Source organism: Olsenella porci, from assembly GCF_009695875.1.
In the GTDB taxonomy this organism is placed as follows: Bacteria; Actinomycetota; Coriobacteriia; order Coriobacteriales; family Atopobiaceae; genus Olsenella_H; species Olsenella_H porci.
The window spans coordinates 171,099-228,769 of record NZ_VUNC01000003.1 but is presented as its reverse complement, the minus strand read 5'-3'; the positions used below and the strand labels follow the sequence as shown (position 1 = coordinate 228,769).

At 65.9% G+C, this 57,671-nt stretch carries 42 protein-coding genes (2 of these 42 cut by a window edge); 11 read left to right on the top strand and 31 right to left on the bottom strand.

Annotation, left to right across the window (positions count from 1 at the left end):
- On the bottom strand, positions 1-2,798 hold the 5' portion of the coding sequence (gene uvrA / locus FYJ68_RS05515) for an excinuclease ABC subunit UvrA (protein WP_154434795.1). The gene continues 94 nt to the left of window position 1, outside the view; only the first 2,798 of its 2,892 coding nucleotides appear in the window; its start codon is at positions 2,796-2,798; its stop codon lies beyond the left edge, outside the window.
- 185 nt (positions 2,799-2,983) lie between these two features.
- On the opposite strand from uvrA, the gene FYJ68_RS05510 reads away from it, so the two are divergent.
- Genes FYJ68_RS05510 through FYJ68_RS05500 form a run of 3 tightly spaced genes read left to right on the top strand, consistent with a single transcriptional unit; the run spans position 2,984 to position 6,796 of the window.
- Positions 2,984-3,850 (top strand): Mrp/NBP35 family ATP-binding protein, encoded by an 867-nt coding sequence (locus FYJ68_RS05510; protein ID WP_154434793.1) that lies wholly within the window; start codon positions 2,984-2,986, stop codon positions 3,848-3,850.
- A complete protein-coding gene (locus FYJ68_RS05505) occupies positions 3,847-5,133 on the top strand; it encodes an aminoacetone oxidase family FAD-binding enzyme (protein ID WP_154434791.1) in 1,287 nt (428 codons plus the stop codon). Before FYJ68_RS05510 ends, FYJ68_RS05505 begins: the two co-directional genes overlap by 4 nt.
- A gap of 1 nt (position 5,134) precedes the next feature.
- Complete coding sequence (locus FYJ68_RS05500) at positions 5,135-6,796, top strand: NAD(P)/FAD-dependent oxidoreductase (RefSeq protein WP_154434789.1); 1,662 nt, start codon at positions 5,135-5,137, stop codon at positions 6,794-6,796.
- A 141-nt stretch (positions 6,797-6,937) separates the two neighbouring features.
- Here the strand turns inward: FYJ68_RS05500 and FYJ68_RS05495 are convergent, their stop codons facing one another.
- The 11 genes from FYJ68_RS05495 to rpsA form a co-directional block, all read right to left on the bottom strand.
- Positions 6,938-7,219, bottom strand: coding sequence for a PTS sugar transporter subunit IIB (locus FYJ68_RS05495; RefSeq protein ID WP_154434787.1), 282 nt, complete (start codon positions 7,217-7,219; stop codon positions 6,938-6,940).
- A gap of 186 nt (positions 7,220-7,405) precedes the next feature.
- The gene (gene uvrB, locus FYJ68_RS05490; protein WP_154434785.1) at positions 7,406-9,703 is read right to left on the bottom strand and encodes an excinuclease ABC subunit UvrB; all 2,298 of its coding nucleotides are present in this window, start codon (positions 9,701-9,703) and stop codon (positions 7,406-7,408) included.
- A gap of 134 nt (positions 9,704-9,837) precedes the next feature.
- Positions 9,838-10,428, bottom strand: coding sequence for a lytic transglycosylase domain-containing protein (locus FYJ68_RS05485; protein WP_154434783.1), 591 nt, complete (start codon positions 10,426-10,428; stop codon positions 9,838-9,840).
- Between the two features lie 2 nt (positions 10,429-10,430).
- On the bottom strand, positions 10,431-11,063 hold the full coding sequence (gene coaE, locus FYJ68_RS05480) for a dephospho-CoA kinase (RefSeq protein ID WP_154434781.1): 633 nt from the start codon (positions 11,061-11,063) through the stop codon (positions 10,431-10,433).
- 115 nt (positions 11,064-11,178) lie between these two features.
- Complete coding sequence (locus FYJ68_RS05475) at positions 11,179-11,592, bottom strand: zinc ribbon domain-containing protein (protein ID WP_154434779.1); 414 nt, start codon at positions 11,590-11,592, stop codon at positions 11,179-11,181.
- Between the two features lie 174 nt (positions 11,593-11,766).
- Positions 11,767-12,555 carry a gamma-glutamyl-gamma-aminobutyrate hydrolase family protein gene (locus FYJ68_RS05470; protein ID WP_326832237.1) on the bottom strand — a complete coding sequence of 263 codons (789 nt, stop codon included), beginning with the start codon at positions 12,553-12,555 and terminating at the stop codon, positions 11,767-11,769.
- A gap of 108 nt (positions 12,556-12,663) precedes the next feature.
- Complete coding sequence (locus tag FYJ68_RS05465) at positions 12,664-13,431, bottom strand: amino acid ABC transporter ATP-binding protein (protein ID WP_154434775.1); 768 nt, start codon at positions 13,429-13,431, stop codon at positions 12,664-12,666.
- A 52-nt stretch (positions 13,432-13,483) separates the two neighbouring features.
- Complete coding sequence (locus FYJ68_RS05460) at positions 13,484-14,329, bottom strand: amino acid ABC transporter permease (RefSeq protein ID WP_154434773.1); 846 nt, start codon at positions 14,327-14,329, stop codon at positions 13,484-13,486.
- On the bottom strand, positions 14,326-14,985 hold the full coding sequence (locus tag FYJ68_RS05455) for an amino acid ABC transporter permease (protein ID WP_154434771.1): 660 nt from the start codon (positions 14,983-14,985) through the stop codon (positions 14,326-14,328). Before FYJ68_RS05455 ends, FYJ68_RS05460 begins: the two co-directional genes overlap by 4 nt.
- 147 nt (positions 14,986-15,132) lie before the next feature.
- Entirely contained in the window at positions 15,133-16,134 is a 1,002-nt protein-coding gene (locus FYJ68_RS05450) for a glutamate ABC transporter substrate-binding protein (protein WP_154434769.1), read from the bottom strand.
- 392 nt (positions 16,135-16,526) lie between these two features.
- Positions 16,527-17,693: a 30S ribosomal protein S1 gene (gene rpsA, locus FYJ68_RS05445; protein WP_154434767.1), complete on the bottom strand. Its 1,167-nt coding sequence runs from the start codon at positions 17,691-17,693 to the stop codon at positions 16,527-16,529.
- Between the two features lie 264 nt (positions 17,694-17,957).
- On the opposite strand from rpsA, the gene FYJ68_RS05440 reads away from it, so the two are divergent.
- Both FYJ68_RS05440 and FYJ68_RS05435 read left to right on the top strand, forming a co-directional pair.
- On the top strand, positions 17,958-18,710 hold the full coding sequence (locus FYJ68_RS05440; RefSeq protein WP_154434765.1) for an HAD family hydrolase: 753 nt from the start codon (positions 17,958-17,960) through the stop codon (positions 18,708-18,710).
- Positions 18,711-18,772: 62 nt separating this feature from the next.
- Positions 18,773-20,080 carry an L-cysteine desulfidase family protein gene (locus FYJ68_RS05435; RefSeq protein ID WP_154434763.1) on the top strand — a complete coding sequence of 436 codons (1,308 nt, stop codon included), beginning with the start codon at positions 18,773-18,775 and terminating at the stop codon, positions 20,078-20,080.
- A 187-nt stretch (positions 20,081-20,267) separates the two neighbouring features.
- Here the strand turns inward: FYJ68_RS05435 and FYJ68_RS05430 are convergent, their stop codons facing one another.
- From FYJ68_RS05430 to polA, 4 genes are all read right to left on the bottom strand, one after another.
- Positions 20,268-21,680, bottom strand: a complete 1,413-nt coding sequence (locus tag FYJ68_RS05430) for a hypothetical protein (RefSeq protein WP_154434761.1) — start codon at positions 21,678-21,680, stop codon at positions 20,268-20,270.
- A gap of 108 nt (positions 21,681-21,788) precedes the next feature.
- Positions 21,789-22,172 carry a heavy-metal-associated domain-containing protein gene (locus FYJ68_RS05425; protein WP_154434759.1) on the bottom strand — a complete coding sequence of 128 codons (384 nt, stop codon included), beginning with the start codon at positions 22,170-22,172 and terminating at the stop codon, positions 21,789-21,791.
- 116 nt (positions 22,173-22,288) lie between these two features.
- Positions 22,289-22,771 (bottom strand): ribonuclease HI, encoded by a 483-nt coding sequence (rnhA, locus tag FYJ68_RS05420; RefSeq protein WP_154434931.1) that lies wholly within the window; start codon positions 22,769-22,771, stop codon positions 22,289-22,291.
- Between the two features lie 94 nt (positions 22,772-22,865).
- Positions 22,866-25,577, bottom strand: a complete 2,712-nt coding sequence (gene polA / locus FYJ68_RS05415) for a DNA polymerase I (protein ID WP_154434757.1) — start codon at positions 25,575-25,577, stop codon at positions 22,866-22,868.
- Between the two features lie 338 nt (positions 25,578-25,915).
- Between polA and FYJ68_RS05410 the strand changes: the two genes are divergently transcribed.
- The gene (locus tag FYJ68_RS05410) at positions 25,916-28,006 is read left to right on the top strand and encodes a glutamine synthetase III family protein (protein ID WP_154434755.1); all 2,091 of its coding nucleotides are present in this window, start codon (positions 25,916-25,918) and stop codon (positions 28,004-28,006) included.
- A gap of 298 nt (positions 28,007-28,304) precedes the next feature.
- Here FYJ68_RS05410 and FYJ68_RS05405 read toward each other — a convergent pair whose 3' ends face one another.
- The gene (locus FYJ68_RS05405; RefSeq protein WP_154434753.1) at positions 28,305-28,838 is read right to left on the bottom strand and encodes a DUF308 domain-containing protein; all 534 of its coding nucleotides are present in this window, start codon (positions 28,836-28,838) and stop codon (positions 28,305-28,307) included.
- 160 nt (positions 28,839-28,998) lie between these two features.
- Here FYJ68_RS05405 and FYJ68_RS05400 point away from each other — a divergent pair, with 160 nt between their 5' ends.
- Complete coding sequence (locus FYJ68_RS05400) at positions 28,999-30,378, top strand: MATE family efflux transporter (RefSeq protein ID WP_154434751.1); 1,380 nt, start codon at positions 28,999-29,001, stop codon at positions 30,376-30,378.
- 104 nt (positions 30,379-30,482) lie between these two features.
- On the opposite strand, the gene FYJ68_RS05395 is transcribed toward FYJ68_RS05400, so the two are convergent.
- A complete protein-coding gene (locus FYJ68_RS05395; protein ID WP_326832236.1) occupies positions 30,483-31,043 on the bottom strand; it encodes a manganese efflux pump MntP in 561 nt (186 codons plus the stop codon).
- A gap of 208 nt (positions 31,044-31,251) precedes the next feature.
- Here FYJ68_RS05395 and FYJ68_RS05390 point away from each other — a divergent pair, with 208 nt between their 5' ends.
- Complete coding sequence (locus FYJ68_RS05390; RefSeq protein ID WP_154434747.1) at positions 31,252-32,178, top strand: zinc dependent phospholipase C family protein; 927 nt, start codon at positions 31,252-31,254, stop codon at positions 32,176-32,178.
- A 113-nt stretch (positions 32,179-32,291) separates the two neighbouring features.
- Here FYJ68_RS05390 and FYJ68_RS05385 read toward each other — a convergent pair whose 3' ends face one another.
- Positions 32,292-33,812 carry a cation:proton antiporter gene (locus tag FYJ68_RS05385; RefSeq protein ID WP_154434745.1) on the bottom strand — a complete coding sequence of 507 codons (1,521 nt, stop codon included), beginning with the start codon at positions 33,810-33,812 and terminating at the stop codon, positions 32,292-32,294.
- A 110-nt stretch (positions 33,813-33,922) separates the two neighbouring features.
- Here FYJ68_RS05385 and FYJ68_RS05380 point away from each other — a divergent pair, with 110 nt between their 5' ends.
- Positions 33,923-34,804 (top strand): hypothetical protein, encoded by an 882-nt coding sequence (locus FYJ68_RS05380; protein ID WP_154434743.1) that lies wholly within the window; start codon positions 33,923-33,925, stop codon positions 34,802-34,804.
- Positions 34,805-35,747: 943 nt separating this feature from the next.
- Here FYJ68_RS05380 and FYJ68_RS05375 read toward each other — a convergent pair.
- The 3 genes from FYJ68_RS05375 to ligA all read right to left on the bottom strand — a co-directional run bounded on the left by FYJ68_RS05375 (position 35,748) and on the right by ligA (position 44,413).
- A complete protein-coding gene (locus tag FYJ68_RS05375) occupies positions 35,748-37,211 on the bottom strand; it encodes a glutamate synthase subunit beta (protein WP_154434741.1) in 1,464 nt (487 codons plus the stop codon).
- A complete protein-coding gene (gene gltB, locus FYJ68_RS05370) occupies positions 37,211-41,833 on the bottom strand; it encodes a glutamate synthase large subunit (RefSeq protein WP_154434739.1) in 4,623 nt (1,540 codons plus the stop codon). Before gltB ends, FYJ68_RS05375 begins: the two co-directional genes overlap by 1 nt.
- Before the next feature lie 351 nt (positions 41,834-42,184).
- A complete protein-coding gene (gene ligA / locus FYJ68_RS05365; protein WP_154434737.1) occupies positions 42,185-44,413 on the bottom strand; it encodes an NAD-dependent DNA ligase LigA in 2,229 nt (742 codons plus the stop codon).
- 267 nt (positions 44,414-44,680) lie between these two features.
- On the opposite strand from ligA, the gene FYJ68_RS05360 reads away from it, so the two are divergent.
- Positions 44,681-45,160, top strand: coding sequence for an HsmA family protein (locus tag FYJ68_RS05360; protein ID WP_154434735.1), 480 nt, complete (start codon positions 44,681-44,683; stop codon positions 45,158-45,160).
- 444 nt (positions 45,161-45,604) lie between these two features.
- Here FYJ68_RS05360 and FYJ68_RS05355 read toward each other — a convergent pair whose 3' ends face one another.
- The 8 genes from FYJ68_RS05355 to FYJ68_RS05320 all read right to left on the bottom strand — a co-directional run bounded on the left by FYJ68_RS05355 (position 45,605) and on the right by FYJ68_RS05320 (position 55,880).
- Complete coding sequence (locus FYJ68_RS05355) at positions 45,605-48,244, bottom strand: heavy metal translocating P-type ATPase (protein ID WP_154434733.1); 2,640 nt, start codon at positions 48,242-48,244, stop codon at positions 45,605-45,607.
- 64 nt (positions 48,245-48,308) lie between these two features.
- A complete protein-coding gene (locus tag FYJ68_RS05350) occupies positions 48,309-48,683 on the bottom strand; it encodes a metal-sensing transcriptional repressor (protein WP_326832235.1) in 375 nt (124 codons plus the stop codon).
- A gap of 152 nt (positions 48,684-48,835) precedes the next feature.
- Positions 48,836-50,329 (bottom strand): S1C family serine protease, encoded by a 1,494-nt coding sequence (locus FYJ68_RS05345; RefSeq protein ID WP_154434731.1) that lies wholly within the window; start codon positions 50,327-50,329, stop codon positions 48,836-48,838.
- Between the two features lie 209 nt (positions 50,330-50,538).
- The gene (locus FYJ68_RS05340; RefSeq protein ID WP_154434729.1) at positions 50,539-51,213 is read right to left on the bottom strand and encodes a winged helix-turn-helix transcriptional regulator; all 675 of its coding nucleotides are present in this window, start codon (positions 51,211-51,213) and stop codon (positions 50,539-50,541) included.
- Positions 51,214-51,400: 187 nt separating this feature from the next.
- Positions 51,401-52,270: an amino acid ABC transporter ATP-binding protein gene (locus FYJ68_RS05335; protein ID WP_229772047.1), complete on the bottom strand. Its 870-nt coding sequence runs from the start codon at positions 52,268-52,270 to the stop codon at positions 51,401-51,403.
- Positions 52,260-53,723, bottom strand: coding sequence for an ABC transporter permease subunit (locus FYJ68_RS05330; RefSeq protein ID WP_154434727.1), 1,464 nt, complete (start codon positions 53,721-53,723; stop codon positions 52,260-52,262). Before FYJ68_RS05330 ends, FYJ68_RS05335 begins: the two co-directional genes overlap by 11 nt.
- 392 nt (positions 53,724-54,115) lie before the next feature.
- On the bottom strand, positions 54,116-55,453 hold the full coding sequence (locus tag FYJ68_RS05325; protein ID WP_326832234.1) for a glutamine synthetase family protein: 1,338 nt from the start codon (positions 55,451-55,453) through the stop codon (positions 54,116-54,118).
- 217 nt (positions 55,454-55,670) lie between these two features.
- Positions 55,671-55,880, bottom strand: coding sequence for a FeoB-associated Cys-rich membrane protein (locus FYJ68_RS05320; protein ID WP_154434723.1), 210 nt, complete (start codon positions 55,878-55,880; stop codon positions 55,671-55,673).
- Between the two features lie 161 nt (positions 55,881-56,041).
- On the opposite strand from FYJ68_RS05320, the gene gpmA reads away from it, so the two are divergent.
- A complete protein-coding gene (gpmA, locus tag FYJ68_RS05315) occupies positions 56,042-56,806 on the top strand; it encodes a 2,3-diphosphoglycerate-dependent phosphoglycerate mutase (protein ID WP_154434721.1) in 765 nt (254 codons plus the stop codon).
- A 121-nt stretch (positions 56,807-56,927) separates the two neighbouring features.
- Here gpmA and FYJ68_RS05310 read toward each other — a convergent pair whose 3' ends face one another.
- A protein-coding gene (locus FYJ68_RS05310) for a cation diffusion facilitator family transporter (protein WP_229772046.1) crosses the window boundary here: on the bottom strand, positions 56,928-57,671 show its 3' portion. 450 nt of this gene lie beyond the right edge of the window; the window shows 744 of its 1,194 coding nt (coding positions 451-1,194); its start codon lies off the right edge, out of view — the gene reads right to left on this strand; the stop codon is at positions 56,928-56,930.

Genomic DNA, 57,671 nt, shown 5'->3' with positions numbered 1-57,671 from the left:
GGCGTTCCGTAGGCGACGACCGTGCCGCCGCCCTCGCCGCCCTCGGGGCCCATGTCGATGATGCGGTCCGCCATCTTTATCACGTCGAGGTTGTGCTCGATCACCAGCACGGTATTGCCGGCGTCCACGAGCTTCTCGAGCACGTCCACCAGCTGACGCACGTCCTCAAAGTGCAGGCCGGTCGTGGGCTCATCCAGGATGTAGAAGGTCTTGCCCGTCTGCTGGCGGTGCAGCTCCTTCGCAAGCTTCACGCGCTGCGCCTCGCCGCCCGAGAGCGTGGTGGCGGGCTGTCCCAGGTGCACGTAGCCCAGGCCCACGTCGTAGAGGGTCTGGAGCTTGTTCTTGATGCGCGGGATGTTCGCGAAGAACGCGAGCGCCTCGGTCACGGTCATGTCCAGCACCTGGCTGATGTTCTTGCCGTGGTAGGTGACCTCGAGCGTCTCGCGGTTGTAGCGCTGGCCGTGGCACACCTCGCAGGGCACGTACACGTCGGGCAGGAAGTTCATCTCGATCTTGATCTGGCCGTCGCCCTTGCACGCCTCGCAGCGCCCGCCCGGCACATTGAAGGAGAAACGACCGGCGCTGTAGCCGCGGGCGCGGCTCTCGGGCGTCGAGGCAAACAGCGCGCGGAGGTCGTCCCACAGTCCGATGTAGGTCGCGGGGTTGGAGCGCGGCGTGCGGCCGATGGGGCTCTGGTCGATGTCGATGACCTTGTCGATGATCTTGCGGCCATCCTCGTCAAACACGCCCTCGATGCGGCGATAGGGCCCCACGATGCGCTTTGAGTGCTGCACGGCGTTGGTGAGCGCCGGGGCGATGGTGTCGGTGACCAGGGACGACTTGCCCGAGCCCGAGACGCCCGTGACCACGGTGAGCGTTCCCAGCTCGATCTTCACGGTGACGTTCCTGAGGTTGTTGGCCCGCGCGCCGACCACCTTGAGGCAGCCGCGCCCGGGTTTGCGGCGGCTCTCGGGCAGGGCGATCATGCGCCGTCCCGTGAGGTAGGCGCCCGTGAGGGAGTCCGGGTTCTCCATGATCTGCCGCGGGGTGCCGCAGGCGACCACGGTGCCGCCCATCTCGCCCGCTCCGGGACCCATGTCCACCACGTAGTCTGCGGCGCGGATGGTGTCCTCGTCGTGCTCGACCACGATCACGGTGTTGCCCATGTCGCGCAGCCGCTTGAGCGTGGCGATGAGTCGGTCGTTGTCGCGCTGGTGGAGCCCGATGGAGGGCTCGTCCAGGATGTAGAGGACGCCCATGAGGCCGGCGCCTATCTGGGTCGCGAGCCTGATGCGCTGCGCCTCTCCGCCCGAGAGCGTGGTGGCGGCGCGGCTGAGCGTGAGGTAGTCCAGGCCCACGTTGACCATGAACTGCAGGCGGGCGATGACCTCCTTCACGATGGGGGCGCCGATGAGGCACTGCCTCTCGGTGAGCTGCAGCCCCTTGAAGAACTCCAGCGCCTGCCGGCAGCTGAGGTCGCAGACCTCCATGATGTTCTTGTCGCCCACGGTCACTGCCAGGTACTCGGGCTTGAGCCGCCTTCCATGGCACGTGGGACACGGCACCTCGCTGATGTAGCGCTCCAGGTGCTTGCGCATGGTCTCGGAGGTCGTCTCCTGGTACTTGTCAAACAGGATGGTGCGCACGCCCGAGAACTTGGTGGTCCAGTTGGTGTCGCGCCCGTCTCGGGTGTGATACTCCACCTCGACCTTGGTGTCGCCCAGGCCGTCGAGAAGGGCCTTGCGCGTCTTGGGCTTGAGCCCCTCCCACGGGGTGGCGGGGTCCTCGCCCATGTGGCGCACGACCGCCGCGATGATCTGCGGGTAGTAGTTGGAATGGCCAAAGATGCCGCCGAAGGCTCCGCCAGCGGGCGGCAGCGACGGGTCGTCGATCAGGGCCTCGGCGTCCACCACGCGCCTGACGCCCAGGCCGTCGCAGTCGGGGCAGGCGCCGTAGGGCGCGTTGAACGAGAAGTCACGGGGCTGCAGGTCGTCGATGGAGTGCCCGTGCTCCGGGCAGGCCAGGGCGAGGGAGTATTGGAGAAGCTCGCCCTCCGTCCCCTCGGGGGCGTCACGCGGCGGCAGGAGGTAGAACCCCACCTTGCCCGAGGCCAGCCTGGTGGCCGTCTCGACTGCCTCGGCAACGCGGCCCAGCGAGGACTCGCGAATGACCACGCGGTCCACGACGACCTCGATCGAATGCTTGTACTTCTTGTCGAGCTTGATGTCCTCGTCCAGGTCGCGGACCTCGCCGTCCACGCGGACGCGCGAGAAGCCCTCCTTGCGCAGGTCCTCGAAGAGCTTGGTGTACTCGCCCTTCCTGCCCAGCACCACGGGTGCCAGCACGAGGGCGCGCCTCCCCTCTCCCGCAGCAAGGACCTTGTCGGCAACCTGGTCGGTGGTCTGCCGCTCGATGACGCGCCCGCACTCGGGACAGTGCGGAGTGCCAATGCGGGCGTAGAGCAGGCGCAGGTAATCGTAGATCTCGGTGACGGTCCCCACCGTGGAGCGGGGGTTGCGGCTCGTGGTCTTCTGGTCGATGGAGACCGCCGGCGACAGGCCGTCGATGGAGTCGAGGTCGGGCTTGTCCATCTGGCCCAGGAACATGCGGGCGTAGCTCGACAGGGACTCCACGTAGCGACGCTGCCCCTCGGCATAGATGGTGTCGAACGCAAGGCTCGACTTGCCCGAGCCCGAGAGCCCTGTGATCACCACGAGCTTGTCGCGGGGAATGGTGACGTCCACGTTGCGGAGGTTGTGCTCGCGCGCGCCACGGATGACGATCGAGTCTGATGCCATGTGAGAGACCCCTATGCTACTTTGCCCGGCCGTGACGGCCTGGGCACGGGACAAATCGTTTTGGTCAGCCTACCAGTGTATAGCCGCCGTAGACGACTCACAGAAGGCGCATGATGGCCATGCCGCGGGGTAGAATCGTCTGGTCAGACATCCGCAAGCTTGGCAAGCAAAAAAGGAGTGCCTTCATGGCAGACGAACTGGACAGGGACCAGCTCCGCCGCGAGGTCGACCAGGCGCTGGGGCATGGGAGCGCCCCCCAGCACCAGGGTCCGGAGCAGTTCCAGATGGCGGAGGGCTCCTCCGCAAAGCACGTGATCGGCGTCATCTCGGGCAAGGGCGGCGTCGGCAAGTCGCTGGTCACCGGCGCGGTGGCAACCAGCCTCAGGCGCGCGGGCAAGCGCGTTGGCATCCTCGACGCCGACATCACCGGCCCCTCCATCCCCAAGATGTTCGGGATGTCCGGGGTCCACGCCATGGCACGCGACGAGAAGATCCTCCCCGCGGTGTCCAAGGGCGGCATCGAGGTCATGAGCACCAACCTCGTGCTGCAGAGCGAGACCGACCCCGTGCTGTGGCGCGGCCCCATGCTCATGGGCGCACTCAAGCAGTTCTTTGGCGACACGGACTGGGGCGAGCTCGACTACCTGCTCGTGGACATGCCCCCGGGAACGGGCGACGTCGCCCTCACGGTGTTCCAGTCGCTCCCCGTCGAGGGCGTGGTCATCGTGAGCTCCCCCCAGGACCTGGTCCAGATGGTCGTGGGCAAGGCGCTCAACATGGCCGCCATGATGGAGGTCCCCGTGGTCGGCCTGGTCGAGAACATGGGCTACCTCACCTGCCCGCACTGTGGCGAGAGGATCGAGCCCTTTGGTCCCAGCCGACTCCAGGAGACCGCCGACCACTTTGGCATCATGGCGCTTGACCAGCTCCCCATTGACCCTGCCATCGCCGCCAGCTGCGACGAGGGCGACTTTGAGCAGAAGATGCCACAGGGCCTGGTCGCCAAGACAATTGACCAGATCCTCGCGCACGACGAGGCGGACGGCCGATGACGCAGCGCAGGGCTGGACGCGGCCCCTCCCGGGCGGCGGTCCGCGAGGGCCAGCTTCGGCGGGCCCGCTCCATCGAGCTGCCCACGTCCTGTGACGTCGCCGTCGTCGGAGGAGGCGCGTCGGGCCTCTGTGCCGCCATCGCCGCCGCCGAGGCTGACGCACGTGTCGTCGTGCTCGAGCGCGACCTGGAGTGCGGTCGCACCATCCTCGCAACGGGCAACGGCCGCTGCAACTTCTCGACCGTCGAGCTGGGCGCGGACCGCTACAACGACCCCGCGTTCGTCTCCGCCGCCCTCGGCGAGACTCCCCTGGACGACATCCTCGCGTTCTTCCGCGAGTCCGGGCTGCGGTGGTCCCTCGAGGGTCCACGCCTGTACCCCGTCTCGCGCCAGGCGTCGTCGGTGCGCAGCGTGCTGCTTCGCCGCGCGCGCAAGGCGGGCGTCACCCTCGCTCCCGCACGCACGGTCGTCTCGCTCGAGCCCGGCCCCGACGGGTTCTCCCTCGCCCTCTCCACAGAGGGCGAGGAGGCCGTCTCCGGGCTCCTCGCCCGCCGCGTCGTCCTGGCGATGGGCGGCGGCGCCCTGGACCTCCCCCGCCACCTGGGACTGGAGGTCACCCCCACGTCCCGGGCGCTCTGTCCCGTCGACTGCGAGGACTCCCCCGTGCTCGGCCTCGACGGCAGGAGGGACCAGGCCGCGGTCTCGCTCGTCCACGGGCACTTCCCCTGCTGGAGGGAGAGGGGCGAGGTCCTCTTCCGCGACTACGGCCTCTCGGGAATCGTGGTCTTCGACCTCTCCCGCCGCGTCCAGCCGGGCGACGCCGTGACGATCGACCTTGCACCCGACGTGGCACGCTCCGAGCTTCAGGGGCTCGTGGACCCCTTCGCCCACGGCACCTTCGAGGAGGGCTGCCTTGACGGGATCCTGGACCCCGCGATTGCACGTCTTCTCGAACGCCTCGCGCGCGAGCGCTGGGACGCCGGCTTCGAGCTCCCCGGAAGAGAGGACCCTCCCCGCTCCGACTCCGAGGCCCTCGTGCGCCTGGTGAGCGGGCTGCCCCTGCGCGTGACGGGAGTGCACCAGGGCGGACCTGCCCAGGTCACCAGGGGCGGAATCGCAACCTCGCAGGTTGATCCCCGCACCATGGGGGTACGGGGGATGCGTGGTCTCTTCGCCTGTGGCGAGGCGCTCGACGTGGATGGGGACTGCGGGGGATACAATCTCTCTTGGGCCTGGAAGAGCGGACTGGTTGCCGGCTCAAACGCCGCGGAGAGGACACGCTAGCATGCTCGAGCTCACCGGCATTCGCATCCCCCTGGACCGCCTGGACGGCACCTTCCCCACCGAGGAGGAGGCAATCCAGAAGGCGGTCCTCCGAAAGCTGCGCCTCCCCCTTAGCGACATCGACCAGATCGAGCTCAGGAAGCGCTCTCTCGACGCCCGCAAGAAGTCGGACGTCCGCTACAACTACACCCTCCTCGTTACGCTCTGCGGCGGCGCGGAGGCTGAGCGCGAGCTGCTCCACCGCCTGAGGAGGCATCACGAGCTGCGCGGCGTTCGCGAGTACAACGAGACCACCTACCGCTTCCCCGCGCACCTGGGCACCATGCCGGCAAAGCGCCCCGTGGTCGTTGGCGCGGGCTGTGCCGGGCTCTTCTGCGCGCTCGCACTCGCCGAGGCGGGGCTCGAGCCGCTGCTCGTGGAGCGCGGCGAGGACGCCGAGCGGCGGTGCGAGAAGATCGACCGCTTTGAGGAGACCGGCGAGCTCGACCCCGAGAGCAACATACAGTTTGGGCTCGGCGGCGCCGGGACCTTCTCGGACGGCAAGCTCGGGACGGGCACAAAGAGTCCCGCGCACCGCCTCATCCTCAAGACCTTCGTGGACGCGGGGGCAGACCCCAAGATCATGTGGGACGCCAAGCCGCACGTGGGCAGCGACGTCCTTCCCACGGTCGTGACCAACATCTGCGGGCGCATTGGCGTCCTGGGCGGAGAGGTGCGCTTTGGCACCCGGCTCACGGGCATCTCCACGTCGGGTGGCAGTGTGAGCGGGGTCACGCTCGAGCGTCGCGACCCCCAGACCGGGATCGTGGTGGAGGAACGCGTCCCGGCGGACAACGTGGTGCTCGCCTGCGGCCACTCCGCGCGCGACGTCTTCTCCATGCTGGTTGAGACGGGCATCCGCCTCGAGCGCAAGACCTTCGCCATGGGCGTGCGCATCGAGCACCTGCAGTCGATGGTGGACCGCTCGCAGTACGGCCCCGTCGCTGGCCATCCCGCCCTCGACCCCGCCTCGTACAAGCTCGTGGCGCACCTCCCCTCCGGCAGGAGCGCGTTCTCCTTCTGCATGTGTCCGGGCGGCTACGTGGTCGCCGCCGCCAGCGAGCCGGGCGGCGTGGTTACCAACGGCATGAGCCTCTCCGCGCGCGACGGGCAGAACGCCAACGCGGGGTTCCTTGCCAACGTGTTCCCGGAGGACCTTCCCGGCGACGACGTGCTCGCTGGCGTGGAGCTCCAGCGCTCATGCGAGCGTGCGGCGTTCGAGGCCGGTGGCGGCGGCTACGTCGCTCCCGCGCAGTTGGTGGGCGACTTCCTGAGGGGTGTCCCCTCCACTGCGGGCGGCGACGTGTTGCCCACCTACCCGCGCGGGGTCGCCTGGGGCGATGTCGCGACGTGTCTCCCCGACTACATCGCGCAGACCCTTCGCGAGGCCATCCCGGTCATGGACCGCTACCTGCACGGCTTTGCGACGGAAGACGCGGTGCTCACGGGGGTCGAGACCCGCTCCAGCTCCCCCGTGCGCGTCACGCGCGGCAAGGAGCTGCAGTCCGTCTCGTGCGCAGGCCTCTGGCCGTGCGGCGAGGGTGCGGGCTATGCCGGTGGCATCATGAGCGCCGCGACCGACGGCCTTCGCGTTGCTGAGGCCCTGGTCGCATCCCTCAAGTAGCAGCCCTGGCACCGTACAAATGCGCACAAGCGAGGCGCCACCGCCCATCACGGACGGCGGCGCCCCTTGCGTCTTTCAGGCTGGCGTGGGAACGTTCCCGCACAAAGGAACGCCCACTGGGCGAAAGGCCCGCGGAAACTTCTACTTGCCCAGTGCCAGGATCAGCCTGGACAGCTCGGACTCCACGTTCATGCCGGTGAGGAAGGCGACCCCGTTGAACACGGGCACGTCGTAGTCCTCGCCCTCGGACTTCACGACCGAGACGTACGCGTCCGCGTCCTCGAGCGCCTTGGGCAGGTCCGCGACCTCAACCGCGACGACATCCGCGTCGACGCCACGGGCTGCCAGCATCTTCCTGACCTTGTCTGCCACGACCTGCGAGGTGGCGACGCCCGACCCGCATGCGACAACGACCTTGGGCATGTGCATCCCCTCTCAACTGACTCACAACTGCACTAAGTCTACGCAGAATTCGCCCGTTTGGGCAATCGGAAACAGGAGTCTAATGAACATGTTCGCATGCACGCGAGACATGCCTGTCGAAACGCGATGGAAGGCGCGTCCCCCGCGGGACGCGCCCCCCGTTGGCTGCACATGGCTGGACCGCCGTCAGTGCTTGCGCGGACGGTACTTCCGACGCGTGGCATGCGCGGATCCCTTGCGGTCGGTGGCCTTGAGACGGGCGATCACGTCCTGCTCCGACTCCCCCTCCAACCTGGCGCGAAGGGCAACCACCTGGTCGCGTAGCCGGGCGGCGCGCTCGTAGTCCATGTCCGCCGACGCCTGGATCATCTCGTCCTCGAGCGAGCCGAGCACCTTGGAGACCTCCTCCTTGGGGAGCGCCGAGAGCTCGTCCGCAACGGCATCAATGGTCGCCTCGCGCTCCGTCTCGGATTCACCGGCGTCACCCTCCGCCCCGCTCGCGGTGAAGAACTCCCCGTTGACGCGCGACTTGGTGTCGAGGGTCTTGCTCGCCTCCTCGATGAAGCTCGTGACGTCGGTGATCGACTTCTTGACCGTCTGTGGGACGATGCCGTGCTCGTCGTTGTAGGCCATCTGGATGCTGCGACGCCGTGCCGTCTCGTCCATGGCCTCTCGCATGGAGTCGGTGATCGTGTCCGCGTACATGATGACCTCGCCATGCGCGTTTCGCGCCGCGCGTCCCATGGTCTGGATGAGGGAGCGGCGGTTGCGGAGGAAGCCCTCCTTGTCGGCATCGAGGATCGCCACGAGCGAGACCTCGGGGATGTCGAGGCCCTCGCGCAGGAGGTTGATTCCCACCAGCACGTCGATCTTGCCCAGGCGCAGGCTCCGGATGATGTCGACGCGGTCGAGCGTCGCCGTGTCGCTGTGCATGTAGTTGACGCGGATGCCCTCGTCCAGCAGGTGGTCGGTCAAGTCCTCTGCCATGCGCTTGGTGAGCGTGGTCACCAGCACGCGCTCCCCCCTTGCCGTGCGTGCCTTTATCTCGTCAAGAAGGTCGTCTATCTGCCCGCGGACGGGACGGACCTCCACCTTGGGGTCGAGCAGCCCGGTGGGACGGATGACCTGCTCCACCTCCTGCTGCGTGACGCCCTCCTCGTAGTCTCCCGGCGTCGCGGACACATAGATGAACTGCGGGATGCGCTGCTCAAACTCGTCAAAGCGCAGGGGACGGTTGTCCAGCGCGGAGGGCAGGCGAAAGCCGTGGTCCACGAGCGTGATCTTTCGGGCTCGGTCGCCCTCGTACATGCCGCGGATCTGCGGCACGGTCACGTGGCTCTCGTCGATGATGCAGAGCATGTCGCTGGGGAAGTAGTCGATGAGCGTGTAGGGCGGCTCGCCGGGCTTGCGCCCGTCCAGGTGCCGGGAGTAGTTCTCGATGCCCGAGCAGTAGCCCATGGTCTCGAGCATCTCAAGGTCGTAGTTGGTGCGCTGGGAGAGGCGCTGGGCCTCCAGTAGCATGTCGTTTGCCTTGAGCTCCGCCACGCGGTGCTCAAGCTCGTCCTCGATCGTCTTGATGGCGTGCGTGACCTTGGGCCGCTCGGTGACGTAGTGCGACGCGGGCCAGATGGGGATGGCGTCGTACTCTCGCACGACCTCGCCCGTCACGTTGTCGATCTCTGCGATCTGGTCCACCTCGTCGCCAAAGAAGCTCACGCGCAGCGGGTTCTCGGCATAGGGCGGAAACACGTCTACGGTGTCACCGCGCACGCGGAAGGTGCCGCGCGACAGGTCGTAGTCGTTGCGGTCATACTGGATGTCGATGAGCTCGCGAATGAGGTCGTCGCGCTCGAGCGGGACCTCCTTGTCCACGTTGGGCGCAAGGCCCGCGTAGTCCTGCGGGCTGCCGATGCCGTAGATGCAGCTGACCGACGCGACCACGATCACGTCACGCCGGCTGAGGAGGCTCGAGGTAGCCTGGTGGCGGAGCTTCTCCACCTCCTCGTTGATCGAGGCGTCCTTCTCTATGTAGGTGTCCGTCTGCGGGACATAGGCCTCGGGCTGGTAGTAGTCGTAGTACGAGACAAAGTAGACCACGGCGTTGTTGGGAAACAGCTCGCGCATCTCGCTCGCAACCTGTGCGGCGAGGGTCTTGTTGGGCTCCATGATCAGGGTGGGGCGCTGCACCGCCTCTATGGTCTTTGCCATGGAGAATGTCTTGCCGCTTCCCGTGACGCCCAGCAGCGTCTGGTAGCGCAGGCCGCGCTCGACCCCATCCGCGAGCTTTGCGATTGCCTGCGGCTGGTCTCCCGCCGGCTGGTAAGGCGAGACGACCTCAAGGCGCTCCCCGCCATGCGTCAGGCCAAAGCGTCGGAGCTCGGCGCCAAAGCGCTCCTTGGCCTCCGGCGTGCCAGCAAGCGGCTCGTAGCGCACCGTGCTGCCGTCCTCCGCCACGAACGAGCGACCCTCTCCCGCCTGTGTCATGGCAAGCCTCCTTCTTCTCTCCAGCAGAACAAGTGTACCCTATGGGAGAGGAGCCTTCCACAGCCATGGAGGCGATGCCACCAGTGCTTTCCCTGGCACCCGTGCGGATTTGAGCTGCCCCGCACATGCAGCGGCTAGTTGGAGTCGGTGATGCCGTTGGGATAGAGCTCCTGGTACTTGGCGTAGGCATCCTTCACCCGCACGAGGTAGGCGGCCGTCTCGGCATACGTGATGTTGTTGGAGATGTCGCCGCCCGAGCTCTGCCAGCTGCTCACGGAGCCAAGCCCGGCGTTGTACGCCGCTATCACCTCGTCGGTGGAGTTAAGGTTGGCCTGCAGGTAGGCCAGGTACGCCGTTCCATACTCGATGTTGGTCGTGGGGTCCGTGAGCGCCGTGGGATCGTAGGTGGACGAGTCCACGGAACCCAGGGTCGCAAGCTCCTGCGAGGTCGCAGGCATCAGCTGCATCAGCCCCTGCGCCCCTGCGTCAGACTGCACGGTGGGGTTCCAGTTTGACTCGCACTTGATGACCGCGCACACCAGGTAGGGGTCCACGCCGTAGCGATCCGACGCTTCCTGGATGATGTCCGCATACTTCACCGGGTAGAAGATGGACCTCACGAGGTTGTCCGGCACCAGCGAGAAGCCAAAGGTGAGCGCGCACACGATGGCCATGAGGGTGATGGGGATGGTCCGGTACCACCTGAGAAAGCGCGTGTCTCCCATGCTCACTCCGCCTTCCTGGCAGGCCGCCAGCCATTGGCCTGGTGGGATTCCCACCAGGCGTCGGCACGTGCCATCAGCTCGTCGGCGCCACCACGGTTGTCGACGAGCGTGTCACAGTGAGAGCCCAGGTACTCGTCGCTCGGCTGGCGTGCCGCACGTGCATCGAAGTCCGCACCGTCCATGCCGCGCCCGATGGCACGGCGTCGACGCTCCTCCAGTGGGCAGGCGATGGCGACGACCTCGTCCGCGAGATGGACGTACGACTGAAACCGATCGAGGAGCGGGACCTCGACCACGACGCAGGAGGGTGCGTCGGAGAGCCTGCTCAGGCTCGACAGCCTTCTCATGAGCGCAAGCCCGATGTGGGGAAGCTCAATCGCCTCGAGACGCGCCGTGTCCCCTGCCGTGGCAAACGCCCTCTGGGCGAGGAGCGCCCGGTCCAGCTCGCCAGTGACGGGGTCCAGGAGGTCGCCACCAAACTCGCGTGCGACCGCCTTGAGACAGTCTGACCCTGGTGCCAGGACCTCGCGAGAGAGCTGGTCGAGGTCAATCCTCCGCGCCCCTCTGGCCTGGAGGCGGCGGGCAAAGCTTGACTTGCCGGAGGCGATGCCACCGGCCACGAACGCAACGTACATCTCTCCCCCTTGAGAAGTGGCGCCTCACGCCCGTCTGGCGGTAGGGTACGCGGAAGAAGCAGGGGGCGCGGCAGGCCAGAAGCCAGCCGCGCCCCCGTGATAATTGGAAGTGGGTCTAGGAGCGAAGGTCAAACTTCTGGTGGCAGCGCGGGCAGGTGACCCTGATGTGACCCTTTCCACGCGGGACGCGCACGTGCTGGTGGCAGTTGGGGCAGGTGGCATGCTTGAACTCGCGCCCCTCGCGGGCGGCGGCAGCGGGGTTAGAGATCCAGCCGCTCACGGGGCCAAGCTTGGACATTACCTGGTCGTTCTCCCTGCGACGAGACGCCACGTCGGGCGAGAGGATCCTGAACACCGCGTATGCGACGAGCAGGAGGACGATGATCGTAAGGGGCAGCGTGCGGGCGAACAGGTTGATAACGAGCAGGATCGCCGCCACGATCACCACGAGGATGGAGAACTGGTCAACCCCGTTGCGACCGTTCATGAAGTTGGATGAGTTGCCGCCAAAGCCGCTCTTTGCCACCATGACCTCTTTCCCGGGACGAGGCTCCCGTGCGATTGTCCTTCAAGCCATCGGACGGGTCAAACCCGCCCAGGTACTACGGTAGTACAGTAGCTTAGCGCATCGCGCCAGGGCTATGCCCGCGCCCCCGCAATGGCCCCACAAAGCCCACCACCCGATCCGAGCGCCAGCGAGGGACTACCTCGCGGCCTCCACGAACGCGTGCCAGAGCGCACGGTCGCTTGCGAGCGAGCGCCACGTGTACTCGGGGTGCCACTGCACGCCGAGCACGAACCGCTTGTCAGGGAGCTCGATGCACTCGGGCACGCCGTCCGTCGACTCGCCGGAGAGGACGGCGCCCTCCCCCAGCCTGCCCACGCAGCAGTGGTGGCTGGAGTTCACCTGGATGAGCGGCGACCGCACGATGCTCGACAGGAGCGTCCCCTCTCGCACCTCGACGGGGTGGGCGGGATCGGTGAGCACCATCGCGTGACGCCACAGGGCCATGCCCTCGCGGGGCTTGAGGCCGGGGACGTCCATGCACAGCGTGCCGCCGAGGACAACGTTGAGCAGCTGCGTCCCCCTGCATGTGGTGAACAGGGGCTTGTCCGCCTGGAGGACCCTCTCGACGAGGGGGAACTCGAAGCCGTCGCGCTCGGGGCACAGCAGGGACTGGTCGTAGGGGCTCTCGTCGCCAAAGCGGCGCGGGTCAACATCCGGACCGCCGGGAATCGCGAAGCCGTCGCAGATGTCGACGAGGTGGGAGATGAGCCCCTCGTCGTGGGTGAGGGGAAGCATCAGGGGGACGCCGCCCGCGTCGATGATGGCGTCGGCAAAGACCGAAATCATGGACTCGCTCGGCGCAAGGTGCTCGGGGATCCTCAGCGACGGCTCCTGGACCTCCCAGCGAGGGGCGACGCCGATGATGGGGCCACGCTCCTCTTCCCTTCTGCTGGATACGACCTCGTCCACATGAGCCTCAGTCACTCGGACTCCCCCTTCTCGCTCGCCTTGAACTCCATGCATTCTAGGAAAGCGCCCCGGGGCCTATGGCAACCTCGAGGCGCTTTCATGGAAACAGAACACCCAAGACGCCTAGTGTCCGCTAATCGACTCCAGGAACTCCTTGGCGCGCTCGCTCTTGGGGTGGTCGAAGAACTCGTCCGGAGCACCCTCCTCCACGATCTGGCCGTCCGCCATGAACACGACGCGGTCGGCCACGCGGCGGGCAAAGCTCATCTCGTGCGTGACCACGATCATGGTCATCCCCTGGCGAGCGAGCTCGACCATCACGTCGAGGACCTCGTTGATCATCTCGGGATCGAGCGCGCTCGTGGGCTCGTCGAACAGCATCGCCTTGGGGTGCATGGCGAGGGAGCGCGCAATGGCCACTCGCTGCTGCTGTCCACCGGAGAGCTGCGCGGGCACCTTGGAGGCCTGCTCCGCCACTCCCACACGCTTGAGGAGCTCCATCGCCTCCGCCTGCGCCTTCTCCTTGGGCACGCCCAGAACGTCGATGGGGCCGATGGTGACGTTGTCGAGGATGGACATGTGGGCGAAGAGGTTGAACTGCTGAAACACCATCCCCAGTTCGGCGCGCATCGCGGCGAGCTCCTTGCCCTCCTGGGGGAGCGGCTTGCCCTCGATGAGGATCTGGCCCGAGTCGATGGTCTCGAGGCGGTTGATGGTTCGGCAGAGCGTGGACTTGCCCGAGCCGGAGGGCCCGATGATGACGAGGACCTCGCCCTTGTCGACCTCGAGGTTGATGTTCTTGAGCACGTGGAGGTCGCCGTAGTGCTTGTCGACGTCCCTGAGTTCGATGACGGGGGTCTGCTTGCCCTCGTCCTGCATGGTGGTGGCCATGTCCCTCCCATCCGTGGCACGTGGGCCACGATCAGTATGACCCTGAGCGAACCTACATGGGGTTCTCGGACGTGCGTGCGACGATCCTGGTCCCCGACCTCCTCGCAAGGTACACCGAGAGCTGGTTGATGCCGTAGTTGATGAGAATGTAGATGATTGCGATGACGAAGTACGTGGAGACCAGCGCATCGTAGTTGGTGATGAGCACGCGCGCGTTTTGGAGCATGTCCGGGAAGCTCACGACGTAGGCGACCGTGGTGTCCTTGACCACGACCACGAGCTGCGACACGAGCGACGGTATGACCATGCGCAGCGCCTGGGGAAACACGATCTTGAGCTTGACGTGCATGGGGCTCATGCCAAGCGAGAGGGCCGCCTCGGTCTGGCCCCTGGGGACCGCATTCATGCCGGCGCGGAAGACCTCTGCGAGGACGCCCGACGCGGCGAGGGCAACCGGCAGCGCAATCATCCAGAACGACGACATCTTGATCCCGTACTGCGGAATGACCAGGAAGAAGAAGTAGATCAGCAGCAGGCTGGGGACGCCACGGAAGAAGTTGATGACCACGTGGCACACAGCGGACAGCACGCGGTTGGAACTGATCCTGCCGAGCATGAGGAGAAGACCAAGAACGAGCGCGATGATGCCCGAGGTGACGGCAACCTCGATGGTGCCCATCAGTCCCTGCAACAGGAAGCGCCAGGTGGTCCAGCGGGTGAAGAACAGCCAGTACTTGGGCGACAGCTGTCCGGTGACGTAGAACCGCCGGATGATCGCCCACACCCCCCATGCCACGAGGAGCAGGGAGACGAACGTCCAGAAGCGGATGCGACGGCGTGTCTTGGGGCCGGGGGCCTCGTAGAGCGCGTCGCGCATGGAGGTGGTTGCATCGCTCATCGAAGAATCCTCACCCTCTTGTCAATCGCGTTGCCGACGTAGCCTATGGCCAGGGCCGAGAGCGCATAGCCAAGGGCGGAGATGAAGAACGTGGTGATGCCGCCGCTCACCTGCGTGTTGATCACCGACACCAGGCCGGTGAGCTCGGGTGGCGACAGCGGGACCTGGGATCCCAGGGCCGTCGTGAGCATGACCGCAATCAACAGGTTGGTCATGGGCAGCACTGCGGAGCGAAGCGCCTGTGGAATCACGATCTTGCGCAGGATCTGCGTGAAGGTGAGGCCCAGGGAGCGCGCCGCCTCGATCTGTCCGACGCCGATGGTGTTGATGCCGCTCATGAAGTTCTCGGACCCAAAGGCGGAGCCCAGCAGGATCGTGGTCACGATGACGCAGGTGCGGTAGTCGAGAAGGACCTTGAGGAATGGCAGTGCGTACACGCAGATGATCAGCAGCGAGACGCCTGGGATGTTCCTGAAGATCTGCACGTAGACGTCCCCAACGACCCTGAGCGGCTTGATGGGGCACACGCGCATGACGGTGACGAGCACCGACAGGATCATGACGAAGACGAACGAGATGGCAGTAAGCTGCCAGGTAGTGAGGAGCGCGACCAGGTAGTCGCCACCGTAGGTCTTCCAGAGCTCAGCGAATCCCATGCATCCTCTCCCTCCCCCTCGACGGGCGGCCCGGGACGATGGGGCGACACCGGGTCTTGCATACATTATTAATATGAGGTCTCCGCCATACAACAGCGGAGACCTCAGACTTCGTTTTACAACAAAGTAATGTTTCCGTGAGACGTGCTAGGCACCGATCGTGGGAGGCGTGGGAGCCTTGTCGAGGCCGGTGCGATCGCCGATCGCAATCTTCCACAGCTGCGCCCAAGTGCCGTCGTCCTCGATCTCCTTGAGGAAGTTGTTCACGAAGTCGACGCCATCGGAGTTGAGCGGGAGACCGATGCCATAGGGGTCGTCCGGGCCAAAGGTGTCACCGGCGATGCGGTACTTGCCGGGGTTCTTGACGACGGAGCCCATCTGCAGCGTGTTGTCGATGACGTAGGCATCGACGCGACGCTGCTCGAGTGCCTGGCGAGCCTCCTCGTCGGTGCTGAACTCCTGCTGGGTCGCCTTGGGGGCGTACTTCTTGACGATGCTGGGGCCGGTGGAGCCGGACTGGACTGCGACCGTCTTGCCGTCGAGGTCGTCCACGCTGTTGATGTCGGTGTTGTCCTTGAGGACGAGGATAGCCTGCTGCGCCACGAAGTACGGGCCGGCGAAGGAGATGACCTTCTTGCGGTCGTCGGTGATGGAGTACGTGGCAAAGACCGTGTCGACCTGATCGTTCTGGAGGACGGACTCGCGGGTGTCAGACGTCACCTGGGTGAGCTCGTACTTGGACTCGTCGCCCAGAATGTAGCGGGTGAGCAGCTGGTACAGACCGGCGTCGAAGCCGCGAATCTTGTTGTCCTGCTCGTTGAGGAGGCTGAACAGCGTGGAGGTGCGGGTGCCGCCAACGCGGAGCGCGCCGGCGTCCTTGACCTTCTTGGCCCACTCGCTCGCCTGGATCGTTGCGTCGTCAGCGGTCTTGCCGCCAGCGATGAGCTGATCGTACGCATCCGCGTCGAGCTCGGTCGAGGCGCTGGATGCGCTGTCCGCGGAGGAGTCCGAGGAGCCGGTGGATGCTGCGGTCGTGTCATCCGTGGACCCGCAGCCGACGAGGCTGAGGAGGCCAGCGGTGGCGATGCTGCCGCCAGCCAGCGTGATGGCCTGGCGCCTGCTCAGGACGATGTTATCGATTGACTTCATGGTGGAGCCCCTTCTTCTCGTGTGCCAGAGCGTTGGCCAAGGGCAGCGGCCGCTCCGCACGGTGAATGCCACCGAGCTTGATTAGGTGGCCTTCCGCAATCTTTGGTGAAACTATACCCTCGCGGTGGGATTAATCAAGACGAGCACGGTAACAATTAACGCCAGAGATAATGGGATTGTGCAATCCCAGCTATCGCTTTTCTTGATATGCCCCATGAGCTGGGGCTTATACTCGCCCATTTCAAAGATTGCGGGAGGATTGGCAACCTCGAGCGACAAGGCTCCAACTCACACGACCTCCGTTGGGACACCCCAAGCGTCGCATTACCCATGAAAAAGGGAGCCGCCCCGAAGGCGACTCCCCCACAATGCCAGACTGTCAGAGACGCAGCCTACTCGGCGGCGTTCTCCTCGTCCTCCTCGGGCTTGTCCAGCGGCTTGACCTCGACCTCGGTGCCCAGGGTCTCGGCAGCTGCCTTCATTGACAGCGAGATGCGGCGACGGTCGAGGTCGATCTCCATGACCTTGACCTGGACCTTGTCGCCCACGTTGCAGACCTGGGAAGGCTGGTCAACGTGCTGCTTGGCCATCTCGGAGATGTGGACCAGGCCCTCGACGCCGTCGCCAAGGTCAACGAAGGCACCAAAGGTGACGAGCTTGGTGACGGTGCCCTCGACGATGGCGCCCACGGGGTACTTCTTGACCAGGGTGCGCCAGGGATCCTCGGTGGTCTGCTTCAGGCCGAGCGAGATGCGCTCGCGGTTGAGGTCGACGTCGAGCACCTGGACCTCGACCTCCTGGCCGACCTTGACGACCTCGGAGGGGTGATTGACGTGGTTCCAGGAGAGCTCGGAGATGTGGATCAGGCCGTCGATGCCGCCAAGGTCCACGAAGGCACCAAAGTCCACGATGGACGAGACGGTGCCCCTGAGGCGCATGCCAGGCTTGAGCTTGGAGAGAATCTCCGTACGCTCGGCCTTGCGGGCCTCCTCGAGGACGACGCGACGGGAGAGGACGACGTTGTTGCGGTTGCGGTCCATCTCGATGACGCGGGCCTCGATGCGGGTGCCGAGGTAGGCGTTGAGGTCCTTGACCCTGCGGAGGTCGACGAGCGACGCAGGCAGGAAGCCGCGCAGGCCGATGTCGAGGATAAGGCCGCCCTTGACGACCTCGATGACCTCGCCCTCGACGTTCTCGCCGTTCTGGAACTTCTCCTCCACGCGGTTCCACGCACGCTCGTACTCGGCGCGCTTCTTGGAAAGGATCAGGCGACCCTCCTTGTCCTCCTTCTGGAGGACAAGTGCCTCGATGGTGTCGCCCAGGTGGACGACGTCCTCGGGGTTGACGTCCTTGCGGATGGACAGCTCGCGAGACGGAATGACGCCCTCGGACTTGAAGCCGATGTCCAGCAGAACCTCATCATGCTCGATCTTGACGACGGTACCCGTCACAAGATCACCCTCGTCGAAGTTGGTGATGGTGCCGTCGATGAGGTTGTTCATCTCCTCGTCGGACACATCATCTAGCGAGAAGATGGACGAGTTCTGAATCTCACTCAAAGGTGGACCCCTTTCGAAAAACGGGGCCCCGACCACATGATCGCTGCCTAGGGCGCTCGGCTTGGGCGTTGCGCAATTGGAAACTTACATGCTCTCGGGGGCCGACAGATACTTTGCATGAGCATCCTACTCATGCGTTTGATAGGTTACCTTTACGTACGTCCCTTTTTCAAGAACTTCGTTGCCAAATCCGCAATTTCACAGGCGGTGTGGGGAACAGGGACGATGCAGGACGTTCGGGACGCGGAAGGGAGTGTGGCACACATGATCAAGGCGGTCCTCTTCGACCTCGACGACACGCTCCTCGACATCAACCTCACCGCCTTCGTGGCGCGCTTCCTCTGGGGCAGGGCCAAGATCCTCTCCCGTGCCGCACGCGTCCCCCTCCCCCTTGCCTACGCATGGCAGGCACAGGGCTATCTCGAGATAAACGCCCCGGGGCGGCGCCAAGACTCCCTCACCAACGGCGAGTTCTTTGACCGCCGCGTGTCGGAGCTCTCGGGCGTTCCCATGGACGAGGCATCCCTCGTGAACGCCTTCGGCTTCTACGAGCGGGAGTACATACGCCGCTTTCGCGACGGCCTGGTGATGGCGCGGCCGCAGAGGGGTGCCCGCAAGACGGTGGAGCGCGCGATGTCGCTTGGCTACACCGTGGCTCTGGCGACCAATCCCACGTTCTCGCTCGCCGTCGACCTGGTGCGCATGGAGTGGGCACACGTGGACGACCTGGACTTCAGGCTGATATCGCACATTGGCAACTCCACGCGCTGCAAGCCCGAGGCGCGCTACTACCAGGAGTTCTGCGCGCAGCTGGGTCTCGCCCCGGAGGAGTGCCTGATGGTTGGCAACGACGCGTCCAGGGACTTCCCACGCCCGGACATTGGGCTCTGCACCGCGTACGTGGGACATGGTCTCCCCCAGCGGGCGGTGTGGCGCGGTCCCATTGGAGAGCTGGGCAACCACCTTCAGGAGATTTGTGCCACCCTCGATTCGCAAGGCGCTGGCAAGAAGGTCTAAGCAGGCGAGAGTGACGTGAGGCCAATTGCCGCGACCTGCGGCACCGGACGACAGGAGAGACGATGACCCCCAGCGAATACGACAACCACGTTGCGATCCTCCGCGAGGAGCTGGTGTGCGCCCTCGGCTGCACCGAGCCCATCGCCGTCGCCTATGCGGCGGCGCTCGCCCGCGCGGCGCTTCGACAGCGCCCCGAGTCGCTGGTCGTTGCCTGCAGCGGGAACATCATCAAGAACGTGAAGAGCGTCACCGTCCCCAACTCGGGCGGCCTGCGCGGCATCGAGGCGGCAGCGACGCTGGGCGCGCTCGGTGGTGACCCCACCCGCGAGCTGGAGGTGCTGCAGGCGGTGCAGCCGCAGGACGTTGAGCGCACCAAGGAGCTGGTAGATGCCGGCTTCTGCGACGTGGAGCTCGCCGAGGGCGTCCCCAACCTGTACGTTCGCGTTGTCGCCCGCGCACAGGGCCACGAGGCCGTGGCATGCATAGAGGAGCGCCACACCAACGTGGTCGAGCTCACCCTCGACGGCGAGGTGGTCACCGCCGCCGGCGTGACACAGGCGACGGACGGCGAGGGCGGAGACGGGCGCTCCGGCGCGAGGCGCGAGGACCTATCGCTCAAGTCAATCTGGGAGTTTGCCCACCAGCTTGAGGTCACCGACGTCGACGGGCTCATCTCTCGCCAGATAGAGCTCAACCAGAACATCTCGCGCGAGGGGCTCAGCGGAAGGTGGGGAGCGAACATCGGCAGCACGCTGCTCCATTCGCGTCCCAACGACATCTCGTGCAAGGCGCGCGCCGCGGCAGCCGCGGGCTCGGACGCCCGCATGAGCGGCTGCCCCCTGCCGGTGGTCATCAACTGCGGAAGCGGCAACCAGGGCATCACCTGCTCGCAGCCCGTGCTGGAGTACGCGCACGACCTGTGGTCCTCGCACGACGACCTGGTGCGCGCCGTGGTCCTCTCGGACCTCACCGCCGTGCACGTGAAGTACTTCATCGGCGAGCTGAGCGCGTTCTGCGGGGCAGTCTCTGCATCGTGCGGGGCGGGCGCAGGCATCTGCTACCTGCGCGGCGGGTCGTTTGCCCAGTACGAGGCCACCATCGTGAACACGCTCGCAAACGTGGGCGGCATCGTCTGCGACGGCGCCAAGCCCAGCTGTGCCGCAAAGATCAGTGCCGCCGTGGACGCGGCTATCCTGGGCTGCGACATGGCCCTCTCGGACGACAACTTTCTCGCCGGAGATGGCCTGGTGGGCAGGAACGCCGAGGAGACGATCCGCTCCATGGGGTACGTGGGCCGCGTTGGCATGCACCCCACCGACGTCGAGATCCTCAACATCATGATCGGCAAGACCGACGTGTCGGAGGGCTAGCGGGACTAAGCATCTCGTCCCAGGATTCCCATGAGGGCTAGCATGGCTAAGCATCCAGGTTGCCGATCATCGTGGGGACTAGGTGCGCTAAGCACCTCTCCCCCATCTCCCCAGCCAGGTTTATGTGGGCGGCAGCCTGGGAACCCCACGCATGCGACGCCGCAAGCACTCCCTCTGGCCATTGTGGCTAGCGCGGGGATGCTGCCGCGTCCGCCCCGTCCGCACTCTCGTCAGTACCGTCGAGACGGGGCATGTAAAACGCCGCGCCAATCGCAAGGCCCAGCGCCACGAGCGTGACGACCTGGTCTCGATACGTGATGAACGTATGTATGTACGAGTGGTTTGCTGCCGCCAGATACCAGAGGTAGGGATAGAGGGCCACCAGGAGGAGCAGGGGGAGAAACCACCACGACGCCCTAGGGACCGCCCCATGGAAGGCGCGCCGCACCAGCCACGCCCCAGCCACCACGACGAGAACGACGAACGCAGCCACCATTCGCCGCGCGCCCAGGAAGCTCACGTTCTTGCTAATGGCCATTGCCCGCGTGATGTCTCCCGCGGTGGAGGTCTCTCCCGAACGGTAGAGCGCCGTCCCAAGACCGTCCGCGATGAAATCGTGCCCCGTGACCAGCGTGGAGAGGACCCACTTGGTAACCATGAGCCCGCCGTAACCCAGACCCCAGCACGCCGAGACCAGGAGGACTGCGCCAAGCGCCCGGGGCAGGTCTCGCCTACTGACGAAGTCCCTCTCCAGATACAGCTGCACCACAAGCGGAACGCCCAGAGTGATGATCGGTGTGTCGAGGAAGTCCAGGTAGACCGTGACAGCGCCAATCACAAAGTAGAAGGTCGCCCAAAATGGGAGACGTGCGTCCCCTCCGAGGAGGCCCCTCTCCCCCGCCCGTCTGGACAGCACGAAGACGGTCGCCCCCACGGCTATCAGAAAGGTGGGCGCAAACGACAGGGATGCCATCGCGACAGGAAAATGAACCGCGAGGAAGGAGCAGACGTAGAGGACTGCCGCAACGGCTCCCCCACGCCTTCCCAACCGCATAGCCGACCAGGCGAGGAGACCCACGAACGCCACGGAGATCGCCAGCCTGATCTGCCTTAGGTCGAAATAGACGAGGAGCGGCTTGAGAAACGCGAGGTAGCCGTGCCAGTAGCGCCCATATGCGATCCACCCCGCGCCGTCCACGCTACCCATCTGCCGTTGGAGCCCGTCGCGGAGCGCGACGATCTGGTTGTCTCCCCCGTCCGTCCCATGCCACTGGAAGTTATAGGCAGCCGAGAGGACCGGGTTGCCTGCGTCATGAGTCGCCTGGTTGAGCATGATTGCCGTGGTGTAGTTGTCGACGGTCCAGCTCTCACCGCCAGACCAGAGTCTGGGATACTGGCCCTCCCGAGCAAGGGTCGACAGGGACGACCGCACGTTTTCCTCCACCGCGCCGACGGGAATCGCTGCCGCTCCGACCGAGAGCAGGCTGAACGCCGCCGTGCAGGCGAGATACGCAAGGCACAGCTGCCATATGACCGCGAGGGGCGCCCCTTTGCGAGCGCCCTCCCCGTCACAAAGTCTTAGGTGCTTCGAACGTCCCATCGTCACCCCCAACGCCACGACTCGCCGTGGCGCCCCGATGCTTCCCAGCCTGTCGGCATCCTCCGCAGCAAGCGACTTGGAACGTTGCGCAGTCTCACGCCCAGGCGCCTACTCGGCAACTCCGATGACGCGATAGCCCGCCTGGCCCACGACGTCACGATATGCAGCCTGGTCGATGGGCTCCTTGCTCAGCACGTGGGCAGTACGCGTGCCCAGGTCGACCCTTGCCCAGGTGCCCTCCACCGAGTCTAGCGCATTGGTCACGTTGCGCGCGCAGTTGTCGCAGTGCATGCCCGAGATGGTGAGGTCGGCATGGTAGGGGTAGTGGCTCTCGTCCGTGTCGTCGATGGTGACGGGTCGGAAGCTCCTCCCCGCCTCCTTGGCGTCCCCGGAACAGCAGTCCCGCTTGCCCGTCGCCGTCCCCACGATCCTTTTAACGCCCACCACCACGAATGCCGCGACAACGGCGACGATGATCACGTTTGCCAGCATGACCTCTCCTCTCGCTATCTGTTATCCGAGGTTTACTATATACCCCATGGGGGTACCTTGCGAGAGGAGAGGAGCGTAACTCCAAACGGACGACACGTCCCTTCGGCCGTCAGGTCCTACCCCTCGAAGCCGTCGTCGTCGAGGAGCGGGCCGGCAAGGCCATCGGCGCTGGTGGTTGCCAGCTCGTCGCAGCGCTCGTTGTACTGGTGGCCGGCGTGACCCTTGACCCACACGAAGGTGACCTCGTGCGCCCGCTTGGCCTGGAGGAGGCGCCTCCACAGGTCGGGGTTCTTGACCGGCTGCTTGCTCGCCGTCTTCCAGCCGCGCTTCTGCCAGCCCTCCACCCAGTGCTTGTTGAACGCGTTGACCACGTACTGGGAGTCGGAGTGGAGCTCCACCTGGCACGGACGCCGCAGCGCCTCGAGCGCCGCGATGACCCCCATGAGCTCCATACGGTTGTTGGTGGTTCTGCGATACCCCTGGCTCAGCTCCTTGGTGTGCGTGACGCCGTTGGGGTCGGTGTAGAGGAGCACCGCCCCGTAGCCGCCGGGCCCGGGGTTGCCGCGCGAGGAGCCATCGGTGTACGCCACGACCCGCATGCGGTCCGTCTCGTCCACCGGCGTCACGCCGCCCGAGACCCGCCCGTCACGCTGGGCGGCGAGCATCTGCTCGTAGCTCATGCCCTCTGCCACGCTACTTCGCCTCCGCCCAGTTGGAGCCGTACGACACCTCGGCGATCAGGGGCACCTTTAGTCGGGCGACGCCCTCCATGGCCTCCTTTGCCAGCTGCGAGACGGCCTCAACCTCGCCCTCCGGCACCTCGAAGTCGAGTTCGTCGTGGATCTGGAGCACGAGGCGGCTCTTGAGCCCCTCCTTGCGGAGCAGGGAGGGCACGCGGGTCATGGCGATCTTGATGATGTCCGCGGCGGTTCCCTGCATGGGGTGGTTCATTGCGGTGCGCTCACCAAAGGAGCGGAGCTGGAAGTTGCGGCTGTTGATGTCCTTGATGTGGCGTTTGCGGCCGTACATGGTGGCAACCCAGCCGTGCTCGCGGGCAAACTCCACCTGCTGGTCCAGGAACGTGCGGACCCCGGGGTAGACCTCAAAGTAGCGGTCAATCATCTGCTGGGCCTCGGCGCGGGGAATCTTGAGCGAGGTGGAGAGGCCAAACGCCTGCTGCCCGTACACGATGCCAAAGTTGACGGCCTTTGCCCTGCTCCTCATCTGCGGCGTGACCTGGTCCACGGGGACGTCGAACACGCGGGCGGCGGTGCTGGCGTGGAAGTCGGCCCCCTCGCGGAAGGCCGCCACCAGGTGCTCGTCCCCCGAGAGGTGGGCCAGCAGCCTGAGCTCGATCTGCGAGTAGTCGCACGCCAGGAACACGCAGCCCTCGGGCACGGTGAACGCGGTTCTCACCCTATGGCCAAGCTGCGAGCGCGTGGGGATGTTCTGCAGGTTGGGGTCGGAGCTGGAGAGGCGCCCCGTCGCCGCGACGGTCTGGTTAAACGTGGTGTGGATGCGCCCGTCTCCCCTGATGAGGCCCGGCAGAGCGTCGAGGTACGTGCTCTTGATCTTGGCGCGCTCGCGGTAGTCGAGCACCTCCCGCACGCGCTCGTCCCGGGTTGCCAGGCCGTCGAGCGTCTTGGCGTTGGTGGAGTAGAAGCCCTTGCGGGTCTTCTTGAGCCCGGTGGTGGGGAGGCCCCAGACCTCAAACAGGACGTGACTCAGCTGCTGCGGGGAGTCCAGGTTGAAGTCCTCCCCCGCCTCCTCGCGGATGTGGGCCACCATCTGGTCGATCTCTGCCCCCAGCTCGCCCGACTGCTCGGCCAGGCGGGTGCGGTCGGCGTGGAGCCCCGTGCGCTCCATCTGCAGCAGCACGGGGAGAAGCTCCATCTCCACGTCCTCAAACAGGGCGAGGGACTTGCCATCGGTCTCGAGCGCCTTGCGGAGCGGCTCGCGGAGCAGGAGCGAGGCGACGGCGTCGATTGCCGCCTCAGGCAGCTCGTCGGTCACCTCGGGCAGCGGCGAGTCCAGGTAGGTGGCGGCGAGCCCCCTGGCGGAGAAATCGGAGCGGTCCGACTCCAATAGGTAGTCGGCAACGCCCACGTCAAAGATGCGCGTTGCCTCAACCTCGTCGGCTTCGAGGACGGCGTCCTCACTCGAGTCCATGGGGCACGCCACGTGCAGCAGCAGCTTGACGTCGGCCGAGACGATGCGTCCGTCGCGGGCGAGAAGTGCCACCCCCTCCACTGCGTCGTCACCCTCAAGGCGCATGAGGCGGCTGCCGTCGAAGGCCCACACTACCTGAGGCGCGACGGCATCGAAGAGCGACTGCTGGCCCTTCTTCTCGCCCTCCGGCTGCACGCACGCACCGACCCAGGAGCCCGCCTTCACGGCCTCGCCGAGGGCCCTGCACGCGTCGTCCCCTGTCAGCGGCTGGGGAATGCTCAGCGCGTCCTTGGCCACGGGGGTGGGCACGTCGCCGGGGCGTGCCCCCTCGAGCCTGAGCACCCGCGCGGTCATGCCGGTAAACCCCAGGGCGGAGAAGGCCTGGCTCACCTCGGCGGGGTCGAAGGTCGGGAACTTGGCGTCCTCAAGGCGCACGTCCAGCGGGGCATCGGTGCGGATCGTTGCCACCTTGCGGCTGAGGAGGGCGTCGTCCACGTGGGCGCGGAGGTTCTCGCCCATCTTGCCCTTGACCTCGTCCGCATGCGCGATGACCTGGTCGAGGTTGCCATACTGCACGATGAGGGCCGCGGCCTTCTTGGGGCCGATGCCGGGGACGCCGGGGATGTTGTCGGAGCTGTCGCCCTTGAGGCCGTAGAAGTCGGGCACGAGGTCGGGTGTGATGCCGTGGTACAGGTCGTCCACGCTCTCGGGCGTCATGATCGCGACGTCGGAGGTGCCCTTCTTTGTGCTGACGACCTTGACGTTGTCCGTTGCCAGCTGGTACATGTCGCGGTCGCCCGTGACCAGGAGCATCTCGTATCCCGCCCGCTCGCCGCGGCGCGCGAGGGTCCCCAGGATGTCATCGCCCTCCCAGCCCTCGAGCTCCACCACGGGCACGTCCATGGCGCGCAGCAGGTCCTTCACCATGGGAAACTGCTCGTGCAGCGACGGGTCCATGGGCGGGCGCTGGGCCTTGTACTGCGGGAGCATGTCCATGCGCACCTGTGGCTTACCCTTGTCGAAGGCGCAGATCACGCCGTCGGGGTGGAAGGTCTCCACAAACTTGATGAACATGTTGAAGAAGCCAAAGAGCGCGTTGGTCGACCTGCCGTCTGGCGCGGTCATGGGCTGGCGGATGGCGTGGAACGCCCGGTGCATGAGGGAGTTGCCGTCAATCACGGCGATGACGCGCTTCTCCCCCGCGACCTGCGCGGCTTCCTGGTTGGTCTGTGGCATGAGGCATGTCCCCTCTCGCGTTGTCTTTTGACATTGTAACGGCGGGGCGGGACGGACCGGATGGCGCGGGGGCAAGGCCACGGCTTCTGTGCAGCGGGCCGCCTGGCCGCCCACACAGGCGCCCCGTCTTGTCGAGTTTGGTCCATGATGACCAAACGTATGTCCCTACCAGCCGTTTCACGAAGCGGCAGTGTGCGGTTCACACGCGCGTCCCAAACGATTTATCTGCGGGTAACATTTCGAAATTAATATGACTTCAGTCTTAGGGCGGCACGGGGGCTGCAGCCGTGCCACAATCTGGGACGTCCTGGCAAGCAAGCAATCGGAAGCGAGGCTCCATGGGCATGGACAAGGTATCGCAGGAGTACGGCAGTCTGCTCTTCACAGACGCCGACATGCAGGAGCGGCTGCCAAAGCCCACCTACAAGAAGCTGCGTCAGACCATCGACGAGGGCAAGTCCCTGGACATCGACATCGCCAACGAGGTCGCGCACGCGATGAAGGACTGGGCTCTGGAGAAGGGCGCCACGCACTTCACCCACTGGTTCCAGCCGCTCACCGGCATCACGAGCGAGAAGCACGACAGCTTCATCAACCCCAAGTCTGACGGCACGGTGCTCATGGCCTTCTCCGGCAAGGAGCTGGTCCAGGGCGAGCCCGACGCGTCGAGCTTCCCCTCCGGCGGCCTACGTGCCACCTTCGAGGCCCGCGGCTACACCGTGTGGGACCCCATGAGCCCCGTCTTCATCAAGGACGAGGTCCTGTGCATCCCCACCGCGTTCATCAGCTACACCGGCGAGGCGCTTGACAAGAAGACCCCGCTGCTGCGCTCCGAGGTCGCCCTGGAGGAGCAGGCAAAGCGCGTCCTGGCGCTGTTTGGCTCCAAGCCCCGCCGCGTCTTCACTACCGTTGGCCCCGAGCAGGAGTACTTCCTCATCAAGGAGGAGGACTACGCCGCACGCCCCGACCTCATCCTGACCGGCCGCACGCTCTTTGGCTGCGAGCCCGCCAAGGGACAGGAGCTCGAGGAACACTACTTCGGCGCCATCCGCCCCACCGTCAACGAGTTCATGAAGGAGCTCGACGACGAGCTGTGGAAGCTCGGCATCCCCGCCAAGACCAAGCACAACGAGGTCGCGCCGTGCCAGCACGAGCTCGCCCCAATCTTTGAGCAGGGCTCCGTCGCCATCGACGACAACCTACTGACCATGGAGAAGATGCGCCTCCTGGCCTCGCACCACGGCCTGGTGTGCCTACAGCACGAGAAGCCCTTTGACTACGTCAACGGCTCGGGCAAGCACAATAACTGGTCCATCTGCGCCGACGACAAGAACCTGCTGGAGCCCGGCGACAAGCCCGAGGACAACCTGCAGTTCCTGGTCTTCCTGGCCTGCCTGGTCGCCGCGGTCGACACCCACGCCGACCTGCTGAGGCTCTCCGTTGCCTCGGCCGGTAACGACCACCGCCTTGGCGCCAACGAGGCTCCCCCCGCGATCATCTCCATCTTCCTGGGCGACGCCCTGACCCCCGTCGTGGACGCCCTGGTGAAGAAGGAGCACGCCGACTCCAAGGACGCCGAGCTCATGGACCTGGGCGTCCCGGCACTGCCCGACGCGCGCCGCGACAACACCGACCGCAACCGCACCAGCCCGTTTGCCTTCACCGGCAACAAGTTCGAGTTCCGCATGTGCGGCAGCCAGCAGAACCTGTCCGACCCCAACGTGGTGCTCAACACCGCCGTAGCCGAGCAGTGCGACCGCTTCGTCAAGTACATGGACGGCGTCGCCCCCGAGGACTTCACCGCAGTTGCCATGCGCTTCGTGCGCCACACGTTCCGCGACCACAAGCGCGTCCTCTTCGACGGCAACGGCTACTCCAAGGAGTGGGAGGAGGAGGCCGAGAAGCGCGGCCTGCTCAACCTCAAGACCACGCCCGACGCCCTTCCCTACCTGGTGAAGCCCGAGAACATCGAGTTCTTTGCCAAGTACGGCGTCCTGAGCGAGTCCGAGACCCGCGCCCGCTACGTCGCCGCCGCCGAGCAGTACGCCAAGCTCATCAACATCGAGGCCAACACGATGGCGTACATGACCAGGCACATGTACCTGCCCGCGCTGTTCGAGTACTCGGGCGACATCGCGACCACCGTCGCCACCAAGGCCGAGCTGGGCATCGCCGCGACCGCCGAGAAGGCCCTCGTGACCACGCTCACCGAGGGGATCAACAAGATCTCGGCCGCCGTGGACGACCTTGAGGCCAAGAACAAGAAGGCCCACCAGATCGAGGACTGCACCGAGCAGGACAACGCCTACCGCGATGACGTCCTCCCCGCGATGGCGACGCTGCGTACCGCCGTCGACGAGATGGAAAAGGTCTGCGGCAAGGACTACTGGCCCGTTCCCAGCTACAACAAGATGCTCTTCTACGTGTAGCGAGCACGGGCACCACAGATGCCAAGGGGGAGAGGCGCTGCCCGGGTGGGTGGCGCCTCTCCCCGTTATGTTGGGTCTCTCCCCTTCCCGTAAGATTTGACGCGTTTACAGCGCCCCTAACCGCGTCAATCTTTACGCGATGCGAGATTCAATAAGATTCGGCGCGGTTAGAGGGGTGCTAACCGCGCCAATCCTTACGAGACGTATAACCTTGCGCCGTGGAGAGGGGCTCCCCCGTGGGGGACGCGCCTTCACGGATCAGGTGGCGGAGGGAAGCCCCGGGCCAAAACGGGAGGGGCTATCCCTTCCTGCCAGGCATCCGGATGCCCTCCATGATCTTGCCGATGCCCAGGGCAACAAGCACGATGCCCGTTATGGACATTGCGATGCTGGCGGACCCCATGGGCGACAGCATGACCACCACGCCCAGGGCAATCACCAGCAGCGCGCCAATGCGAGAGCCCGTGGAGTTGCTCCCCGTGAGCCGTCCGGCGAGGTTGACCGCCGCGAGCGACTCAAAGCCCAGGACGATGACGTAGATGCCCAGCAGAATGAACAGCCACGCCACGAAGATGCCCGGCATGTTGACCATGAGGAAGCCAAACAGCAGGCCGAGCAGACCCATGTAGAGGTCAGCCTGCATCAGGATCACGTTCCAACTGGAGAGCGCACACGCAAGCGAGAAGCCCCCTCCCACGATCAACGCCCACCCGATGATCTGCACGATCGCCACGGTGGAGCCGTTTGGGTTCATGAACAGGACGAGACCGAGGGCGATCGAGACGATCCCCGCGAAGATCGTCCCCGCCTTTGAGGTGGTCATGCGCTCCATGGTTTCTCCTCACTCCGATGCCTCGCGAACGCGGGGCCTACGCTTGTGATACCCATATTCTTGTATGAATCCGCCACAAGCGGCAACCACGTCGCAAGCTCCGGCGGTGTCATCCATCCCACCCATCCACCGCAACCCGATCCTCGCCTAGGGAGGTACCATGCCACGCCGCTCCGCCCAAGAGTCGCTCGACGTCACGTCGGGAGTCATCTGGAAGCAGCTCCTCACGCTGTTCGTCCCCGTGTTCCTGAGCTCCTTCTTCCAGCAGACCTACTCCCTCGCCAACGCATGGGTGGTCGGCCGCTTTGCGGGCAAGGACGCCCTCGCTGCCATGGAGGCGACGGTCACGCTCAACGACCTGGTCGTGAGCTTCTCCGTTGGCATGGGCGTGGGCTTTGGCGTGGTGGTGAGCCAGCACTTTGGCTCGCACGACGACGAGGGCGTGTCCCGTGCCGTGCGCACCGCCATGGGCATCGCCATCATCGGCGGCATCGGCTGCTCCGTCCTGGGCGTGCTTCTGGTTGGAGGGGCGCTGCGCCTGATGGGCACGCCGTCCGAGATCTACGCCCAGTCCCTGCTGTACTCACGCATCTACATGAGCGCCATGCTCTTCTCGATCGTGTTCAACACCGGGTCGGCGCTCCAGCGCGCCGTGGGAGACACGCGCACACCTTCGCTCATCGTGGCCGTGAGCTGCGTGGTCAACATCTCGCTCGACCTGCTGCTTGTGGCAGGTCTGCACATGGGCGTCGAGGGCTGCGCCATCGCCACCTTCGCCACGCTCACCCTCTCCTCCGCGGCGACGCTGCACGCCCTCGCCCGTGCGAAGGGGCCTTGGCGCATGCGGCTGCGCGAGATCCGCATCGACCGGAGAATGGCCGCAACCATGCTTCGCACCGGCGTCCCGCTGGGCGTGCAGGGGTCCGTGTACTCCGTGTCCAACATCGTCGCCCAGTCCGCCATCAACGGGCTCGGGACAAACGTAGTGGCGGGATGGGGCCTCTCGGGCAGGATCGACTCGGTGATCTGGATGGTCTCCGACGCCCTCGGCTCCTCGGTCACCACGTTCGCCGCCCAGAACTTTGGCGCCCGCAACTACGACCGCATGCGTCAGGGGGTCCGCACGTCGCTCTCGCTCGCCGTCGTGGTCGTGGGAGGCGTGTCGGCGCTCCTCGTCGTGTTTGCCTATCCCATCTCGTACTTCTTCATGCGCGACATGGTGGTGGCGGGCATCTCGACCAGGGTGCTGCTCTTCATCGGGCCGTTCTACGTCTTCTACTCGTTCATGGACAACTTTGCCGGGACCATTCGAGGGGCAGGCGAGAGCTTCATGCCCATGGTGCTGACGATCCTGGGCACCTGCGTGTTCAGACTGGTGTGGCTCCTGGGCTTTGTGCCCTCGCACCACACGCTCAACATGATCATGCTGGGCTATCCCGTGACGTGGATTCTCACCTGCGCGCTGTTCGTGGCATACTACCTCCGCGGGGGCTGGCTCAGGCGCGCGGACGCACGCTCGCAGGGGCGCCAGACGGCGTAGGTGCCTCGGAGGAGCCCTGGCGCCACAAGGGCACCCCGTTGGTTCCATTGCCGGGGAGACGACCGACGCCCTCCCCCGACACGACCCTCCGTGGCGTTAGGCGGCTAGCCCAAGAACGCCCTGATGCCAATGCAGACCAGCACGATACCGCCCACGACCTCGGCGCGATCGCCCAGCGCCTGGCCCAGCCTGCGGCCAATGGCGAGCGCCACGCAGCAGCAGAGGGCCGTCGTGATGCCAATCGTGGTCACGGCGAAGGGCAGGCTCACCGCCATGGCGCGCAGGGAAACGCCCACGGCGAACGCGTCGATCGCCGTGGCGACCGACTGAAAGAGGAGCTTCGCGATGGTGAGGCTCCCCTCCTCGCACGAGGCCTCCTCGGGGTGCCTGAGCGCGTGCACGCCCTCGCGGATCATGTTTCCGCCGATGAAGCCAAGAATCACCAGCGTCACGAGTCCTGCGTACCGCTCAATGAGCTCGGCGGCGACCCCGCCCAAAAAGTAGCCGAGGACGGGCATGAGCGCCTGGAAGAAGCCGAAGAAGAGCGGCATGAGGTAGAGCCTGCGACGGCACTCGCAGGGATAGGCGAAGCAGTTGGATATGGTGACGGCGAAAGCGTCCGCCGAGAGCGCGACGCCCAGAAGGATGACCTCTACGACCGACACCTCTGCTCCTCTCCCCCAGCGGCACGGGGGCGCTTCTTCCGCACCGAATACGATGCCGCCACGCATGCATAAGTGCGTAATGCTAGGCAAAGGTCGGCCAATCAGGCTCCTCGCGAGAAAAACCACGCGAAATTGGGATAACCTCTTCACTGTCACACGCACAACGAAAACAACGACCGGTCGCGATGCCGGATCACTTGGAGCAGACATGCCCGCACTCATCACGCACCACCTCTTTGGGGAGGAGGCGGCTCACGCCCTTCCCGAGGGCCTTCTGGACGGCGAGGAGGAGCTTCTGGCCTTCCTCCTTGGCAACCTGGGTCCCGACCCCCTCTTCGCTCGCTTCGCCACGCTGCCCGACCGGGCGGCGCGCTGCCGCAGCCTAGCGCACCTGATGCACGGGCCCAAGGCGATGGAGTCCCTCCTCGCCATGAGGGAGACGGTCGCCCACCTGCATCGCGACGACATGCGCGTTGGCCGCGCCTTCGCGCTGGGGCAGCTGGCACACTACCTTCTGGATAGCCGCAGCCACGCGTTCGTGTACTCGCAGCAGCACGCGCTCGCGCACGCCGACCCCTCGCTGCAGAACGCTCAGAGCGAGCTCCACGCCCTCATCGAGAGCGACCTGGACGTGTGGATGCTCTGGTCCATGCGGCAGGCAGAGGTCGACCCCTCGATCATCGGCACCTCTCTGGCGAGGACCGAACGCGTCTCCCGCGTGGGCGGTGCCATCTTCTCGCAGGTGGCGATGCAGGTGTTTGGCGTCTCGGTCGATGCGCGGCAGTACGAGGGCAGCCTGGCAGACTTTGGGTTTCTCTACCGCGCCATCGAGCCCGCCGACGGGCGGCGCAATCGCCTTATCGGCTCGGTCGAGAGGATCGCGCGCCCACACTCGCTGGCGATGGCGCAGGCGCACCTCAACCAAAGGGGCGACGCCTGTCCCGACGCCAACCTGGACCACCAGCCCTGGCACGACCCCTCCACCGGCGAGGTGCGCACCGAGAGCTTCCCGGACCTCTTCTGGAACGCACTCGGCGAGTGGGACGGCATCTCGCGCGCCTATGCCTCGGGCGAGCGCGACCGCCTTGCCCCGTTCGTCACGCGCGACTACGACGGAGTCCCCCTGGCACGCTAGGCAGATGCCTTGGGCGAGAGGCGCGAGGGCGCACGCTAGGGACCTCATCCCCTGCGTGCGCCCTCGCCCTGTGTCGCACCTCATGCCTCAAACGATGGGTCCCGCGGACTGCCTCAGGAGTCGGAACGCCCCTCCGTGCCTATGCCCTCGGTGGCACGGACGTCGCCATGCGCCTGTCCCCCATGCTCTGCGGCAGGCTTACCCCTGCCGCCATGGCCGCCGTGCCCGCGCCGGTCGTGCAGGTCGAGCCCCTTGCGCGGTACGTAGCCCGACATCCCGCCCGACAGCGCGTAGAAGTCCGCCGCGGAGAGGTAGGTGCCCTGGCTGCGCCTGCGGGCTCGCTGCTCCAGGTAGGCGTGGTGCGCCTGGTGCCACTCCTCGTTGTGGCGGTGCAGGACCTCGCGCACGGTCTGGTCGCCCTGGGCGAGCTCCTGCGAGATGTCCGCCACGCCCGACTCGTCCGCCGCGTGGACCAGCGACGTGAGTGCCGGCACCAGCAGGACCGTGAGCGCACCGGAGGTCACGAGCACCGAGGCGGTGGAGTCGAGCATCACGCCGTTGCCCACGGCGACCCCCGTTATGGCGACGACGAGCGGCAGCGCCATGGTGCAGTAGGCGGAGGCCGAGAGGACCTCGCGCCAGCCCATGTCGCGCGTCTGGGGGTCGACCTTGAGCGAGATGCCAACGACCACGCCGCGAACGAGCACGAGCGCCCCGATGAACCCAAACAGCACCGGGAGGTTGGAGGCGGCGGCCCCAAGGTCGATGCCCGCGCCCGAGACCACGAAGAAGATGGGCTGGAAGAGACCCGCACCAACCACGTGGAGGTTGCGCTCCATGACCTCGTTGCCCTCGGGGAAGAGGGCACGCAGGATGAAGCCGGCGGCAAAGGCTCCCAGCACGGCATCCATCGAGAAGAACTCGGCTGCCAGGAGGAGCAGCACCAGAATCGCCGTGACCAGGCGCATCATGGCGTGGGAGGACGGGCCGGCGCTCTGGGTCACGAAGGTCCAGAATCTGCCGCCTATGCGCTTGAGGGTCATCGAGAACACCAGGACCACCACACACACCGCCAGAAACACCCCAAGCACCACGAGGGAGCGCGAGAGGGTCCTGCCCGACAGCATGAGCGACATCGCCACGACGGGGAGCAGCTCTCCGGTGGAGCCGTACGCCACGACGGCCTTGCCCACGCGCGTGGGGCCAAGGTTCCTATCCCTCATGATGGGGGCGAGCGTTCCGTACGCCGTGGTGGTCATGAGCAGCGCCATGGCTGGCCACGACGACCGCTCAAACCCCAGGTGGGAGAAGACCAGCGCCACGAAGGCAAAGCCCAGCCCAAGCGAGACGAACCAGGACACCGAAGCGACCCTTCCCTGGTGGCCCAGGAGCTCGCGCGGGTCTATCTCGTAGCCCGCCATGAGGAAGAGGAAGCCCAGGCCAAGGTCCGAGAGCGTCTGCATCGCAAGTCCCTCGTTGCTCACGAGGTTGGCGCCATACGGCCCGAGGAGCGCCCCGGCAAACACCAGGAACACGACCTCCGGGACGGCGCGTCCCGGGACCAGGCTGGCGAGGAAGGGGGCTATCGCGGTCACCACGAGGATGACGAAGAGGGAGAGCAGCGTAGTTTCCATGGCACGAAAGTATATTCGTCCCAGGGAACCACGACAGGCCGAGGGGAGAAATCCGCAGGCACATAACAGTATGATGGTGACGTGGAGGCAGGCGAGGGTCAGGAGGTCCCATGCGACACGACGTAACTGTGACGAGGCGCACGCCCTCGCAGACGCTGCTCTACTTTGTCTCGGTCCTCATGGCGGTCCTCGCAGGGCTCATCCTCGCGCTGGGCGTCATCCTCGTGGTGATGGGCCACGCAAGCCTCGCAAACCAGCAGACCCGCATGGGAGGCCTGGTCGCCTGCGCCGCTGCCCTACTGGGAGTCACCGCCTGGCTCGGAATGCGGGCCGCCCGCGACTACTCCAAGGCGGGCGCCTACCGATCGCTCTGCTACACCGTGAGCCTCCTGATCCTTCTGGTGATCATCGCGGGGTGGTCAAACGGGAAGATCGTGATCTTTGACCCCGTGGTGCTCGCCGCCACGGTCATCTACGTGCTGATATGCTCCTCTCTTGCCGACGAGGTCGAGAAGGACTACGCCCTCGGCGTCAAGGGCGAGCTCCTCGTGCTGGACGGAACCCAGCGTCGCCTCCACTTCATGGGCATGGTGCTCCTGCTCCAGGGCGTGGTTGCCCTGCTCCTCTCGCTCCTCGCCTGGCTGCTCGGTGCCAATGGCATCGCACCCAACGGGGCTGGCTGGGTCAGCACCCCTGGGATAATCGCCCTCGCGATCACCGGTGGCCTCCTCCTTGGATCCGGACTCCTCGCCACGTTCGGGGCAAACCACCCCCAGCACATCGGACCCTTCCTCGTTGTCTCAACCGCGGTCCTCGCACTGGAGGTTGCCTGGACCGTGCTGCAGCTCATGCGCAGGGACATCACCGTGAGCGAGCTGCCGCTGACCTTCCTCGCGATCCTCTTCACCCTCTCCTGCGTTCACCTCTCCCGCCAGATCAGGGACCAGGCGCGCAAGGACGCGGAAGGCGAGAGGGACGGGGAAATCGGCTAGGCGCCGGCATCCGTCGGCATCCGCTCCCACGTTGCCGAGGGAGCCCCCAAGGGTTCCCTCGGCCTTTGCGTCCCCACCGGTTCCGCGCATCAAGCAGACGAGAGGCTCGCAAGAGTAAAGAGCATGGTCAAAGAAGGGGTTCACGAGTAAGGTGCGGTGGGCCCTGGCCCTGCCCTCTCCCGGGTCTCGGTTTGCGTCACGCGCCTCGTTCGGGACGGCGGGTTACGCCTACCCTGTCAGGGGAAGGGCGGCAAAGAGGGGAGCCGACGACCAGGTGCCTCCTGGGAGGGCGTGGCCCCGCATGGACGGATGCCTCGTCCGCTTAGTCCCACTAGCCCCCCGCACGGGTTTTCCTCCGGGTGATTAGCCACGCTAGTCTCCGTGGAGGTTCGGGAAGCGTGTGCTTAGTGGCACTAGGCCACTTGTGGATTGGGCCCCCGCGTGCTTAGCGGCACTAGGCCTCTTGTTGATTCCGGCCGACAAACCCGCACGAGGCCTAGCGTTTCTAAGCATCCCTCTACGGATTCGACATGAAGGCCAGGGATGTTAAGCACACGAGCGTCGAATCCCCGTGCGTGCGCGCCATGGCAGTTCTGGCGGAGGGTGTCCCCGCCATGGGATGGGAGAGTCGCAAGCCCGAAGCGGCCCTCCCCTCCAGGTTGATGACCCAGACCTGCGAAGAAGAGCCGTGGGGACAGTTCCCTGCCCCCGCCCCGTTCTTTGACTCTGACGCCTCCATCACCTGCGGAGTGGCTGGGGCCTCCCCGTCCGCGAAGACACGCTTACCCGTGTGAAGGGGAGCCAACCCCCCCTCCCTTCCCTGACTCTTTTGGCTTACACCCACGGAAACCGCCCTACCCGGCGAGAGCGGATACAACGAGGGGCGCCCGCGGGTTTCCACGGGCGCCCCTCGCCTGAGCACGTCTCTTCTCTCCCCCGGCTACTAGAGCCCCAGGTCTGCCGCAACCTCACCGGCGCAGGCGAGGCCGTCACTGATGGCGGTGACCACGAGGGTCGAGCCGTTGCGCGCGTCGCCGGTCGCATAGACAGCATCGGTGACCGTGCGGTGAGAGCCGACCTCCGCAAGGCGCGGACGAACGCCGCCGCGCACGGAGTCCACCTCGACGCCCAGGGCATCGTAGACCGACCTCTGGGGACCGGTGAACCCGCAGGCGATGAGCACGAGCTGGGCGGGGATGGTCTGCTCGCTTCCCTCGATGCGCTCGGGCTTGCCGTTGGACCAGTCGAGCGAGACGATGCGCAGCCCCTCGACGGAGCCGTCCTCGCCCACCAGGGCCTCGAGCGTGTCGGTGGCCCAGGTGCGGGGGTCGTGGCCAAACCTCTGGTCGGCCTCGAGCTGGCCGTAGTCGTCCTTGCGGACGTCGGGCCACTCGGGCCAGGGATTGCCCGCCAGGCGCTCGTGGGGAGGTTCGGGGAGGAACTCGAACTGCCGGATGCTCTTGGCGCCCTGGCGAAGTGCCGTGGCAACGCAGTCGGTGCCGGTGTCGCCACCACCGATGACAACGACGTCCCTGCCCTCGGCACTCACCTTGGGAGCACCGTCCCCCAGCACGCCCTTTGTGGCCTGGGTGAGGTAGTCGACCGCGAGGACGACGCCGTCGGCATCCATCCCCGGGACGCGCAGGGTGCGCGCGTCACCCGCGCCCACGGCAACGACCACGGCGTCGAACTCGTCCTTGAGCGCCTTAGCGACCTTGGGGTCGGAGGCGTCGGTTGAGAGGCGGAACTGTATGCCGCTCCTCTCCATGAGGTCGCTCCGGCGCCTCACCACGTCCTTGGGGAGCTTCATGTTGGGGATGCCGTACATGAGAAGGCCGCCCGCACGGTCGCTGCGCTCCACCACGGTGACGGCGGCGCCGCGGCTTGCGAGCTCCCATGCGCAGGCGAGACCGGAGGGGCCGGAGCCCACGACCGCCACCTTGGGGGCGCCCTCCGCGGGCACGGGGAGCGGCTCGACCTCGCCCGCTGCCCAGGCGTGGTCGGAGATCGCGCGCTCGTTGTCCCTGATCGTGGTGGCGCCCTCGTACAGGCCCAGGTTGCAGGCCTTCTCGCACAGGGCGGGGCACACGCGGCCCGTGAACTCGGGGAACGGGTTGGTGAGGCTCATCCTCTGGGCGGCGTCGGACCACAGGCCGCGCCACACGAGGTCGTTCCACTCGGGGATGAGGTTGTGAAGCGGGCAGCCCGAGACGCGCCCGCGGTCGCCGAAGGGCATGCCGGTCTGGCAGAACGCGACGCCGCACATCATGCACCTCGATGCCTGGCGGCGCTGGCCCTCCTCGTCCAGGGGAATGGCGAACTCGTCGTAGTCGAGCAGCGTCTGGTCCTTGGGCCGCTCGCCGTGCTCCTGGCGCTTGACATCCAGAAATGCTCCGGACTTGCCCATTACATTCCCCTCCTCATGGTCTCGAACGCAGTCTCGACCGCGTCGTCGTGGGTCGCTCCCTTGGACTCCTCCTCGCGCACGAGTGCCAGAATCTGGGCGTACTCGACGGGGATGACCTTCTTGAAGCGGCTGCGCTCTGCGTCAAACTGGTACAGGAGCCTGATGCCCCTGGGGCTGTTGGTACGCTCCACGTGCTCCCTGATGAGCTCGCGGACGTGCTCTATCTCGTCGTCGCTCGGGCGCTCGATCTGGACCATGTCCATGTTGCAGCGCTGCTCGAGGGTGCCAAACTCGTCGTAGACGTAGGCGACGCCGCCGCTCATGCCTGCCGCGAAGTTCTGCCCGACCTCGCCGAGGATGAGCGCCTCTCCGCCGGTCATGTACTCGCAGCCGTGGTTGCCTACGCCCTCGCACACGATCGTGGCACCGGAGTTGCGGACGCCAAAGCGCTGGCCGGCGAGTCCGTTGATGAAGCCGCGGCCCGAGGTCGCCCCGTAGAAGGCGACGTTGCCGATGCTCACGTTCTCGTCGAACTTGTAGCTCGCGCGCGGCGAGGGGGCAACCGTCAGGATGCCACCGGAGAGGCCCTTGCCAAAGTAGTCGTTGGCGTCTCCCTGGATGTTGAGCGTGACACCCTTGGGCAGGAACGCGCCAAAGCTCTGTCCGCCGGAGCCCGAGCAGTCGATGGTGATGGCGCCGTCGGGCAGGCCGTCGGGATGCGCCTTGGTGACCGTGGAGCCCAGCAGCGTGCCCACGCAGCGGTTGACGTTGGCGATGTCCACGTGGAAGTGGATGGGCTTGAGGTGCTCGCGCGCGTCGCTCGTGTAGGGCACGAAGAGCGTGGAGTCGAGCGTGCGGTCGAGCTCGGGGTCAAAGTCCATGGACTCCAGGTGGTGAGCGCACTCGGCACCGGGCACGTTCTTGCCGAACACGTTGGTGGACGGCGCGAGGATGCGGGACAGGTCGCAGAGGTTGGCCTTCTCGGCGCCCTCGACCTTGACCTGGCGCAGGCACTCGGGGTGCCCGACCATGTCGTCGACGGTGCGGAAGCCAAGCTTGGCCATGATCTCGCGCAGCTCGCGGGCGACGAAGGTCATGAAGTTGACCACGTGCTCGGGCTTGCCGGCAAAGTGACTGCGCAGATAGGCGTTCTGGGTGCAGATGCCCACGGGGCAGGTGTCCTGCTGGCACGCGCGCTGCATGAGGCAGCCCATCGCCATGAGCGGGGCGGTGGCAAAGCCAAACTCCTCGGCGCCCAGGAGCGCCGCAACGGCCACGTCGCGGCCGTCCATGAGCTTGCCGTCGGCCTCGAGCACCACGCGGGAGCGCAGGCCGTTCATGAGCAGGGTCTGCTGGGTCTCGGCCAGGCCGAGCTCCAGAGGCAGGCCGGCATGGTACACCGAGTCGCGCGGGGCTGCGCCCGTGCCGCCGTTGGCGCCCGAGATCGAGATCTTGGAGGCACCGCCCTTGGCGACGCCCGTGGCGATGGTGCCCACGCCCGCCTCGCTCACGAGCTTGACCGAGACCCGCGCGGACGGGTTGGCATTGCGCAGGTCGAAGATGAGCTCGGCAAGATCCTCGATGGAGTAGATGTCGTGGTGGGGCGGGGGCGAGATAAGCCCCACGCCGGGCGTGGAGCGCCTTACGCGCGCGACCCACGGCCAGACCTTCTTGCCGGGCAGGTGGCCGCCCTCACCGGGCTTGGCGCCCTGGGCCATCTTGATCTGGATCTCGGTGCCGCTGCACAGGTAGCGGCTCGTGACGCCAAAGCGGCCCGAGGCCACCTGCTTGATGGCGGAGTTGGCGCTGTCGCCGTTGGGGAGCGCGTCCTCGCGAGCAGGGTCCTCGCCGCCCTCGCCGGTGTTGGAGCGCCCGCCCAGGCGGTTCATGGCGATGGCAAGACACTCGTGCGCCTCCTGCGAGATGGCGCCAAAGCTCATGGCGCCGGTGTTGAAGCGCTTAACGATGGACTCCACGGGCTCGACCTCGTCCAGGGGCACGGGGCCGGAGGGCAGGGGCACAAACTCCAGGAGGTCGCGCAGCACCACGGTGCGGCCCTTGCGGTGGACGCCCGCGCTGTAGCTCTTGAAGCGCTCGTAGTCACCCTCGCGCACGGAGCGCTGCAGGTCGTAGATCACGTCGGGACTGATTATGTGGTCCTCGCCGCCAAGCGGACGCCACTTGGTGAGGCCGGCGGTCGCAAGCTGGTTGGGCGCGTGCGACTTTGAGAGGGCGAGCGCCTCGTCGTAGCGACGGTCGCACCAGCGCTCGATGTCGGCAAACCCCAGGCCGCCCACGCGGCTCACGGTGCCCTCGAAGCAGGTGCTCACGACCTCGTCGGAGAGGCCCACGATCTCGAAGATCTGGGCGGAGTGGTAGCCCTGGACGGTGGAGATGCCCATCTTGCTCATGATAGAGACGATGCCCGAGACCACGGCCTTGTCGTAGTTGGCAATGCCCTGCTCGGCAGTGACGTCGATGGCGCCCTTCTCGGCCATGCGCTCGATCGTCTCGTGCGCCATGTAGGGGTAGATGCCCGAGGCGGAGTAGCCCACCAGCGTGGCGAAGTCGTGGGGCGTGATTGCGTCGCCCGTCTCCATAACGATGTCGGCAAGCATTCGGATGCCCGCCTGGATCATGTGGTTGTGCACAGCGCCAAGGGAGAGGAGCGACGGGATGGGGACCTCCCCCTCGTCCGCGCGGTCGGAGAGCACGATGATGTTGGTGCCGGCGCGGACACTGTCCTCGACCTGGAGGCAGAGGTCCCTGAGCGCCTTCTCCAGGGCGTCGGGGCCGCCGTCGCGGCGGTAGGTTGCCGAGAAGCGACGGGCGTGGAAGCCGGTGCGGTCCACGGACGCGATGCGCTCGAACTCCCCCTTGGTGAGGATGGGCGACTTTAGGCGAATCAGCCGGCAGGTGTCGCGGCAGTCCTCCAGGAGGTTGCCGTGGTTGCCCAGATAGAGCACCGTCGAGGTGACCAGGCTCTCGCGCAGGGCGTCGATGGGCGGGTTGGTGACCTGGGCGAACAGCTGGTTGAAGTAGTCGTAGAACGAGCGCGGGTGGTGCGAGAGCACGGCCAGCGGGATGTCTGAGCCCATGGACGAGAGGGGCGCCTTGCCCTGGTTGGCCATCGGGCGCAGGGCCTCGTCCACGTCGTCGTAGTGGTAGCCCAGCTTTGCCATGCGGCTGGTCTGGCCCACGCCGGCATCGCGAGGAGCGGCCTCGCCCTCGGGCTCGTGCAGGTCCTGGACGTCGAGGGTCTCGGCGCGCAGCCAGTCGGCATAGGGCTTCCTACTGGCGAAGCGGTCCCTCAGCTCGTCATTCCAGAGGATGCGGCCCTCCTCCTGGTCCACGAAGAGCATCTCGCCCGGGCCAAGGCAGCCGGACTGCAGCAGGTTCTCGGGGTCGACGTCGAGGGCGCCCGCCTCGCTCGAGAGCACGAAGCGGTTGTCGCGCGTGACGTAGTAGCGGGCGGGACGCAGGCCGTTGCGGTCGAGTGCCGCACCCATGCCGCGGCCGTCGGAGAACGCGATGGCGGCGGGGCCGTCCCACGGCTCCATGAGCATGGAGAGGTAGGCGTCGTAGGCGCGGCGCTGGCGCGAGAGGGCCTTGTTGTGGTCCCAGGGCTCGGGGAGCATGAGCGTGACGGCGCGCGGGAGCTCCCAGCCGTTGACGTGCAGGAACTCGAGCACGTTGTCCAGGATCGCGGAGTCGGAGCCCTCGCGGTCGATGATGGGGACGACCTTCTTGAGGTCCTCGCCCAGCACGGGCGAGTACAGGTTCGGCTCGCGGGCGCGAATCCAGTTGACGTTGCCGCGCAGCGTGTTGATCTCGCCGTTGTGGATGATCAGGCGGTTGGGGTGCGCGCGCTCCCAACTGGGGGTGGTGTTGGTGGAGTAGCGCGAGTGCACCAGGGCGAGCGAACTCTCCACGGCGGCGTCGTTGAGGTCGAGGAAGAAGCGGCGCATCTGGGTGGCGACGAGCATGCCCTTGTAGACGATCGTGCGCGAGCTCATGGAGCACACGTAGAAGATCTTGCCCTCCAGCGCGTGCTCGGCCTTCGCCCTGCCCTCGATGGTGCGGCGGCACACGTACAGTCGGCGCTCGAAGTCGTCGCCGCGCTCGACGCCCTCGGGACGGGCGAGGAACGCCTGCAGGATGGTGGGCATGCAGTCGCGCGCCGTCTCGCCCAGGTCATGCGCGTCCACGGGGACCTCGCGCCAGAACAGCAGGGGCACGCCCTCCTCGGCGCAGCCCTCCTCAAACACGCGCTTGGCTGCCGCGACACCCGCGTCGTCCTGGGGGAAGAAGAGCATCGCGACGCCGTAGTCGCCCTCCTCCGGGAGGATCTGGCCCCAGCGCTGCGCCTCCTTGCGGAAGAAGCGGTGAGGCACCTGGAACAGGATTCCCGCGCCGTCGCCGGTGTTGTGCTCCAGCCCCTTGCCGCCACGATGCTCGAGGTTGAGGAGCACCGACAGGGCGTCGTCCACGATGGCGTGGCTGCGCTTGCCGTCAATCTGCGCCAGTGCGCCGATGCCGCAGGCGTCGTGGTCGAACTCCTGGCGGTACAGCCCCCTCTTCTCGAGGTCCCTCACGCCCTCGGACAGTTCGCTATAGCTCATTGCCTCTCCCGTTTCCTAGTGGCACTGATTCCATTGTGGGTTTGGAATCATATAACCCGCTTGGTTTCGCGCCGATTACGACGCCCCCGCTCCGTGAACATGACAAAGCCGCGTCACCTTCTCGTAGCCACGACGAAACAAACGGGCGGCTGAACGGGGCGCGACAACGCATCCGCGTCCCTCTCCCCCACTCGCAAGATATTGGATTTCAGGAAGTATTCATGCAGACGAGAGGGACGGGGCCCCGTCTTGCGAGAGGACCCGACGGGATTCGGCGTCCCCTTGGAGCGCGGGGGCACGACCGGCGCGCGTGCCACCACCACGTCGAGGCGCGGCGGCACGCGCGTGGGCTTACTCCGCCGGCGCCTGCGGCGCCTCCCCCGTCTGGAGGATGTGGTCGAGCGCCGCCTCGTCCAGCACGGGCACGCCCAGCGACTGTGCCTTGGTGAGCTTGGAGCCCGCCGAGGCGCCCGCGATCACGAAGCTCGTGCGCTTGGAGACCGACCCGGAGACCTTTGCCCCCAGCGTCTTGAGCTGGTTGCCCGCCTCGGTGCGGCTGTACTTCTCGAGCGTGCCCGTGAGCACGAACGTGAGGCCGGCGAGCGTCTGCGGCGACTCCGGCTCCTGGCCAAAGCCCTCCTGCTCGAGCGACACGCCCGCCTTTCGCAGGCGCTCCACCACCGCCACGTTCTTGGAGACGGAGAAGAACTCGCGCACCGACGCCGCGATCTTGGGGCCCACGCCGTCTATCTGCGAGATGTCCTCCTCGGACGCCGCGGCGAGCGCCTGCATGCTGCCAAAGTGGCTGGCGAGGAGTCCCGCAACGTTTGCCCCCACGTGGCGGATGCCCAGGCCAAAGAGCACGCGGGCGAGACCAGCCTGCTTGGATGCCTCAATCTGCTCCATGATCTTGCGCGCGATGGTGGGACCAACCACGATGGAATCGCCCTCAACGTGGTCGCGACCGCTCGTCTCGTACCTGCGGCCCGTATCCACGCCGGCGAGCGTCCGCTCGTCCAGGGAGTCGTAGTAGTCGGCAACATCGTGGAGGATGCCCTGCTCGACCATGCGGCCCACGATCTCGTCACCCAGGCCGTCGATGTCCATGGCGTTGCGGCTGCCCCAGTGAATGAGCCTCTCGGTCGCCTGCGCGGGGCAGTCGATGGAGATGCAGCGATAGGCGACCTCGCCCTCCTCGCGCACCACAGGGCTACCGCAGCTGGGGCAGGTCTGGGGCATCTGCCACAGGGGGCGGAGCGCGTGGGCGTCTGCCATGTCACCCTCGGTGACGGGCCCCACGACCTCGGGAATCACGTCGCCCGCCTTGTGGACCACGATCGTGTCTCCCTCGCGCACGTCCTTGCGGCGCACCTCGTCTATGTTGTGCAGCGTTGCGCGGGCGATCGTGGAGCCTGCCACCAGCACGGGGTCGAACTCGGCGACCGGGGTCAGGACGCCCGTCCTGCCAACCTGGACGCGTATCTGGCGCAGGATGGTGCGCTTCTCCTCCGGCGGAAACTTGAACGCGATGGACCAGCGGGGTGCACGCGCCGTGAAGCCCATGGCCTGCTGGCTTGCAAACGAGTCGACCTTGACCACCACGCCGTCAATGTCGTAGTCCAGGTCCTCGCGGTGGGCGAGGGCGTCGGCGCAGTAGCGGTGGACCTCCGCGGAGCTGTCCACCAGCCGGGCGTGGGGGTTCACCGAGAAGCCGCAGTCGCGCAGCCACTCCAAGAAGTCGTGCTGGGTCGAGACCGCGAGCGGCCCCTCGTCGGCCACGGCGTAGATAAAGGTCTCGAGGTCTCGCGCGCGAGTGATCGCGGGATCCTTCTGGCGCAGGCTCCCCGCGGCTGCGTTGCGGGGGTTGGCGAAGGGGGGACGACCGGCGGCGTCGTTCTGCTCGTTCAGGCGCACGAAGCTGTGCTTGGGCATGTAGACCTCGCCGCGGACCTCAACCGACTGGCCAAAGCCGCGGTCCTGCACGCGGGCGAGTCCGGCGGGCGAGAGGGACCGCGGTATGTCTCGAATGGTGAGCGCGTTGGCCGTGACGTTCTCGCCCGTGGTGCCGTCGCCGCGGGTTGCCGCGCGCACCAGCTGGCCGTCACGGTAGGTGAGGGCGATGCCAAGGCCGTCGATCTTGAGCTCGCAGGTGTAGGCGACCGGGGACTCGGGGGTTGCGCCCAGGGCCTCGTCGGTGCGCGCCAGCCACTCGTCCAGCTCGCCCAGGTTCATGGCGTCGTCGATGGAGTACATCCTGCGGGCGTGCGTGACGGGCTCAAACTGGTCGCTCACAAAGCCGCCGATGCGCTGGGTGTAGCTGTCCGGGGTCACGAGCTCGGGGTGAACCGCCTCGATGTCGCGGAGCTCCGTCAGGTAGCGGTCAAACTGCGCGTCGGTCATCTCGGGGTCGTCGAGCGCGTAGTAGGCGTATGCGGCGTGCGTGAGGATGCGGTTGAGCTCTGCCGCCCGCTGGGCGGGCGTCTGCCGACGGGAGGGCTCCGGAGGCACGGCGGCACTCCCCTCTCCCCCGGTGGTTCCATCACCAAAGAGCGAACCCTGAGTGCCCGCCTGCTGAGACATGCTTCCCCCTTCTGCCGCCCCGACCGCCAGGGGCGGTGGGGTCCGATTGGTCCCTCGAGTGCGCGAGTCAGTCGTGGCTAGCGTAGCGCATCGCGCGGACCCGGCGGGAGGCGAAGGGCATGTGCGGACCGTGGCGGGGGCATCACGTGGACGTGGGATGTGGGGACGAGACGGGAGGAGGATGCCGGCCGCCTCGACACCCCGCGGGTATATAGTGCGTTCCGCGCGCGACCGAACGGGCCGCGCAACGTCGCTATGGAGGTTGTCATGAGGTCCCTCGTCATGCCCGCGAGCCTTGCCATCACGCTGGCTCTTGTCCTGTACACGATCGGCGTCTTCTCCGAGAGGCGTGCCGGGCGCCTGGGCGGCAGGCAGCTCGCCCTGTTCTGGTGCGGCCTTGCGTGCGACACCACCGGGACCACGCTCATGACCATGATTGCGCACTCGGGTGGCACGGGTGCTCCCGCGATCCACGGAATCACCGGCGCGCTCGCCATCGTGCTGATGCTCTTCCACGCAGTATGGGCCACGGTCGTCTTCGTGCGGCACGACGATGGGGTTGCACGCACCTTCCATCGCCTGAGCACCGTCGTCTGGCTGGTCTGGCTGGTCCCGTATCTCATCGGCCTGTTCATGGGGATGCCCATGCTGCACTTTGGAGGGGTCCAGGCGACGCTGGCGAGCCTCGTGGTCGTGGCAGTGATCGCGCTTGTGCTGTGTGCGCGCGGAGGGGCCAAGCGAAAGTAGGTGGTCGCCACCGGGGGCGTTCTCACGCCACAATTCGAACTTTGATGCTCTTGAATAGCAGGCTCGCCTTCAGGGCGCTGAGGAGAGTAGATGGGCTTTCGGAGCTGTCAGGGCTGCAACCGCAGCTTAGCCGACATCCAGCCACCCTTCTTTGAGCTCATTTCTGATCGAACTGCCACTTGATTGGGCCTAACGGCAACAGCAGCGCCCCAGCCCATCCCTTCCTTGAGTCCTTCCCGAATAGGCCGCTACCCGACAAAGCCTCTCTGCAACTGTGGTATCCCCAGCCACCCACCCCTTCTTAGAGATCTTTCACGGGACAGCCCCTCGAACGTGACCGTCACACACGACACCCCCACAGGTAAGAGAGAGGGGACCAGGCACGTGACCTGGTCCCCCTGTAGGATGGGTTGCGACCGCCCTGGCCGCGCCACTCTCACCCGGCTACTCCACCGTCGCCTTGTAGCCAGCCTCCTCGACGGCCTTGACCAGCGCTCCGTTCCTTACGAGCGGACCGGCGTCGAGCGTTGCCTCGCCCTTGTCCAGCGACACCTGGACGTTGCGGACGCCCTTCACGCCCTCGAGCGCCTGGGTCACGTGCGCCACGCAGTGCTCGCACATCATGCCCTCGACCTTCAGCCTCTTCTGACTCATCTGACCCTCTCCCTTCTGGTCACCCTGCTTGGGGAGACCAACCTTGGAAACCGATTCCTGCGGAGCCTCGCCCTCGAGCGAGGTGAGCTCCGCCCTGCCCGCGCCCGCTGCCCCGGCTGACCTCATGCCACGGGTCCTCCCGGGCTTCCAGGCAAACAGCCTGAGCGCGTTGCTGACCACGAACACGGACGAGAAGCCCATGGCCGCCGCTCCGATCATGGGGTTGAGCGTGATGCCGAGCGGGCTCAGCACGCCCATCGCCACCGGGATGCAGATGGCGTTGTAGAACAGCGCCCAGAACAGGTTCTGTCTGATGTCGCGCATCGTGGCGTGCGAGAGCTCGATGGCGGTGGCGACGTCGGCGGGGTCGGACCGCATGAGCACGATGTCCGCCGAGCTGATCGCGACATCGGTCCCGGCGCCGATGGCAATGCCGATGTCGGCGCGTGCCAGCGCGGGCGCGTCGTTGATGCCGTCGCCCACCATTGCGACCTTGCGACCCTCCTGCTGCAGCCTGCGGACCATGCGCTCCTTCTGGTCGGGCATCACGCCCGCGACCACCTGGTCCACGCCCACCTGGCTGGCGATCACCTGGGCGGTGCGCTCCTGGTCGCCGGTCAGCAGCATGGTGCGGATGCCCATGGACCTCAGGCGGGCGACTGCCTGTGCGGACGACGGCTTCACGACGTCGGCCACGGCCAGCAGCCCGACGAGCCTCCCGTCGCGCGCCACGTACAGCGGGGTCTTGGCCTGGTCTGCGAATGCATCGGCGGCATCGGAGACGGACGAGACGTCCACGCCCCTCTCCCCCATCAGACGGGCGTTGCCGGCACACACGCTGGAGCCGCCCACTCGTGCGACGACGCCGCCACCGGCAACCTGCTCGAACCCGCTGACCTCATCGTCCACGGACCCCTGGCCCAGCGTCTGGTCCGCCCAGTGGCAGATTGCCTCGGCAAGGGGATGCTCGCTCCTGCGCTCGAGCGCGCCGGCGAGACGAGCCAGCTCCTCGGCAGAGACGCCCTCCGCCGGCAGAACATCGGTCACGCTGGGCTTGCCCTCGGTGACGGTGCCCGTCTTGTCGAGCACGACCTCGTCCAGGTTGCAGGCGCCCTCCAGGGCCTCGGCGCTCTTGATGAGGATGCCCACCTTGGCACCGCGCTCGGTGCCCACCATGATGGCCGTAGGCGTTGCGAGACCCAGAGCGCACGGGCACGAGATCACGAGCACCGACACGGCGTGGTTAAAGGCGACGGCAAAGTCGCCGGGAGCAAACAGCGCGATCCACGCGAGGAAGGTGACCGCGGCAACGCCCATGACCACGGGAACGAAGACGCCGGCGATGCGGTCGGCCTGGCGCTCTATGGGCGCCTTCGAGCTGGTGGCCTCATCCACCAGGCGGATGATGGACGCAAGCGCGGTGTCGTCGCCCACGGCGGTGGCCTCGACCGTGATCCAGCCGCGAGAGCTCACCGTGGCGCCGGTCACCCGGTCGCCCGCGGCCTTCTCCACCGGCACGGACTCGCCGGTGATGGCGGACTCGTCCACGGAGGCGGTCCCGTCCACCACCACGCCGTCAACGGGAATGGACTCCCCAGCGCGCACGACCACGCGGTCGCTCACGCGCACCTCCTCGGTGGGAACGACCTCCTCGCGCCCATCCCGCACCACGGTGGCGGTCTTGGGCGCCAGGTCCATGAGCGCCGAGATGGCACTGGTGGTCTTGCCCTTGGCTCGACTCTCGAAGTACTTTCCCAGCGTGATCAGCACGAGGATGGTGCCGGCCGAGTCAAAGTACAGCGAGTGCATCATCGCGTAGTGGGCAGCCTCCATGTCCATGGCCCCCAGCGCGAGCGCCATCTGGTACACGCCCACCAGGCTGTAGGCATAACTGGCGGCGGAGCCGATCGCGATGAGCGAGTCCATGTTGGGCGAGAGGTGCGCGAGCGTGCGGAAGCCGTTGACAAAGTAGGCACGGTTGACAAAGAGCACGCAGGTCGCAAGCAGGAGCTGCGTGACCGCCGACGCCATCATCCCCGGCATCCCCGCAAGGCCCGGCACCTCCGGCCAACCCAGCATGGGACCCATTGCCAGGTAGAACAGCGGCACCCCAAACGCCAGGGACCATGCCAGCTGGCGTCCCTTCGCCTGCGTCGCCTTGCGAGCCGCGACCTGGGGGTCAACGAACTCGCTTGCCTTTGAGCCCCTTGCCGCGGAGCCTCCGCGGGGACTCGCCCCGTAGCCCGCCTTCTGTATGGCGTCCACCACGGCGTCGCGCGTCTTGGCCTCGCCGTCGTAGTCCAGCTCCATCGAGTTCTTGAGCAGGTTGACGTTGGCCTCGGCCACGCCGGGCACGCCACCCGCCGCCTTCTGCACCCGCGACGCACAGGCGGCGCAGGTCATTCCCTCTATGTCGAACGTCTGTCTCATCAGACGCATGCCTCCCCTCGCGGCACCGACGCCGCGCAAACCCATCATTGTTGGTACCGATGCCTCACATGAACTTCTTGAACAACTGCATGACCTCGTCCACGACCTCGTCGTCTCCCCTGCGTATGCGCTCGGTGACGCAGGTCTCCAGGTGGTCGCGCATGACCTCGCGGGAGATTGACTTCACCGCGCTCTCGACGGCCGCCAGCTGGACCAGGACGTCGCCACAGTAGCGGTCGTCGTCGATCATGGTGCGAATGCCATTGAGCTGCCCGGTCACGCGGTTGATGCGCGCATCGAGCTTTCGCTTGACCTCAGGGGAGCGAGGCATGCTCTTCATGCGTGGAGCGGAACCCTGCCCCGTTCCCGTGGCCTCCCCGCAGCAGCATCCCGCTGGCGTCGCGTTGGCACCCCTGGCGCTCGACTCCACTTCGCCCATCGTGGCTCCTTCTTCTCACATTACCCCCTGGGGGTATTTCCTACGCCTGAAGGATATACCCCATAGGGGTACCTGTCAAACACAAGGGGAGAGGCCCGAGGGAACGTGCCCCCGAGCCTCTCCCCTTGCTTGGATAAGCTTGCCTTGCCTGGCTACGCCGCCGCAGCCCCGCTGGTCGAATCCGTGGTCGTCGTGGTGCCGTTGGTGTCGTACGAGCCGCCGCGATCGTTGTTGTAGAGGTAGTTGTAGAGCTCCTCTAGGTACTGCTGCTCGCTGTTTGTGCCCGTGCCGTTGCCGTTGGTGTTGGAGTCGGTGTTCCCGTTGGTGCCGGTCCCCTGCGTCTGGGTCTGGCTCTGGCTCTGCTGCTCCTGCTGAAGCGCCTCGTCCGAGCCCAGGGTCACCTCGACTGTCTGCTCCTTGCCATCGCGCACGAAGGTGACCTTGACCTTGTCGCCAATCTCGTGCGAGCGGACGTTGAGGATCATGCCGTCGGCAGACGTGATCTCCTCGCCGTCCACGGCAGTGATCACGTCGCCCTTCTGGATGCCCGCGTCGGCCGCGGGGCTGCCGTCGGTGACCGAGACCACCAGGGCGCCCTGGCTCACGCTGAGGTTGTTCTGGTAGGCGGTCTGGGAGTTGACGGTGGTCATCGTGAGGCCGATGTAGGGGTGCGTCACGGTCTCGCCGGAGATGATCTCCTTGGCGATCTTGACGGCGTAGTTGCCGGGGATGGCAAAGCCCACGCTCGCGGAGGATTCCGTGCTCGACGAGTACAGCGTGCAGATGCCCACGAGCTTGCCCTCGTCGTTCACCAGCGCGCCACCCGAGTTGCCGGGGTTGATGGCGGCGTCGGTCTGGATGAGGTTGGTGTAGAGCGTCTCGCCCGAGGACGATTCCATGAGCTGGTTGCGCGTGAGGGCACTCACAATGCCAGCCGAGACGGACTGGTCGAGGCCGAACGGGCTGCCCACGGACATGACCCAGTCGCCGACCTCCAGGCTGTCGGAGTCGCCGACCTCGATGGGGGTCACCGACGTGCCGTTGAGGTCGACCTTGATGACGGCAATGTCGCTTGACGCGTCGGACCCCACGATCGTGGCGTCGTAACTCTTGCCGTCGATGGTCACGCTCACCGCTGTGGCGCCGTCAACCACGTGATAGTTGGTGATGATGTCGCCCTCGGTGTCCAGGATGACGCCCGAGCCGATGCCCGAGCCGTCGCTCGTGGTCACGTTGACCGAGACGACCGAGGGAAGCGCCTTGGCGGCAGCCGCCTTGGCGACCGTCGCGTCCTCGGAGTTGGCGGTGATGTTGATGGTCTGGCCGGAGCCACTCGTGGTGGTCACCGTCTGGTTGCCGATCACGCCGGTCGCGTTGAGCGCGAGGACGATCGCGGCAGCGCCCACGACGCCCGAGCACGCACCGATCAGGGCGGTCTTGACACCAGGCTTCATCTTGTGGTGCCCGTGCTTCTTGCCCTTGTGCTTCTCGCCGTCGGGACCCTGCGTGGCACTTCCGCCCTCACCGGTCTGGCCGGCTGCATCGGGGACCGGGGAGACGGGGGTCGCCTTCACCGTCTCGTCGGAGCCGCCGTCCATCCCATCCATGCCAGGAACTGGTGGACGCCCATCCTCGTTGCTGCTCATGGCAGCTCCCTCCTCTTGTGCGATCGCGTCGCAGTGGATGTGTCTGTAGCCACACAGTCTCTACCCAACCTCCCAGCTCAAGAGGCGGGGCACCCCACACATCATTGATGGAGAACAACGCTTTTGGTTTTCTGAATCTCGCTACACAAAAGTGCCCGCCCCCAAGCCCGACGGGGACGGGCACGCGCAAGGCGACGTAAGGATGGAGGCTACAGCTTGAACAGGTACCCCACGCCGCGGACCGTGACGATGTGCGAGGCGATCTGCGGTCCCACCTTTGAGCGGACTCGACGGATGTGGACGTCGACGGTGCGGGTGCCGCCGCAGTACTCGAAGCCCCACACGCGGTGCAGCAGGGTCTCACGGGAGTAGGCGCGAGAGGGATGCGTGGCAAGGAACGAGAGGAGCGAGTACTCCATGAGGGTGAGGTCGACCGGCTGCTCGTCGATGTAGACCTGGTACGTGGCCAGGTTGATGGTCATATTGTCCACGGTCACGATGTCCGACGGGGCGCTCTCTTCCCCCGGCCACAGCAGCAACGCGCAGCGGACCTCGAACTCTGCCTCGCCCGCGCTCGAGAGGATGAAGTCGTTGCGCCCCTGCGCAGGGAGGTGGAGGCTGCTGAGTGCACTCTCCTCCTGGATGACGAGGGTGGGGATGAAGCCATTGTCAGAGACGTAGGAGTCCACGCTCGCAAGCGTCTCCTTGCCTAGCCCCTGCATGTCCAGGATCACGAGGTCGAAGTCATGCCCCGACGAGACCGCCTGGGAGAACGTGTCCGACGTGGTGGGGAGGATGGATACGTCAAGCGCGTGCTTGAGCTCGCGCATCCGTTCGAGGTAACGTGAGCCATTGGATATGAGCAAGATATTCTTGTGGTGCATTCCAAGCTCCCCCGCATTTAGGAGGCCGAGAATTCCTCTGGCGGAATAGACGGTCGTACCTTACACCTGTTCCATGTATATCATAATCGGCCGCACCCTCTCGAGAGCAGCCGATTATTTTCTAGTCGCAAGCGACTCTCCGCAGCGCCCCGCCCCCTTCGGGACGGGGCGCAAGCGGGGTGCGATCCTACGAGATGGAGCCCAGGAACTCGCGCGTGCGTTCGTGCTGAGGGTGGTCGAACACGTCGCCCGGCCTCCCCTGCTCCACCACGACGCCATCCTCCATGAACACCACGCGGTCGGCCACGTCGCGCGCGAAGCCCATCTCGTGCGTCACCACAATCATGGTCATGCCGCTGTTGAGTGCAAGGTCGCGCATGACGTTGAGGACGCCGCGGACGAGCTCGGGGTCCAGTGCCGACGTGGGCTCGTCGAACAGCAGGATCTGCGGGTGCATGGCAACCGCCCGGGCGATTGCCACGCGCTGCTGCTGGCCACCGGAGAGTTGGGGCGGCTTGAAGTCCGCGCGGTCCGCCAGGCCAACGCGGTCGAGCTGCTTCAGGGCCTCGGCCCTCGCCTCCTCCTTGCCCTTCTTGAGGACCTTGGTCTGGCCGATCATGACGTTCTCCAGGGCCGTGAGGTGCGGGAAAAGGTTGAACTGCTGAAACACCATGCCGAGGTTGCGGCGCAACTTGACGACGTCGGTCTTCTTGGAGCCGGTGATCTCCTCGTCGTCGATGAGAATGTGGCCGGCCGTGGGGGTCTCGAGCAGGTTGATGCACCTGAGCATGGTGGACTTACCGGAGCCGGAGGGTCCGAGCACAACCACGATCTCGCCGTTCCAGACGTCCAGGTTGACGTCGCGCAGCACAGGCGTGTCGGTGAACGTCTTGTTGAGGTGCTCGATGCGGACGATGGGGTGTTCGCCCTCCTTGAAGTGATGGTTGGTGAGCTCGCGGTCGTGCGCGGCGGCCTCCCTGGCTGCCACCGCGGCGTCCATCGCGGGAGGGACCACCGGGGCCTCGATTATTGGGGTCTTCTTTGACTTAGATGGCATCCTCGACACCTCCGTCGGAAAGGGTGTGGGCACGGAACGGGGCGGTAAGCGCCTGGAACGCGGAGGGCTTGGCCTTCTCGTCGGCGGCGGGAGCCTCGAACTCGTCCTCGGTCTCCATGTCGTCGTCCTTGGGACGCGGGCCCTCGCCGTTCTCGTCTGCCGAGAGACGCTTCTCGATGATGCCCACGACCTTGATCAGCGGCAGCGTGATGATGAGGTAGTAGATGGCGGCCGCGATGTACGGCGTGATGTTGCCCGAGACCGTGGTCAGGTTCTTGGAGAACATCATGAGTTCCATGACACCCACGGACGAGAGGAGCGAGGTGTCCTTGTAGGACGTGATGAAGTCGCTCGTGACGGTGGGCAGCACGCGGCGGACGGTCTGCGGGAGGATGATGCTCGTCATGGTCTGACGATAGGTCATGCCGAGAGAGGTTGCGGCCTCGTACTGGCCCTTGGGAATCGACTGGATGCCGGCGCGATAGATCTCGGCCTGGTACGCGGAGCTGTTGATGGCCACCACGATAATGCCGAGGATGTTGTTGTCCATGTTGATGCCGACCATGGGCAGGCCGAAGAACGCGATGTAGATCTGCAGGAACAGCGGCGTGCCGCGAAGCAGGTTGACGTAGATGGCCGCGATTGCACGCACCCAGCGGTGCTTAGATATGCGCATGAACGCGAAGACCAGACCAAGCAGGATGCCAAACGGGAACGCAACCAGGATGATGATGAGGCACAGGATCCAGCCGGAGAACAGCGACGGGAACGAGGTCACGAGCAGCTGCGGCTTAAAGAACATGTTGAGGAAGGGTACGGAGTTCCATGCGGAGACCCAGGCTTGGCCATCAAGCCAGTTGACGATCGCCTGCGTGGTGGTGAGCTCAGTAATCTTGATCTTGGGCGATGCGTCCAGCTCCGCCTTCTCGCCCGTGCCGGTCACATAGGTGCCGGTGACGGAGTACGAACCACCCTTGGTGGGGAACTTCATGTTGGTGACCTCGAGGCGCAGGAGCGACCCGGAGGGAATGGCCTCGGCGAACTTGATGGTGATGGTGTTGCCGCTCGTGGAGGTCGTGGAATCGATGTTGACGCGCTTGAGGCCATCGAGCACCGTCACGCGGGTGGTGGAGCCGTCAAAGGTCGCGTCGTCGGGAAGCGCGAGCGTCACCTCGGTGATGCCCGAGTCAACGTTGACGGTGCCCTCCCAGGTCAGACGTGTCTCCTGACCGCCAAAGACGCTGCTGCCACCATCCTCGTTGGGACGGGCCGTGGCGCTCTTGACCACGACCTCGCCCGCATCCGCAGCGGTCGTGATGCCGGAAGAGTCGAGTCCTGTCGAGGAGCTTGAGGTTGCGGAACCGCAGCCACCGAGCACGAGCGCGAGGGCAAGCGCGAGTGCCCCTGCGACCAGTCCTCCTGGGTGAGGCTTCCTTGATGCAAGTTCTTGCATAATGTTTTCCTCCTAGGCTGGCGGACACTATATCAAGCCCTGCTAGTCCTAGGTTCAAGGCTTGATAGACGCGAACGCGGCTCCCGCGCCCGTGTATTTTCATACTTTAATGTGCCGGAATCGGTCGGAGCCCATCGTTGCCAACACGTTCGTCACTCGCAACACGCTCGAAAAGGACGGGCCCTTCCACAGGCTAAGGTCAGCAACCAAACTTGGATGCATCCAACAGCAGACGAGAGATTCGTCCACCCTACGGGCGCAGGCATATTCCCGGGGCGCATCCAAGACACCACCGAAGACGATACCTCCCACAACAAAACGGGGCCACCGGCACAACTGCCAGTGACCCCGCCATCAAGACTCCTTGGCACAGAGGCTCTTGCCCCTCTCCCCTAGTAGCCCGCGTAGTAGTGCCTGCGCTCCCACTCCGTAACGGTGGCGGCGTACTCGTCCCACTCCGCCCACTTCTGCTCGATGAGGTAGTCGCAGATGTGGTCTCCCAGCGTCTCGCGCATGAGCTCGCTGGAGCCAAACTCCTTGATCGCGTCGCTGAGGTTGCGCGGAAGCCGCTTGAAGCCCGCGCGCTCCAGCTCCGCTTCGCTCATGCGGTCGATGTCCTCGGGCGACTCCTTGGGCAGGGGCAGCTCCTCCTCGATGCCACGAATGCCCGCCGCCAGGCACACGGCGATGGCGAGGTACGGGTTGGCGGTTGGGTCGGGACAGCGCAGCTCAACGCGCGTGGACTGGTGCTTGCCCGGCTTGTGCGTGGGGATGCGCACCAGGGCGGTGCGGTTCTTGCGGCCCCAGGTGGCGTACACGGGCACCACGTCGTTGGAGATGAGGCGCTTGTACGAGTTGACCGTGGGGTTGGTGACCAGCATGAACTCGGGCGCATACTTGAGCAGCCCCGCCACGTAGTGCTGGGCGAGCTCGGAGAGGTGCGCGTCGTTCTGGGTCTTGGGGGCCCAGAACAGATTGTTGCCCTCGTGGTCAAACAGCGACTGGTACAGGAACATGCCGGAGCCCGCGCAGTGGTTGAGCGGCTTGGGCATGAACGAGGCGAACATGTTGTTGGCAAAGGCCTCCTGCCTGATCACCAGACGGGCGGTCATGATGTTGTCCGCGCAGCTGCGGGCCTCGGTGTAGCGAAGCTCGACGGCGTTCTGCGACGGCGCGCTGGTATGGTACGAGTACGCCACGGGGATGGACATCTTCTCGAGCATGAGGGTGGTCTCGCGCCTGAGGTCGGTCGAGACGTCCGTGGAGGTGAGGTCAAAGTAGCCGGCGTTGTCAACCGGGATGGGGTCGTGGTCGTTCTCGAAGTAGAAGTACTCGATCTTGGGTCCCACGTTCATGACGTAGCCCTTTGCGTCGACCTCGCGCACCAGGCGGTCGAGGCACGAGCGCGGGTCGCCTTCGAAGGGCTCGCGCGACGGAGTCTTGATGTCGCAGAACACGCGGGCGACGCCCTTGGTCTCGGGGCGCCAGGGCAGGATCTGGAAGGTGGTGGGATCGGGGAATGCCAGCATGTCCGACTCCTGCTGGGGTACAAAGCCCTCCACGGACGAGCCGTCGAAGCCGATGCCCTCCTCAAACGCCTCCTCGAGGTCCTCTGACGAGATCGCGAACGACTTGAGGTTGCCCAGGACGTCGGTGAACCACAGCCTGACGAAGCGAACCCCACGCTTCTCGACTGTCCTGAGGACGAAGTCCACGTTTCTATCGCTCACAAATGACCTCCTCCTGTCGAGGGCGCAGCGCGCGGCCGACAATCCTTCAATGCAGCACGACCCATCATACTAAAGCTGACATACGGACGTTACGCTTCTGTTTCCGAGGTCGTGGGCGGGACGATGGCGCGGCTCGGCGGGAGAGGGGCGAGCTGCGCCGGTCGGGACCCCTCCCGCCGGCAGCCAGGCATACCCTCGCCCGAGGTCGGGCAGCGGTTCAGGAGCGGTGGCTCCCACTCCCAAGTGCAGCGTCCGCCTTGCGCACCATGTCCTCCGCCACGGGGCACTTGCCCTTGCCCGTGGCGTGGACGGCGCAGGTGGAGGCGCTCGAGCAGTCGGAGCACTCGCCCCCACCCCTCGCGAGCGAGCGGATGCACAGAACGAGCGCAACGCCGACGACGGCGACTATGAGGATGTTGGCGATCATCGCGGCACCTCCTGATACCAGACGGTTGGACGGCAATCCGTGGCCAACCTATAAGTTAGTCTAGGTCAACTATACCCATCGATATAGGCACCAAGCAAGTGAGATAAAATGACCTCGTCATGCCCGTTGGCAGCAGTTCCAATCAAGAATGGAGAATGGCAATGGCAGAAGACGAGAACATGCACCTTGTTATCATCCGCCACGGCGAGAGCGAGTGGAACAAGCTCAACCTCTTCACCGGCTGGACCGACGTCGACCTCACCGACACCGGGCGCGAGGAGGCGGCCGCAGGCGGCAAGGCCCTCAGGGAGCAGGGCTACGACTTCGACGTGTGCTACACCTCGCTGCTCAAGCGTGCCATCCACACCCTCAACATCGTGCTGGACGAGCTTGACCGCGCCTGGCTGCCCGTGCACAAGACGTGGCGCCTCAACGAGCGCCACTACGGTGCCCTCCAGGGCCTGAACAAGGCCAAGGCGGCAGAGGAGCACGGCGAGGAGCAGGTGCTCATCTGGCGCCGCTCCTTCGACGTCCAGCCCCCCGCGCTCAAGCCGGGCGACGAGCGCGACCCGCACGTCCAGGCGCAGTTCCGTGACGTCCCCCAGGAGGACCTCCCCTACACCGAGTGCCTGAAGGACACCATCGCCCGTGCGTGGCCGTACTTCGAGGAGGAGATCAAGCCCCAGATGGAGGCCGGCAAGCGCGTGCTCATCGCCGCCCACGGCAACAGCCTGCGCGCCCTGGTGATGCAGCTCGAGCACCTCACTCCCGACGAGATCCTGAAGGTCAACATCCCCACCGGCGTCCCCTGCTCCTACACCTTCGACAAGGACTGGAACATCCTGGACAAGCACTACATCGGTGATCCCGAGACCATCGAGAAGAAGATCAAGGCCGTCGCCAACCAGGGCAAGGCCAAGAAGTAGAGCCTCTCTCCCACGTAGTCACAACGACGCCCCGGAACGGCATGTACCGCTCCGGGGCGTTCTCTTGTCTCGTATGGCAAAGGGGAGAGGGGCGAGGACAGACAGACCACCCCGTCGGCCGTCAGTCGCTCACGTCGGTGTCCAGCGTCACGTCTACGTGATACTGCGGGTAGGCCCCCTGCACCTCGCTCACGATCTGGCGGTACTCCCCCATCCGGTCGGGGGCGTCGAACGAGATGATCACGTCGAATGCCATGAGCCTTCGCTCCTCGTCCAGGTGGAAACCGTGCATCTGGATCACGTGGTCGTGGGCCATGACCCTGCGCGTGACGTCGTTTCTCACCGCGGTGACACACTCGCTCGTGTTGCGCGAGTAGATCCCCACGGCAACTATGATGACCTTGCCCTGGGTGCTTGCATACACCGACTCCTGGATACGGCGGTCCATCTCGTCGATGGCATTGGCGTCCATGGTGTCGCGCACCTCGACGTGGAGCGACCCCACCAGGCGCTCGGGGCCATAGCTGTGCAGGATGAGGTCGTAGACCCCCAGGACGTCGGGGTCCTTGGCCACGATGCCCTTGACCGTCTCGGCCACCTCGGGCGACACGCGCTCTCCCAGGATCTGCCCCAGCGTCTGCGAGAGCATGTCAAGGCCCGCCTTCACGATGAACGCCGAGATCACGAGGCCCACCCACGCCTCGAGCGAGACGCCAAACGCTAGGTAGACAAGTGCGGCGGCAAGGGTGGAGACCGAGAGCACTGCGTCTGAGAGCGCGTCCGTTCCCGAGGCGACCAGCGAGTCGGACGAGAAGCGCTGCCCCACCGACCTCACGTGGCGCCCCAGGACGACCTTGGCCACCAC

Coding starts and splice junctions, on each gene's coding strand:
- FYJ68_RS05405 (WP_154434753.1), bottom strand. CDS start 28,838: ATGGAGCGCATGACCACCTCAAAGGCGGGGACGATCTTCGCGGGGATC.
- FYJ68_RS05435 (WP_154434763.1), top strand. CDS start 18,773: ATGACCCCCAGCGAATACGACAACCACGTTGCGATCCTCCGCGAGGAG.
- FYJ68_RS05500 (WP_154434789.1), top strand. CDS start 5,135: ATGCTCGAGCTCACCGGCATTCGCATCCCCCTGGACCGCCTGGACGGC.
- FYJ68_RS05385 (WP_154434745.1), bottom strand. CDS start 33,812: ATGGAAACTACGCTGCTCTCCCTCTTCGTCATCCTCGTGGTGACCGCG.
- FYJ68_RS05330 (WP_154434727.1), bottom strand. CDS start 53,723: ATGCAAGAACTTGCATCAAGGAAGCCTCACCCAGGAGGACTGGTCGCA.
- FYJ68_RS05380 (WP_154434743.1), top strand. CDS start 33,923: ATGCGACACGACGTAACTGTGACGAGGCGCACGCCCTCGCAGACGCTG.
- FYJ68_RS05505 (WP_154434791.1), top strand. CDS start 3,847: ATGACGCAGCGCAGGGCTGGACGCGGCCCCTCCCGGGCGGCGGTCCGC.
- polA (WP_154434757.1), bottom strand. CDS start 25,577: ATGCCACAGACCAACCAGGAAGCCGCGCAGGTCGCGGGGGAGAAGCGC.
- FYJ68_RS05340 (WP_154434729.1), bottom strand. CDS start 51,213: ATGCACCACAAGAATATCTTGCTCATATCCAATGGCTCACGTTACCTC.
- FYJ68_RS05495 (WP_154434787.1), bottom strand. CDS start 7,219: ATGCCCAAGGTCGTTGTCGCATGCGGGTCGGGCGTCGCCACCTCGCAG.
- FYJ68_RS05430 (WP_154434761.1), bottom strand. CDS start 21,680: ATGGGACGTTCGAAGCACCTAAGACTTTGTGACGGGGAGGGCGCTCGC.
- FYJ68_RS05360 (WP_154434735.1), top strand. CDS start 44,681: ATGAGGTCCCTCGTCATGCCCGCGAGCCTTGCCATCACGCTGGCTCTT.
- coaE (WP_154434781.1), bottom strand. CDS start 11,063: ATGTACGTTGCGTTCGTGGCCGGTGGCATCGCCTCCGGCAAGTCAAGC.
- uvrB (WP_154434785.1), bottom strand. CDS start 9,703: ATGACACAGGCGGGAGAGGGTCGCTCGTTCGTGGCGGAGGACGGCAGC.
- FYJ68_RS05465 (WP_154434775.1), bottom strand. CDS start 13,431: ATGGCCACCACCATGCAGGACGAGGGCAAGCAGACCCCCGTCATCGAA.
- FYJ68_RS05450 (WP_154434769.1), bottom strand. CDS start 16,134: ATGAAGTCAATCGATAACATCGTCCTGAGCAGGCGCCAGGCCATCACG.
- gltB (WP_154434739.1), bottom strand. CDS start 41,833: ATGAGCTATAGCGAACTGTCCGAGGGCGTGAGGGACCTCGAGAAGAGG.
- FYJ68_RS05510 (WP_154434793.1), top strand. CDS start 2,984: ATGGCAGACGAACTGGACAGGGACCAGCTCCGCCGCGAGGTCGACCAG.
- FYJ68_RS05455 (WP_154434771.1), bottom strand. CDS start 14,985: ATGGGATTCGCTGAGCTCTGGAAGACCTACGGTGGCGACTACCTGGTC.
- FYJ68_RS05485 (WP_154434783.1), bottom strand. CDS start 10,428: ATGGGAGACACGCGCTTTCTCAGGTGGTACCGGACCATCCCCATCACC.
- FYJ68_RS05320 (WP_154434723.1), bottom strand. CDS start 55,880: ATGATCGCCAACATCCTCATAGTCGCCGTCGTCGGCGTTGCGCTCGTT.
- FYJ68_RS05350 (WP_326832235.1), bottom strand. CDS start 48,683: ATGGGCGAAGTGGAGTCGAGCGCCAGGGGTGCCAACGCGACGCCAGCG.
- FYJ68_RS05440 (WP_154434765.1), top strand. CDS start 17,958: ATGATCAAGGCGGTCCTCTTCGACCTCGACGACACGCTCCTCGACATC.
- FYJ68_RS05375 (WP_154434741.1), bottom strand. CDS start 37,211: ATGGGCAAGTCCGGAGCATTTCTGGATGTCAAGCGCCAGGAGCACGGC.
- FYJ68_RS05345 (WP_154434731.1), bottom strand. CDS start 50,329: ATGAGCAGCAACGAGGATGGGCGTCCACCAGTTCCTGGCATGGATGGG.
- FYJ68_RS05390 (WP_154434747.1), top strand. CDS start 31,252: ATGCCCGCACTCATCACGCACCACCTCTTTGGGGAGGAGGCGGCTCAC.
- FYJ68_RS05410 (WP_154434755.1), top strand. CDS start 25,916: ATGGGCATGGACAAGGTATCGCAGGAGTACGGCAGTCTGCTCTTCACA.
- FYJ68_RS05335 (WP_229772047.1), bottom strand. CDS start 52,270: ATGCCATCTAAGTCAAAGAAGACCCCAATAATCGAGGCCCCGGTGGTC.
- FYJ68_RS05460 (WP_154434773.1), bottom strand. CDS start 14,329: ATGAGCGATGCAACCACCTCCATGCGCGACGCGCTCTACGAGGCCCCC.
- FYJ68_RS05400 (WP_154434751.1), top strand. CDS start 28,999: ATGCCACGCCGCTCCGCCCAAGAGTCGCTCGACGTCACGTCGGGAGTC.
- FYJ68_RS05425 (WP_154434759.1), bottom strand. CDS start 22,172: ATGCTGGCAAACGTGATCATCGTCGCCGTTGTCGCGGCATTCGTGGTG.
- FYJ68_RS05475 (WP_154434779.1), bottom strand. CDS start 11,592: ATGGTGGCAAAGAGCGGCTTTGGCGGCAACTCATCCAACTTCATGAAC.
- gpmA (WP_154434721.1), top strand. CDS start 56,042: ATGGCAGAAGACGAGAACATGCACCTTGTTATCATCCGCCACGGCGAG.
- ligA (WP_154434737.1), bottom strand. CDS start 44,413: ATGTCTCAGCAGGCGGGCACTCAGGGTTCGCTCTTTGGTGATGGAACC.
- FYJ68_RS05355 (WP_154434733.1), bottom strand. CDS start 48,244: ATGAGACAGACGTTCGACATAGAGGGAATGACCTGCGCCGCCTGTGCG.
- rnhA (WP_154434931.1), bottom strand. CDS start 22,771: ATGCGGGTCGTGGCGTACACCGATGGCTCCTCGCGCGGCAACCCCGGG.